Origin of the sequence: Halomonas sp. ISL-56, assembly GCF_018612805.1 — a bacterium.
Lineage (GTDB): Bacteria > Pseudomonadota > Gammaproteobacteria > Pseudomonadales > Halomonadaceae > Vreelandella.
In genome coordinates, this window is the sequence record NZ_JAGGRO010000003.1 from 107,887 (window position 1) to 165,557 (window position 57,671).

Annotated in this window: 50 protein-coding genes (1 of these 50 running past the window's edge); 23 read left to right on the top strand and 27 right to left on the bottom strand. The window is 55.1% G+C overall.

The window, feature by feature from the left end:
• Positions 1-320, bottom strand: the 5' end (the start) of a protein-coding gene (locus tag J7J49_RS01640; protein ID WP_007114295.1) for a 7-cyano-7-deazaguanine/7-aminomethyl-7-deazaguanine transporter. 349 nt of this gene lie to the left of the window's left edge; 320 of the gene's 669 nt are visible here — the first part of the coding sequence; it begins with the start codon at positions 318-320; its stop codon lies off the left edge, out of view.
• Positions 321-476: 156 nt separating this feature from the next.
• Entirely contained in the window at positions 477-2,450 is a 1,974-nt protein-coding gene (locus J7J49_RS01645; RefSeq protein ID WP_353048321.1) for a propionyl-CoA synthetase, read from the bottom strand.
• 264 nt (positions 2,451-2,714) lie between these two features.
• Between J7J49_RS01645 and J7J49_RS01650 the strand changes: the two genes are divergently transcribed.
• Positions 2,715-3,035 (top strand): ArsR/SmtB family transcription factor, encoded by a 321-nt coding sequence (locus J7J49_RS01650; protein ID WP_008956925.1) that lies wholly within the window; start codon positions 2,715-2,717, stop codon positions 3,033-3,035.
• Between the two features lie 16 nt (positions 3,036-3,051).
• Here J7J49_RS01650 and sohB read toward each other — a convergent pair whose 3' ends face one another.
• The gene (sohB, locus tag J7J49_RS01655) at positions 3,052-4,095 is read right to left on the bottom strand and encodes a protease SohB (RefSeq protein WP_215089739.1); all 1,044 of its coding nucleotides are present in this window, start codon (positions 4,093-4,095) and stop codon (positions 3,052-3,054) included.
• 196 nt (positions 4,096-4,291) lie between these two features.
• Between sohB and J7J49_RS01660 the strand changes: the two genes are divergently transcribed.
• Positions 4,292-4,603 (top strand): SCP2 sterol-binding domain-containing protein, encoded by a 312-nt coding sequence (locus tag J7J49_RS01660; RefSeq protein WP_215089741.1) that lies wholly within the window; start codon positions 4,292-4,294, stop codon positions 4,601-4,603.
• Between the two features lie 25 nt (positions 4,604-4,628).
• On the opposite strand, the gene nudC is transcribed toward J7J49_RS01660, so the two are convergent.
• The 4 genes from nudC to J7J49_RS01680 form a co-directional block, all read right to left on the bottom strand.
• Complete coding sequence (gene nudC / locus J7J49_RS01665; RefSeq protein ID WP_040481260.1) at positions 4,629-5,414, bottom strand: NAD(+) diphosphatase; 786 nt, start codon at positions 5,412-5,414, stop codon at positions 4,629-4,631.
• Positions 5,407-6,144 carry a DNA polymerase III subunit epsilon gene (gene dnaQ / locus J7J49_RS01670; protein ID WP_215089841.1) on the bottom strand — a complete coding sequence of 246 codons (738 nt, stop codon included), beginning with the start codon at positions 6,142-6,144 and terminating at the stop codon, positions 5,407-5,409. Before dnaQ ends, nudC begins: the two co-directional genes overlap by 8 nt.
• Positions 6,145-6,168: 24 nt before the next feature.
• On the bottom strand, positions 6,169-6,630 hold the full coding sequence (gene rnhA / locus J7J49_RS01675) for a ribonuclease HI (protein WP_064232691.1): 462 nt from the start codon (positions 6,628-6,630) through the stop codon (positions 6,169-6,171).
• Between the two features lie 93 nt (positions 6,631-6,723).
• Positions 6,724-7,584 carry a class I SAM-dependent methyltransferase gene (locus J7J49_RS01680; RefSeq protein WP_251048090.1) on the bottom strand — a complete coding sequence of 287 codons (861 nt, stop codon included), beginning with the start codon at positions 7,582-7,584 and terminating at the stop codon, positions 6,724-6,726.
• Positions 7,585-7,695: 111 nt separating this feature from the next.
• Here J7J49_RS01680 and gloB point away from each other — a divergent pair, with 111 nt between their 5' ends.
• The 6 genes from gloB to J7J49_RS01710 all read left to right on the top strand — a co-directional run bounded on the left by gloB (position 7,696) and on the right by J7J49_RS01710 (position 15,574).
• Complete coding sequence (gene gloB, locus J7J49_RS01685) at positions 7,696-8,463, top strand: hydroxyacylglutathione hydrolase (protein WP_215089743.1); 768 nt, start codon at positions 7,696-7,698, stop codon at positions 8,461-8,463.
• A gap of 30 nt (positions 8,464-8,493) precedes the next feature.
• The gene (locus J7J49_RS01690; RefSeq protein WP_215089745.1) at positions 8,494-9,717 is read left to right on the top strand and encodes a transglycosylase SLT domain-containing protein; all 1,224 of its coding nucleotides are present in this window, start codon (positions 8,494-8,496) and stop codon (positions 9,715-9,717) included.
• Between the two features lie 42 nt (positions 9,718-9,759).
• Positions 9,760-11,769, top strand: a complete 2,010-nt coding sequence (locus tag J7J49_RS01695) for an extracellular solute-binding protein (RefSeq protein WP_215089747.1) — start codon at positions 9,760-9,762, stop codon at positions 11,767-11,769.
• A 76-nt stretch (positions 11,770-11,845) separates the two neighbouring features.
• Positions 11,846-12,919, top strand: a complete 1,074-nt coding sequence (locus tag J7J49_RS01700) for a microcin C ABC transporter permease YejB (RefSeq protein ID WP_064232679.1) — start codon at positions 11,846-11,848, stop codon at positions 12,917-12,919.
• 2 nt (positions 12,920-12,921) lie between these two features.
• Positions 12,922-13,998, top strand: a complete 1,077-nt coding sequence (locus J7J49_RS01705; RefSeq protein ID WP_215089749.1) for an ABC transporter permease — start codon at positions 12,922-12,924, stop codon at positions 13,996-13,998.
• On the top strand, positions 13,991-15,574 hold the full coding sequence (locus tag J7J49_RS01710) for an ABC transporter ATP-binding protein (RefSeq protein ID WP_215089751.1): 1,584 nt from the start codon (positions 13,991-13,993) through the stop codon (positions 15,572-15,574). Before J7J49_RS01705 ends, J7J49_RS01710 begins: the two co-directional genes overlap by 8 nt.
• Positions 15,575-15,818: 244 nt before the next feature.
• Here J7J49_RS01710 and J7J49_RS01715 read toward each other — a convergent pair whose 3' ends face one another.
• Together J7J49_RS01715 and J7J49_RS01720 are read right to left on the bottom strand one after the other, a co-directional pair.
• The gene (locus J7J49_RS01715; protein WP_064233164.1) at positions 15,819-16,523 is read right to left on the bottom strand and encodes a pseudouridine synthase; all 705 of its coding nucleotides are present in this window, start codon (positions 16,521-16,523) and stop codon (positions 15,819-15,821) included.
• 2 nt (positions 16,524-16,525) lie between these two features.
• Positions 16,526-17,338, bottom strand: coding sequence for an amidohydrolase (locus J7J49_RS01720; RefSeq protein WP_064232672.1), 813 nt, complete (start codon positions 17,336-17,338; stop codon positions 16,526-16,528).
• A 72-nt stretch (positions 17,339-17,410) separates the two neighbouring features.
• Between J7J49_RS01720 and rarD the strand changes: the two genes are divergently transcribed.
• Positions 17,411-18,319: an EamA family transporter RarD gene (rarD, locus tag J7J49_RS01725; protein ID WP_064232670.1), complete on the top strand. Its 909-nt coding sequence runs from the start codon at positions 17,411-17,413 to the stop codon at positions 18,317-18,319.
• Here rarD and J7J49_RS01730 read toward each other — a convergent pair.
• Positions 18,290-19,993 carry a methyl-accepting chemotaxis protein gene (locus J7J49_RS01730; RefSeq protein ID WP_215089753.1) on the bottom strand — a complete coding sequence of 568 codons (1,704 nt, stop codon included), beginning with the start codon at positions 19,991-19,993 and terminating at the stop codon, positions 18,290-18,292. The genes rarD and J7J49_RS01730 overlap by 30 nt on opposite strands.
• 245 nt (positions 19,994-20,238) lie before the next feature.
• On the opposite strand from J7J49_RS01730, the gene J7J49_RS01735 reads away from it, so the two are divergent.
• From J7J49_RS01735 to J7J49_RS01765, 7 genes are all read left to right on the top strand, one after another.
• Positions 20,239-21,939, top strand: a complete 1,701-nt coding sequence (locus tag J7J49_RS01735; RefSeq protein WP_215089755.1) for a SulP family inorganic anion transporter — start codon at positions 20,239-20,241, stop codon at positions 21,937-21,939.
• A 223-nt stretch (positions 21,940-22,162) separates the two neighbouring features.
• Positions 22,163-23,323: a TAXI family TRAP transporter solute-binding subunit gene (locus J7J49_RS01740; protein ID WP_064232664.1), complete on the top strand. Its 1,161-nt coding sequence runs from the start codon at positions 22,163-22,165 to the stop codon at positions 23,321-23,323.
• A 50-nt stretch (positions 23,324-23,373) separates the two neighbouring features.
• Complete coding sequence (locus J7J49_RS01745) at positions 23,374-25,383, top strand: TRAP transporter permease (RefSeq protein WP_215089757.1); 2,010 nt, start codon at positions 23,374-23,376, stop codon at positions 25,381-25,383.
• Positions 25,384-25,446: 63 nt separating this feature from the next.
• Positions 25,447-26,859, top strand: coding sequence for an enoyl-CoA hydratase/isomerase family protein (locus J7J49_RS01750; protein ID WP_215089759.1), 1,413 nt, complete (start codon positions 25,447-25,449; stop codon positions 26,857-26,859).
• Entirely contained in the window at positions 26,856-28,049 is a 1,194-nt protein-coding gene (locus J7J49_RS01755) for an acyl-CoA dehydrogenase family protein (protein ID WP_215089761.1), read from the top strand. The genes J7J49_RS01750 and J7J49_RS01755 overlap by 4 nt, the downstream gene beginning before the upstream one ends.
• Before the next feature lie 7 nt (positions 28,050-28,056).
• The gene (locus tag J7J49_RS01760) at positions 28,057-29,175 is read left to right on the top strand and encodes an acyl-CoA dehydrogenase family protein (protein WP_215089763.1); all 1,119 of its coding nucleotides are present in this window, start codon (positions 28,057-28,059) and stop codon (positions 29,173-29,175) included.
• Positions 29,176-29,198: 23 nt separating this feature from the next.
• Positions 29,199-29,978, top strand: coding sequence for an enoyl-CoA hydratase/isomerase family protein (locus tag J7J49_RS01765; RefSeq protein ID WP_215089765.1), 780 nt, complete (start codon positions 29,199-29,201; stop codon positions 29,976-29,978).
• On the opposite strand, the gene J7J49_RS01770 is transcribed toward J7J49_RS01765, so the two are convergent.
• The 7 genes from J7J49_RS01770 to J7J49_RS01800 all read right to left on the bottom strand — a co-directional run bounded on the left by J7J49_RS01770 (position 29,960) and on the right by J7J49_RS01800 (position 37,466).
• The gene (locus J7J49_RS01770; protein WP_064232649.1) at positions 29,960-30,919 is read right to left on the bottom strand and encodes an NAD(P)H-dependent flavin oxidoreductase; all 960 of its coding nucleotides are present in this window, start codon (positions 30,917-30,919) and stop codon (positions 29,960-29,962) included. The two genes, J7J49_RS01765 and J7J49_RS01770, sit on opposite strands and share 19 nt — an antisense overlap.
• A gap of 54 nt (positions 30,920-30,973) precedes the next feature.
• The gene (locus J7J49_RS01775; protein ID WP_215089767.1) at positions 30,974-31,900 is read right to left on the bottom strand and encodes an electron transfer flavoprotein subunit alpha/FixB family protein; all 927 of its coding nucleotides are present in this window, start codon (positions 31,898-31,900) and stop codon (positions 30,974-30,976) included.
• A gap of 69 nt (positions 31,901-31,969) precedes the next feature.
• Complete coding sequence (locus J7J49_RS01780; RefSeq protein WP_064233708.1) at positions 31,970-32,719, bottom strand: electron transfer flavoprotein subunit beta/FixA family protein; 750 nt, start codon at positions 32,717-32,719, stop codon at positions 31,970-31,972.
• 142 nt (positions 32,720-32,861) lie between these two features.
• On the bottom strand, positions 32,862-34,250 hold the full coding sequence (locus J7J49_RS01785; RefSeq protein WP_215089769.1) for a hypothetical protein: 1,389 nt from the start codon (positions 34,248-34,250) through the stop codon (positions 32,862-32,864).
• The gene (locus tag J7J49_RS01790) at positions 34,247-34,717 is read right to left on the bottom strand and encodes a PaaI family thioesterase (protein ID WP_064233713.1); all 471 of its coding nucleotides are present in this window, start codon (positions 34,715-34,717) and stop codon (positions 34,247-34,249) included. The genes J7J49_RS01785 and J7J49_RS01790 overlap by 4 nt, the downstream gene beginning before the upstream one ends.
• Complete coding sequence (locus J7J49_RS01795; protein WP_215089771.1) at positions 34,714-36,315, bottom strand: class I adenylate-forming enzyme family protein; 1,602 nt, start codon at positions 36,313-36,315, stop codon at positions 34,714-34,716. The genes J7J49_RS01790 and J7J49_RS01795 overlap by 4 nt, the downstream gene beginning before the upstream one ends.
• Complete coding sequence (locus tag J7J49_RS01800; RefSeq protein WP_064233717.1) at positions 36,315-37,466, bottom strand: acyl-CoA dehydrogenase family protein; 1,152 nt, start codon at positions 37,464-37,466, stop codon at positions 36,315-36,317. Before J7J49_RS01800 ends, J7J49_RS01795 begins: the two co-directional genes overlap by 1 nt.
• A 220-nt stretch (positions 37,467-37,686) precedes the next feature.
• Between J7J49_RS01800 and J7J49_RS01805 the strand changes: the two genes are divergently transcribed.
• The 7 genes from J7J49_RS01805 (at position 37,687) to J7J49_RS01835 (ending at position 44,972) form a co-directional block, all read left to right on the top strand.
• Entirely contained in the window at positions 37,687-39,210 is a 1,524-nt protein-coding gene (locus tag J7J49_RS01805) for a 3-hydroxyacyl-CoA dehydrogenase (RefSeq protein WP_215089773.1), read from the top strand.
• A gap of 30 nt (positions 39,211-39,240) precedes the next feature.
• The gene (locus J7J49_RS01810) at positions 39,241-40,449 is read left to right on the top strand and encodes a 3-oxoadipyl-CoA thiolase (RefSeq protein ID WP_215089775.1); all 1,209 of its coding nucleotides are present in this window, start codon (positions 39,241-39,243) and stop codon (positions 40,447-40,449) included.
• 103 nt (positions 40,450-40,552) lie between these two features.
• Positions 40,553-41,374 (top strand): IclR family transcriptional regulator, encoded by an 822-nt coding sequence (locus J7J49_RS01815; RefSeq protein WP_064233724.1) that lies wholly within the window; start codon positions 40,553-40,555, stop codon positions 41,372-41,374.
• Positions 41,375-41,467: 93 nt separating this feature from the next.
• Complete coding sequence (locus J7J49_RS01820) at positions 41,468-42,586, top strand: MlaE family ABC transporter permease (protein ID WP_215089777.1); 1,119 nt, start codon at positions 41,468-41,470, stop codon at positions 42,584-42,586.
• Complete coding sequence (locus J7J49_RS01825) at positions 42,583-43,410, top strand: ABC transporter ATP-binding protein (RefSeq protein WP_064233729.1); 828 nt, start codon at positions 42,583-42,585, stop codon at positions 43,408-43,410. The genes J7J49_RS01820 and J7J49_RS01825 overlap by 4 nt, the downstream gene beginning before the upstream one ends.
• A gap of 6 nt (positions 43,411-43,416) precedes the next feature.
• The gene (locus J7J49_RS01830) at positions 43,417-44,358 is read left to right on the top strand and encodes an MlaD family protein (RefSeq protein WP_215089779.1); all 942 of its coding nucleotides are present in this window, start codon (positions 43,417-43,419) and stop codon (positions 44,356-44,358) included.
• Positions 44,355-44,972, top strand: a complete 618-nt coding sequence (locus J7J49_RS01835; protein ID WP_215089781.1) for an ABC-type transport auxiliary lipoprotein family protein — start codon at positions 44,355-44,357, stop codon at positions 44,970-44,972. Before J7J49_RS01830 ends, J7J49_RS01835 begins: the two co-directional genes overlap by 4 nt.
• 7 nt (positions 44,973-44,979) lie before the next feature.
• Here J7J49_RS01835 and J7J49_RS01840 read toward each other — a convergent pair whose 3' ends face one another.
• The 10 genes from J7J49_RS01840 to J7J49_RS01885 all read right to left on the bottom strand — a co-directional run bounded on the left by J7J49_RS01840 (position 44,980) and on the right by J7J49_RS01885 (position 57,635).
• Positions 44,980-46,827, bottom strand: coding sequence for a protein kinase domain-containing protein (locus J7J49_RS01840; protein WP_215089842.1), 1,848 nt, complete (start codon positions 46,825-46,827; stop codon positions 44,980-44,982).
• Positions 46,828-46,868: 41 nt separating this feature from the next.
• A complete protein-coding gene (locus tag J7J49_RS01845; protein WP_215089783.1) occupies positions 46,869-48,110 on the bottom strand; it encodes a 2-oxo acid dehydrogenase subunit E2 in 1,242 nt (413 codons plus the stop codon).
• Positions 48,111-48,148: 38 nt separating this feature from the next.
• Positions 48,149-49,126, bottom strand: coding sequence for an alpha-ketoacid dehydrogenase subunit beta (locus J7J49_RS01850; RefSeq protein WP_215089785.1), 978 nt, complete (start codon positions 49,124-49,126; stop codon positions 48,149-48,151).
• Between the two features lies 1 nt (position 49,127).
• Positions 49,128-50,330 carry a thiamine pyrophosphate-dependent dehydrogenase E1 component subunit alpha gene (locus J7J49_RS01855; RefSeq protein ID WP_215089843.1) on the bottom strand — a complete coding sequence of 401 codons (1,203 nt, stop codon included), beginning with the start codon at positions 50,328-50,330 and terminating at the stop codon, positions 49,128-49,130.
• Between the two features lie 196 nt (positions 50,331-50,526).
• Positions 50,527-51,312, bottom strand: a complete 786-nt coding sequence (locus J7J49_RS01860; protein ID WP_215089787.1) for an ABC transporter permease — start codon at positions 51,310-51,312, stop codon at positions 50,527-50,529.
• On the bottom strand, positions 51,293-52,255 hold the full coding sequence (locus J7J49_RS01865) for an ABC transporter ATP-binding protein (RefSeq protein ID WP_215089789.1): 963 nt from the start codon (positions 52,253-52,255) through the stop codon (positions 51,293-51,295). Before J7J49_RS01865 ends, J7J49_RS01860 begins: the two co-directional genes overlap by 20 nt.
• Positions 52,252-53,451, bottom strand: coding sequence for an ABC transporter permease (locus J7J49_RS01870; protein WP_215089791.1), 1,200 nt, complete (start codon positions 53,449-53,451; stop codon positions 52,252-52,254). The genes J7J49_RS01865 and J7J49_RS01870 overlap by 4 nt, the downstream gene beginning before the upstream one ends.
• Positions 53,452-53,499: 48 nt before the next feature.
• Positions 53,500-54,426: a glycine betaine ABC transporter substrate-binding protein OsmF gene (osmF, locus tag J7J49_RS01875; RefSeq protein WP_064233746.1), complete on the bottom strand. Its 927-nt coding sequence runs from the start codon at positions 54,424-54,426 to the stop codon at positions 53,500-53,502.
• A 116-nt stretch (positions 54,427-54,542) separates the two neighbouring features.
• The gene (cysS, locus tag J7J49_RS01880; RefSeq protein WP_215089793.1) at positions 54,543-55,943 is read right to left on the bottom strand and encodes a cysteine--tRNA ligase; all 1,401 of its coding nucleotides are present in this window, start codon (positions 55,941-55,943) and stop codon (positions 54,543-54,545) included.
• 12 nt (positions 55,944-55,955) lie between these two features.
• On the bottom strand, positions 55,956-57,635 hold the full coding sequence (locus J7J49_RS01885) for a glutamine--tRNA ligase/YqeY domain fusion protein (RefSeq protein WP_215089795.1): 1,680 nt from the start codon (positions 57,633-57,635) through the stop codon (positions 55,956-55,958).
• Positions 57,636-57,671 lie beyond the last annotated feature (36 nt).

The following is a 57,671-nucleotide window of genomic DNA, read 5'->3' on the forward strand; positions in this document are numbered from 1 at the left end:
AATAGATTCCACTCCGACAGCGCTTCAATCCCGGCGAAGCTGCCACGGGGAAACACTACCGACACTACATAAGAAACCAGCAACGCAGGAAGCATCACACGCAGAATAATCGAACGCGCGGGCCCTTTACCAAACAGACGAACGGTTAGGTCGGTCGCTAGAAAAATAAACGGGAAGCTGAACGCACCCCAGGTGGTATGGAAGCCAAACAGCGTAAACGGCAGCTGAACAAGATAGTTACTGGCGGCAATAATGCCGATATGAAAAGCCACCATGACCATCAGGCAACGGCGGTGCTGAGCTTCACTCAATGCAAACATGCGGGTAGACCTTTTTTTAATAGCGAAGAGGGGTTAGGGAACCCTCGTTAGATGACTGCAGCGAGCCATAATGGGAGCGGCATTATACGGCTTCTGACGGGTAATGAAAGCTGGGGATAGAAAGCCGCCAACAGCATTGGCGGCTAGTTAGAGCATTCAGTCAAGTGGCTTGGCTTTGTCTGCAGCGCCTACCGAGCGATCGCGCATAGCCGTGTGAACGTCCGCCAAACTGGTAGGATCATCAATCGTGGAGGGAATAGCAAACTCCTTACCGTCGGCAATCGTCCGCAGCAACTTGCGCAAAATCTTACCCGAGCGGGTTTTGGGTAGCCGGTCGACCACTAATACCTGCTTAAAGCAGGCAATCGGGCCAATGTGCTCGCGAACGCGCGCTATCAGTTCGGCCTCCAGCGTTGCTTCATCGCCATCAAAACCATCTTTGGGAATCACCAGGCCGATCGGCAGTTGGCCTTTAAGATCGTCATGAATCCCAATTACCGCACATTCGGCCACCGCAGGATGGGCACCGACCACTTCTTCCATTTCACCGGTGGAGAGCCTATGCCCTGCTACGTTAATCACGTCATCGGTGCGGCCCATAATAAACAGATAGCCCTGCTCATCAAAGTAGCCGCCGTCGCCGGTTAAGTAGTAGCCAGGGAACGCTGCCATATAGGCACTATGAAAACGCTTCTCGTCACGCCATACGCCGGTCAAGCAACCTGGCGGCATGGGCTGTTTGATCACCACACTGCCCTGCTCCAGGGGCTTGGCCTGCTCGCCATCGCGATTGAGCACCTGTACGTTGAAGCCTGGAACGGGGAATGTTGCCGAGCCTGCTTTGGTCGGCGTTGACTCAATGCCCGGCAAATTAGCGGCTATCGGCCAGCCGGTTTCGGTTTGCCACCAGTGGTCGATCACCGGAACGTCTAACAGGTCATCCAGCCAATGAAAGGTAGGTGGGTCTAGGCGCTCACCGGCCACGTAGAGGTGCTTTAGGCTGCTGATATCGTAATTCTGCAGCAGTTTGGCATCAGGATCCTCTTTCTTGATCGCGCGAAACGCTGTGGGTGCGGTGAAAAAGCTCTTCACCTGGTACTCCTCGATCAAGCGCCAGAAGCTGCCCGCATCGGGGGTTTTGACCGGTTTGCCTTCGTACACTACGGTGGTGCAACCCACTAACAAAGGCGCGTAAACAATATACGAGTGCCCAACAACCCAACCCACATCCGAGGCGGTAAAGAACACCTCGCCCGGCTCCATGGCGTAGATCGCCTGCATCGAATAGGCCAGCGCCACCGCGTAGCCGCCCGTATCGCGCATAACGCCCTTGGGCTTTCCGGTGGTACCAGAGGTATACAGGATATACAGCGGGTCGGTGCCTTTAACCGGCACACACTCCGCAAATGGCGCTTTTGCTACCAGCGCTTCCCAGTCGTGATCGCCTGCCCCCAGTTCAGCTCGGTGCGCTTCACGCTGGTAAACCACACAGGCATCCGGCTTATGGGCGCTTAATGCAACGGCTTGGTCTACCATCGGCTTATAGGGCAACACTTTGCCCAACTCGATACCGCAGGAAGCGGCAACCACCACTTTTGGCTCGGCATCTTCAATCCGTGCCGCCAGCTCATGGGGAGCAAAGCCACCAAACACCACCGAGTGAATGGCTCCCAGCCGGGCGCAGGCGTACATGGCCACCAGCGCTTCAGGGATCATCGGCATATAAATCACCACACGATCACCCTTCTTGACGCCTAGCTGCTCCAGCGCCCCCGCGAAATGTGCCACCTTATCGCGGATTTCACGGTAGCTAATGGTTTGCTTGGCCTGTGCTGCAGGCGAGTCCCAGAAAATCGCCGCCTGATCACCGCGCCCATTTTCGACGTGATAATCCAGCGCAGCGTAGCTAAGATTCATTTCACCGTCGCTAAACCAGCGAGCATGCCCTTTCCCAGAGCTCTGCTCATCGAAGCTGAGTATGGTGTTAGGCGGCGTGTACCAGGGAATACGTTTGGCCTGCTCGGCCCAAAACGATTCAGGGTGTTCGATGGAGCGTTGGAAGGTGTGTTGGTAGCGGCTCATGGTGTCCCTATCTTTTTTGTAGTAGCGAGGAAGAAAGATTGTTGACACTGTATAAAGAAAACCGACATTTAACCCTCATACTATGGGCTAAATAGCGACCAAAGCGGTAGACACAACCCTATATTGTCGACAAGACAGTGAGAAACTACCATTGATTAATCGTTAAACAACAGCTTGGACAAAACTCGCTAAATTACTGATCATTGAACAACTTGATCCTCGCGACGCGACGATGCCTCGACCACGTACAACAACGCCTCTAAAACAATGCTTATAAAACGCTGATGTAACAGTGTAGGCAAGGAGATCTTTATGTCTGCTTCTACAAGCGCCGCTACACGCCTGCTTGAACACAACTGTCGCGCTATTGAAGCGGGAACCAACCTGCTCAAAGCGTTGGCCAACGAGAAACGGCTGCAAATACTCTGCCTTCTTGCCGAGAAAGAGCTGTCAGTAACGCAAATTAACCAACAGCTTGCGTTAAGCCAGTCGGCGCTTTCTCAACATTTGGCTATTTTGCGGCGTGATGAACTCGTCGATACACGGAGGGAGTCACAAACGATTTACTACTCCTTAAGCAGTGAAAGCGCCAAGGCCGTGATTGCTACCTTGGCGCATCATTACGCTGCATAACGATTTAGATTTAGGATCAGCGCCGCTGCCACCCAGCGGCGTCGATTAACCCAAGCGCTTTCAGCGCGGCTTTTTCGACGCCTTCAGATATGGCTAATCCCAGTTTACGGCTGACGGTTTTAGGGGCTTCTAATTTCACGGTGAAGACTTGCGCTTCGGCCATACGTTCAACTAGGTAGGCTTCGCTGGTGCCTAGGCTGTCGACAAGTTGTTGGGGCAATGCCTCGCTGCCGTACCAAATCTCCCCCGTTGCGAGAGTTTCGATATCCATGCTGGGGCGCCGTTCTGCCACATAGCTTTTAAACAAGCGGTGAGTATTCTCTAAATCTTCTAAAAACTTTGCTTTGCCCTCATCGGTATTCTCACCCAGCACGGTCAAGGTACGCTTATATTTACCGGCAGTAAGTAGTTCGACATCTATATCATGGCGTTTAAGCAACCGATGAACATTGGGAACCTGCGCCACCACACCGATGGAGCCAATCACCGCAAAGGGCGCGGCCTTAATATGCTGTGCGGTACACGCCATCAAATAACCACCGCTGGCCGCCACTTTGTCGATACATACAGTGGTGGTGAGCCCAGCGGTGCGCAGACGGTCTAACTGAGCGGCGGCCAGCCCGTAGGCATGCACCAGACCACCCGCGGACTCAAGGCGCACCACGACCTCGTCCTGTTTATCGGCAACGTCGATAATAGCGGAGACCTCTTGAGCAAAATGCTCGGTTTGCGAGGCTTTCAGGTCGCCGTGGAAGTCTAGCACCCAAACCCGCGATGCTGGGGCAGCACCCTGCTCCGATTTATGTTCCTTCTGGCGTTTTTTATCTTCGCTGCGAAATAGTTTCAGCAGCTTTTTACGCGCCCCCGGTAAGGTAGCCGCCAGACGTAAACGACGCCCACGGCGGCGGCGCTGATCGTTTAACGGCTCGATAGTAAGCTTCAGGTCACTCTCTTTGTCTTGCTTGGTGCGTGCAATCAGCACTAGACCAATGCCGATCAGCGCCATCACTATGGTGGTTTGCACAACGAAGGTGCCTATCTCTGCTACCCATTCACTCATTGACATTCTCCATTAGAGGAATAATTCCTTTATTGCTGGTGCGTTGTATATGCGTTTGCTGATTATGGCTAGCGTGCTTGATTGGAACGCACGTATGAAATAACCTCGCTTGCCTTAACGACTGTTTATTTTGGTTACGGTGACTAGCTCTAACCCGAACTAATTAAGCTCCATCTACTTAACTGAGAGATATGTTATGTCAAACAACACCCTTGAGAAGCTAAAAGCGCGTTTCAATCCTCAAGCAGCAAAGGGCATGAATGAAATTTTCCAGTTTCACTTTACCGATGCCGGCAGCTACTACTTAAATATTCAAGATGGCACGCTGGACGTACAAGAGGGTGAGCACGATGATCCTTCTGTCAGCTTAAGCCTAACCACAGACACGCTAAAAGGCATTATGAGCGGTGATATCAATGGCATGACGGCGTTTATGACCGGCAAGCTAAAGGCCACCGGCAATGTCATGCTAGCCACTAAGCTGACGAGCTTATTCCCTAGCGAGTAATCGTCCTATCGGCACGCGGCGACGCTTACTCTTCGCGCCAGCGTGCCAAATGGGTTTCGATCAGCTCGCGGGATATCGAGTAAGGTGGCGGCAGAGAGGGCAACTGGCGGGGAGAAAACCACGCCGCGTCACTAATTTCTACTCCATCGATGCGAATGCGCCGGGTAGTGGCTTCAGCGAAATAACCAAACATCAGCGAGTGCGGGAATGGCCACGCCTGACTTTGGTGATAACGCAGTTGATCGATATGCACGCCCACTTCCTCAAACACCTCGCGATGCACCGCCTCTTCCGCTGACTCCCCCGGTTCGATAAAACCGGCTAACGTGGAGTACCGTCCTGGTGGAAAGCGCGGGCTACGGGCCAGCAGCATCGCCTCCCCACTGGTCACCAGGGTAATGATGCACGGGGAAATACGTGGATAGTTGCGGTGACCGCAGGCGTGGCAGTGCATCGCAAATTCCGCGCTCAGCTTGGTAGCTGGCGCGCCACAGCGGCCGCAGAAACGGTGATTTTCCAGCCAGGCACCCACCTGCAGCGCCGTAGAGAGCAGGCTAAACCAGGCGGTGGAGAGCTCGCTCATCCACTGCCGACCATCAATCCAACCGCTTCCGGCCTGGGGTTCAACAAGCAGCGCCACCGGCTCATCATCCCAGTAACACAGCGGCTGCATCTGCTCTGTCCAGGGTTGGTAGGGCTGCAGCGGGGTTAACTCTTCGCTGCCGTTTAACGGTGCGGGCGCCAATAAGCTGCGCGACAGGCGAATTACCCGCCCGGCTTGTTCATGATGGGGAATTTCTCGTCTAAGCATCGCTGGTCGCACCCTCAAACCAATGAAGCTTATGCGCCTCGCATTTGGCCTTATGGGCCGCTTGCTCTGCCTCGGTAGGACGCACCACGCGCAGTTGACCAGGCGTTAGGGATAGACGTTGGATCGACAATCCTTCATTGGAGGTATCCGCCTGCTCCTGTTCCGCTGCAGAGGCCGCATCTAAAGTCAGCGCGGTCTGCCCGCCAGTCATCGCCAGATAGACTTCGGCGAGGATTTCAGAGTCTAACAAGGCGCCGTGCAGCACCCGATGGCCGTTGTCGATATCGTAACGTTTGCACAATGCATCAAGACTGTTGCGCTGGCCGGGGTGCATTTTGCGCGCCATGGTCAGCGTATCGAGTACCCTGCAATGCTCGCTGACTGGGCCTAGTACAGGCGCTTTACGCTGCTGATTCAGCATGCCCAGCTCGTGATCAATAAAACCCACATCGAAGGGGGCGTTATGAATAACCAGCTCAGCGCCTTCAATAAACGCCCAAAACTCATCGGCTATTTTCGCGAACACCGGCTCGTTGGCGACTCTTGCATCGTCAATCCCATGGACAGCGACTACCTCAGCATCGATATGCCGTTCGGGGTTGATGTATTGATGGTAAGTGCGACCAGTGAAGCGTCGGTTGACCATTTCAATAGCACCAATTTCGACTAGGCGGTGGCCATCTTTTGGGTCGATACCCGTAGTTTCAGTATCCAGGATTACCTGACGCATCATGCCCTCCTCTTTGGGTACTCATCAATTTTGATGCTCATCAATCGCTTCGTTGGCCAACGAGTCGGCGCGCTCGTTGCCTGGGTGGCCACTGTGCCCTTTTACCCAGTGCCACTCGACCTGGTGACGCTGGGTCTCTTCGTGCAGGGTTTTCCACAGCTCAGCATTTTTGACCGGCTGCTTGGCAGCGGTTTTCCAGCCGCGCTTGATCCAGTTATGAATCCACTGGGTAATACCCTGGCGAACATACTGGGAGTCAGTCCATAGCGCCACTTCACACGGGGTATTAAGGGTGCGCAGTGCCATGATCGCCGCCATTAGCTCCATGCGGTTATTAGTGGTATCCGCTTCATAACCTTTCAGGGTTTTCTCATGCTGACCACTCGCCAGCACGACACCCCAACCGCCGGGGCCTGGATTGCCCCGGCACGCTCCATCGGTATAAACCGTTACCCGGGGTAGATCTCCGGCCGCCTCTCTAGTCAATCTCTTGATCCCATGGTTTGTGTGAGTCAATGTTTAATGGCTCAGTTTAAATGGCCCACGTTTTTAAAACTCAGTTTTTTAAGGCTCGGACTTTTAAGAATCAGGCTTTTGAGGCTCAGCTTTTTGAGACATAGCTTTTTGAGACTCGGCTTTATGCCTTTTAGTCGGTTCCACTTGAGGCAAATACGCTTGATAAGGCTGGCAGTGGGCAGAGGTGCCTGAGCGGGTAACACCCAACGACGCCGGAGATACCGGTGCCTTCAAGCCAAACTTCAGGCGCTCCACCGGCGCTTGGCGTTGCTGGCGTCGTGCCTGAATCATATAACTTTCGCCCAGCGGCAGGTTATGCCGCCGCCCTAACGATTCCCAATACTCACCACACTTGGCATTCATTCGCCCGCGAAAACAGCAATAGTCTACCCGCTCCACCTCGAAGTCGACAAACGCCAACCAATCGCGCAGGCGGCTTGCAGAGCGCCAGGCACCGCTCCAGGGGAAGGCCTGCTGGCGCTTCCGCAACTGCCGGGCAAGACCGCTCACGCCAATCGGGTTAAAGCCAAACAGCACGATAATGCCGTTATCGGCAGTGACCCGAGCGGCCTCTTGAAGCGCAAAGTGGGCATCGGCCAAATGCTCAAGCCAGTGGTGAATGACCATGACGTCCAAACAGCGATCCGGCAGCGCAAGCTGATCCGGTGGACATATTAAAGTGCTATCGGTATCGGCTAATTGACGTGTAGGCGACCAGCGTATGGGGTGCGCAATAGCCGACATGGTCATCAGTGCTGGCCCCATGCTCATTTCCAGGCTATGGCCGCCCACACGCGATTCCACCACGGGCCCTAAGCAGGCACGCTGGGTTTCCCACAGCGAACGCCCCGCCTCTGTTTGCCAATAAGGCTGGCTACTTTGTAAGCGCTTAGCCAGTGTCGTGGCCGTCGTCGAATTTGACATGAACAGCGCTTCCCTCCACAGTAACTGCTTTTTAACGCCTTTTACGCACCGATTTAGCGCTAATAAGCGCAAAGTTTGATGTATTTTTTCGTAACTTAAAGGATCTCGTCGATGATGAGCGTGACACCGATCCCCGCCCTTAGCGACAACTATATTTGGCTATTAAGACAAGATAACAGTCAAAGCGTTTGCGTGGTGGATCCCGGTGAAGCTGCCCCGGTGATCGAGTTTCTTGAGCGTGAGTCGCTAACCCTAAACTGTATTCTGATTACCCACCATCATCATGATCATACCGGTGGTCTAGCGGAATTAATTAAACGCTACGCCCCTCATGTGATTGGCCCCGCCAATCCTAACATTGAAGGCATTGATGAAACCGTGGGTGACGGCGACGAAGTCCGCATTATGGGCCGTTTGTTTGACGTCATGGAAACACCTGGCCACACGCTGGATCATATCAGCTACTTTACCGCCGGTATTCCTGCACTACTGTTCTGCGGTGACACACTTTTCTGCGCCGGTTGCGGTCGTTTATTCGAAGGGTCGCCGGAGCAAATGTATACCGCGCTGAAAAAATTTGCGGAACTCCCTGAAGATACGCTGGTCTTTGCAGCCCATGAGTACACTCAGGCAAACCTAACGTTTGCTCGTGCTGCGGATCCTGAAAACGAAGACGTCAAACACGCCTTGCAGGAGTGTGAAAAGGCGCGGGCATTGGATCGCCCCACCTTACCCAGCACGATAGGACGCGAGCTGAAAATTAACCCCTACCTTCGTGTGGGCACTGATAGCGTGCGCCAGGCGGCAGGTAACCAGGGTGTTAATAATGATGATCTCGCAACGTTCACCACTCTACGCGAGTGGAAGAACCGTTTTTAAGAACGCTATCGAAACCAAACGAATGCAACTATGACCTATCGAACGATTCGCCAGCGCTTGATGCTGAGCGCCGGCAGTACCGTAATTATGGGCCTAATGTTAGCCGCTGCGGCAAGTTCTCAAGCCTCTGCCACAGCCTATGAAAGACCAACTTCATCAGCAGGCACGTCAGTAGACGCTACAAAGCCACACCCAACGCCATTCCATATCCATTTTTGGGAAGCGCTGGAACTGGAACCCCAAGACGCCTGGACAACGCTGCGTAAAAGCTTTCAGTGGCAAGAGAAGTCACTGCCCGCCGAGGCCCAAGCACGGGTAGACGAATGGATTGAGTACTACCGCTCAAGCCCCGAAAATATTGCCACTATCACCGAACGCGCCACCCCTTGGCTTGCCTGGATTACCCAGCAAGTTAGCGAGCGCGGTTTGCCTGGCGAAATCGCGTTGATTCCTTTTGTAGAGAGCTCCTTTGATCCAGGCGCCCGGAGCCACCGCGGCGCCGCTGGACTATGGCAGTTTATGCCCGGTACCGGCGATGCACTGGGCTTGGTGCGAAATGGTAATTATGACGGTCGGTTAGACGTGGTGACCTCTACCGAAGCGGCGCTGGACTACTTGGAAATGCAGGCTGATCAGTGGTACGAAGGTGATTTAATGCTGTCGTTAGCCGCTTATAATGCAGGCGCAGGCACCGTTAACCGCGCTCAGCGTCAGGCTCTGGGGCAAGGTTTAAACGGCGATTACTGGGATCTCTCGCTACCCTATGAAACCATGCAGTATGTGCCCAAGCTGAAAGCGATCGCGACGATCATTAACGACCCTGAGCAATACGGCGTAAGTTTGCCGGAAATACACGTTGACCCGGCTTTTGCCAAAGTACAGCTGTCCCATCCGGTGACTCTCTCAGAAGCCTCGCAGCTACTGAATGTCAGTCAAACTGCGTTAGTAGAGCTAAATCCAGGCCTGCTAAACGGTAGTATCGATCCTCGTAGCGCCCAGACACTGCTGGTACCTGAAGAAATCGATACGCAGGTGCTTGCGCAACTTGCACAGGGCGACAGTCAGACACAAGACAGCAACCAAGTGTTTGCGCAAAGCAGCAATGGCAATACCCACCGCGTTGAAAGGGGCGATAGTCTCTCTGCGATTGCAGCTCGGTATAATGTTGACCAGCAAGACCTTATCCGCTGGAATGCGATTGATCGCCCCAGCGCTTTACAACCTGGCCAGCTGCTGACACTTTCAGGGCGTTAATTTAAATTAACTAGCTGGCTTTGTTCACATGGGATGTTACCAATGCCGCGTGGTTTGTTTTTTGCGAAAACGCTTCTACTCATCAGTGGCCTGCTGCTAAACGTATCGATACTGGCTTCTGATACGCCAGCCTCAGAGACAATTGCTTCAGAGACAGCAGTCTCAGAGACAGTATCTTCAGAGACAGTAGCTTCAGAAACGGCGTCTAACAGTGACTCACCCACCACCGCTTCCAGCACTAATCTGGTGGGTGATTTAAATACCGACGCGAATAACGTGGTGCCGGTTAAAACCGTTCACGCGCTATCGCTTTACGATAGCCCCAAGCTACCCGCAGACTTCCCCTACTTTCCCCATGTAAATCCGCAGGCCCCCAAAGGCGGTACTATTACGCATACCGCCGTGGGAAGCAGCTTTGATTCTACGAACCCGTTTATTATTCGCGGCACGCCTGTTACCGGCATTTCACAAATTTACGACACTCTGATGGCCAGCAACCCGAACGAGCCCTTTAGCCTTTACGGCCTGCTGGCTGAGGGCGTTCGCCTTGACCCTGAGCGGCATTGGATTGAATTCGACTTGCGCCCGGAAGCACGTTTCCAAGACGGTGAACCGGTTACTGCCTACGATGTAGTGTTCTCGCTTAACTTACTTCGTGAAAAGGGTAATCCGTTTTACGCCAGCTACTACGCCGGGGTGGAAGAAGCCATCGCCCTGAATGAGCATCAGGTACGCTTTACCTTTAACGATACCGATTCCCGAGAGCTGCCGTTAATCGTTGCCCAACTGCCCATACTCCCCCGCCACTACTGGGAACCCCGCGAGTTCACCTCACCCACCCTAGTCGCGCACCCAGGCTCCGGGCCCTACCGCATTAGCGAAGTTGACCCTGGTCGACGAATTGTTTATCAGCGCGACGAGAACTATTGGGGTAAAGATTTACCGGTCAACGTTGGCCGTTACAATATTGATCGCATTATTTACGATTACTACCGTGACCGCGATATTGCCTGGGAAGCGTTCAAAGCCGGCCTGACCGACTTTCGTACCGATGCCCGCGCCGCCACCTGGGCGATTGGCTATAATTTTCCTGCCTATGAAGAGGGCTTGGTCAAGCGGCTGACGGTACCGGACGTCAATCCTTCAATGATGCAGGCATTTGTCTTCAACCTGCGTAAAGAGAAGTTTCAAGACCCACGTGTGCGAGAAGCATTGAGCCTTGCCTTCGATTTTCCGTGGCTTAATACCAATATTTTTTACGGCACTTACCAGCGCACCGAGAGCTTTTTCCAAAACTCTGAAATGGAAGCCACCGGGCTACCTTCGGAGGCAGAGCTAGCGCTACTGGAGCCCTTCCGTGACGAGTTGATAGCCTCCCATGGTTCTGACCGCCTGTTTACCGAGCCGCTACCTATTGCGCAGCCCACTGATTTGCGCGAGAGGCTACGCAAAGCACTCGATCTGCTACGCGAGGCAGGTTACTTGGTTGAAGACGGCGTATTAGTCAATCAGGAAACTGGGCGGCCGCTAAGCCTCGAAGTGTTGCTCTACGACTCGGGGCTTGAGCGCGTGGTTCAACCCATGCTGCGCAACATGGCCCGCTTGGGGGTGCAGACCTCACTGCGTATCGTTGATATTAATCAATATTTAAATCGGCAGCGCAATTACGACTATGACATAGTGATCAGTCATTTCCCTCAGTCGAATAATCCGGGCAACGAGCAGCGCGACTTCTGGACCAGTGCCGCCGCCGAGGCGCCGCAAAGCCGCAACCGAATGGCGCTAGCGCACCCAGCGGTCGATGCACTGGTGGAAACGATCATTAGTGCAGATGGCCGTGAAGAGCTAGATACCGCCACCCGCGCGCTAGACCGGGTGCTGCGCTGGGGGTTCTATGTGATTCCCCACTACCACTCAGGGGAAACTCGTATCGCCATTTGGGATAAGTTTGGCTACCCGGAGCCATTCCCAGCGTACGCCATGGATATGGATGCGTGGTGGGTAGACACCCAACGTGAAGCAGCACTGCAGCGTCGTCAACGCGGCCGCTAACGCTGCCGGTATAAAAACGACGGATGGCAACGGCTTATCCTTAACGGCTTCATCGTCATAAACCTCGGAGTGCTCTGTGGCTCGCTATACTATACGCCGACTGCTGCTAATGATTCCGACTCTCTTCGGGATCATGCTTCTCAATTTTATGATTGTTCAGGCGGCGCCGGGCGGGCCAATTGATCAGATGTTGGCGCGTTTTGAAGGCGCCGACGCCATGGCCAGCACTCGCTTGGATATGGGCGGCGCCGACGTCCAGGTCAGCGACGACTCACGGGGCGCCCGAGGCATTGACCCACGCTTTATCGAACAGCTAGAGCAACAGTTTGGTTTTGACAAACCCGCCCACCAACGCTTTATCGGCATGATGGCGGATTACCTCACTCTCGATTTTGGCACCAGTTTTTTCCGTGACCGCCCGGTCACCGAGCTGATGATCGAGCGGCTGCCGGTTTCCATATCGTTAGGGCTCTGGACGACGCTACTGGTCTATTTAATCTCCATCCCGTTAGGCATTAAAAAAGCGCTTCGCCACGGTTCCCGGTTTGACGTTTGGTCATCCGGGTTAGTGATTGTCGGCTATGCCATCCCGGGCTTTCTGTTTGCCATTCTACTCATTGTCCTGTTTGCCGGGGGCACCTACTGGGACATCTTCCCTTTACGCGGTTTAACTTCGCCTGACTTCGACCAGCTTTCTGCCTGGGGCAAGGTCAAAGACTATTTTTGGCATATTACGCTGCCGGTCATCGCCGCATCGATTGGCAGCTTTGCCACGCTGACAATGCTGACCAAAAACAGCTTTCTAGATGAGATTCACAAGCAGTATGTGATTACCGCCCGCGCCAAGGGCGCCGACGAGCGACGCGTGCTTTACGGCCATGTGTTTCGCAACGCCATGCTGATTATTATCGCCGGCCTACCTGCCGCTATGATCGGCATTTTCTTCACCGGTGCGCTGCTTATCGAAGTGATCTTCTCCCTGGATGGGCTGGGCCTGCTTGGCTTTGAGGCGGTCATGCAACGGGATTATCCGGTGATTTTCGGCACCCTATTCCTGTATACCGTGATCGGCTTAATCCTCAAGCTGATTTCTGATTTGACCTACGTGTGGGTAGACCCGCGTATCGACTTTTCAACTCGGGAGTCGTGATAATGGCCTCTTTATCGTCACGTTTATCGCCTATTACTCGACGTCGACTGGCCGCTTTCAAAGCCAATCGTCGTGCCCGGGTGTCACTCTGGTTATTTGCCTCGCTGTTTATCGTTAGCCTGTTTGCCGAACTGATTGCCAACGACAAACCGATCATTATGCAGTACGAAGGTCAGTGGTACTTTCCCATGCAGGTGGACTATCCGGAAACCGAGTTTGGTGGCTTCCTGCCGACCCGAACAGACTATCTGGACCCCTTTGTGCAGCAACAGATCAAAGATCACGGCTGGGCGCTTTGGCCTATCATTCCGTTTTCGTACCAGACCCTGGATATGAATATGACCCGCCCCTCCCCGGCCCCACCGGATAGCCGCCACTGGCTAGGCACCGATGACCAGGGCAGGGATGTATCGGCACGGGTCATTTATGGTTTTCGCCTTTCGGTGGCCTTTGCCCTGGTACTCACCGCAGGGTCGTTAGTCGTCGGTGTCGTGGTCGGCGGTATACAGGGCTATTTTGGTGGCAAGGTTGATTTGATCGGCCAGCGATTCACCGAAATTTGGTCGGGTTTACCCGTGCTGTTCCTGCTGATTATTTTAGCCAGCTTTGTTCAGCCAGGTTTTTGGTGGCTGCTGGGAATTATGCTGCTCTTCTCGTGGTTAGGCCTAGTGGACATCGTACGCGCCGAGTTCCTGCGTGCACGCAATTTGGAGTACGTGCGCGCGGCCAAAGCTATGGGGTTGCCGTCTCGCTTAATCATGTGGCGCCACGTGCTGCCCAACGCCATGGTTGCGACGCTGACATTTATTCCGTTTCTGTTTACTGGCGCGATTGGTACGCTCACCGCACTGGATTTTCTCGGTTTCGGCCTGCCCCCCGGCGCTCCTTCGCTTGGTGAACTGGCAGCCCAGGGTAAAAATAATCTTCACGCGCCTTGGCTGGGTATCACGGCGTTTATGACCCTGGCCATCATGCTCTCGCTGCTGGTCTTTATCGGCGAAGGCTTACGCGATGCCTTTGATCCTCGTCACGTGCAGCAGCGCCAAGCGGGTACTGCCCAGGAGACTCAGCATGCCTAATCCCCTGCTGCGCATTGAAAATCTTGATGTCGCCTTTGATGGCAACCCGGTGGTGCAGTCACTCTCGCTGACCCTCAATACGGGTGAAACGCTGGCAATAGTGGGTGAATCAGGCTCAGGCAAATCCGTATCAGCGTTGGGTATGGTGAACCTGCTGCCCAGTAACGCCACCGTTGACGGCGAACGCTGGTTGGGTGACACCAATCTGGCCCACTTAACGGAAACTGAGTGGAACGCTATACGCGGTAATCGCGTCGGTTTTATCTTCCAAGAGCCGATGACCTCGCTCAATCCACTGCATCGGGTGGGCAAGCAGATTGGTGAAGCATTGCGGCTGCATCAAGGGCTTCGCGGCCAAGCGGCCCGCCAACGCAGCAAACAGCTGCTGGAACAAGTGAAACTGCCGCGCCCGGACGAACTGCTAGATGCCTGGCCCCACCAGCTCTCGGGTGGCCAACGCCAGCGGGTGATGATCGCTATGGCGATTGCTAACAACCCCTCACTGCTAATTGCCGACGAGCCCACCACCGCGCTGGACGTTACCGTTCAGCAGGAAATTCTCGCCCTGCTACGTGAACTGCGCGATCACCATGGCATGGGCATGCTGTTTATCAGCCACGACTTAAACCTGGTACGGCGTTATGCGGATCGCATCTGCGTTATGTATCAGGGCCGCATTGAGGAGATCGGCCCGGTAGAACAGGTATTTCAGCATCCGCAAAGCGATTACACCAAAGCGCTACTTGCGGCTGAGCCGGAAGGTAGGCCGCAAGCCATTGAGCAAACAGCGCCGCTACTAACAGCTCGTCAGTTAAGCGTTAGTTTTAAGCGCCCTAAAACCGGTTTATTTAAGCGCCAACCGCCCGCTTTTGTAGCGCTTCAACCAACCGATTTGCATATTGCACCAGGGGAGACTCTGGGCATTGTGGGTGAGTCCGGCTCAGGTAAAACCACACTGGCATCGGCAGTCATGCGACTGGTTAGCAGCCAAGGCGAGGTTAGCCTTGGTAACGATAAGCTAAGCTCGCTATCCGGCGATGCGTTGCGCCGTCAGCGTCACAGGCTGCAGATGGTGTTTCAAGACCCCTATGGCGCCCTTTCACCACGTATGCCGGTGTTCGATATCGTCAGCGAGGGGCTGCGCTTTCACTACCCTCACCTCACCACTGAAGAAGTCGCCCAGCGGGTTAACCAAACCCTGCACGAAGTAGGTTTGCCGGAAAGCTGTGCCGCTCGCTACCCCCACGAGTTCTCCGGTGGTCAGCGCCAGCGCATAGCCGTGGCCAGAGCGATTATCTTAGAGCCGGAGTTGCTGGTACTTGATGAGCCCACCTCGGCGTTAGATCGCACCGTGCAGAAGCAGCTAGTCGCCCTATTACGCGACCTTCAGGCGCGTCGGCAGCTAAGTTATTTATTCATTAGCCATGATTTAGCCGTTGTCCGCGCCATGGCCCACCGCATTATGGTGCTCAAGGATGGTGAAGTGGTCGAACAAGGCCCCTGCTTAGAGGTGCTTTCAGCGCCCCAGCACGCTTATACCCAAGCACTGATTGCCGCTGCGCACTTGGCCTCTTAAGAGAGCCCTTTCAAAAGAGCCCTAAAAAGAGCCCTTTAAAGAGAACCCAATACAAACCCTTAAGACGAAGCAACGGCTAACGGCAATGCCGGAAGCCAGTTTTCGCAAGCGAGCTTTCTACCTGGATAGCACAGCCCTCAGTAATTATTTAAGATAAACTCGTAAGATAACGGTATAAATATTTAGCTAAAAATAAAGCCGCCACCCATTGGGGAAGCGGCTAAACAAGACTTTAAACAAGCACTCAGAAAAGCGCGATTTCCTCGCTGGTCAATTCCCGCCACTCGCCGGGTGCCAGGTTCTCATCTAGTGCTAAATCCCCGATGGAGCTGCGGTGCAGTGAGTTAACATGATTACCCAAGGCGGCAAACATTCGTTTCACCTGGTGATAGCGCCCTTCGGTAATGGTCAGCTCCGCCTGGGTGGGCGAAAGCAGCCTCAACGTTGCGGGCTGAGTCAGCGTCTCTTCCCCATCCAGCATCAGGCCATCGGCGACTTGGCCAATCGCCCACTCCGCTGATGCACCTTCCATAGGTTCCGCTAACTCGGCGATATACACCTTGGCGCAGCGATGGCGCGGTGATGTGACGCGGTGAGACCACTGACCATCATCGGTTAACAGCAGCAATCCCGTGGTATCTACATCTAACCGCCCTACCGGCTGTAAGCGATCGGCTTTGGGCAAATCTATTAGGTCTATTGCGCGCTGATAGAGTCCACGCCGCGCATTGCATTCAACGTCGACCGGCTTGTGCAGCATAATGTAGCGCAAGCCTACCAACTCCAACCGTTCGCCGTTCAGAACAACCACATCGTTATCGGTATCGATTTGGGTCGCCGACTGTTTGATCGGCTCGCCATTTAGGGTCACTTCGCCATTTTTGAGTGCCCGTTTGGCGAGACTACGGGTTAACGGTGAAGTTTCACTCAAAAAGCGATCAAGGCGCATCATTAACCCACTCCTGGCAGCAGCTTAAAGTGGTCGGCATCTTGCCAGGCAGGAAATTTTTCACGAAAAGCATCAAGGGCAGTTTTATCCAGCGTGCCCGTTTCTATAAACGGGGAATGGGCAGGTTTATCAATTAGCGGTTCGCCTTTGAAGTCGACCAACAGGGAGTCGCCGCTGTAGGCAAGCCCTTTGGCATCTTCTCCAACGCGATTAACGCCAATTACATAGCTTAGGTTCTCCACCGCACGGGCTTGTAGCAGCGTGCGCCAAGGGTGACGACGCGGTGCTGGCCAGTTGGCGATACACAGCAGCGCATCATACTCGAAATGCTCCCCTTCTGCTGGCTGCTGGCGCATCCACACAGGAAAACGTAGGTCATAACAAACGCTGAGCAGCAGTTTAAAGCCATTGAGTTCCACCACTTTACGCTCACTACCCATGCCGTAACGCTCATGCTCACCGGCCATACGGAACAGGTGGCGCTTGTCATAGTGGGTTATCTCGCCCTCCGGGGTCGCCCAGATCAAGCGGTTATAAAAATCGCCGCCTTCTTCAATCGCCACACTGCCGGTCATCACGCAGTTACGTGCCTTCGCCTGGGCCTTAAGCCAGGCAACGCTTTTGCTCTGCGCCATGGGCTGGGCCATTTCCCGGGAGTTCATAGTAAAGCCCGTGGCAAACATCTCTGGCAATACAATAAGATCCGTATCGCGGCTATCAAGCTCACCCAGCAACTGCTCAAGATGATCGTGGTTGGCCTGGGGATCCTCCCAGCGCAGATCACACTGCACTAGCGTGCTTTTAAGTTGACTCACTAAACACCTCCATTTCGTCAGTCTCAAGGCAACGTTTATGCTAGATTAGCATCTTTAAATAATGAGGCTGCTATGCTTCCTACTCCAACACGCGATCCTGAAGCAGTCAAAGGTGTCATGTTTGGGCTCACCGCCTACACCATGTGGGGCTGCTTTCCGCTCTTTTTTGCCCTCTTTGACGGCGTTCCCGCCTTTGAAATTTTGATTCACCGGATCATTTGGGCGTGTCTGTTTTTGGTCGGTTTGATTACTTTGTTACGCCGCTGGCCTCCGGTGGTCACAGCGCTGGGCGAACCCAAACGGCTTGGGCGGGTGTTGGCCTGCGCGCTATTAATAGCGTTTAACTGGGGTATCTATATTTATGCGGTGGAGTCTAAGCAGGTACTACAAGCGAGTTTGGGCTACTTCTTAACGCCGCTGGTGAATGTCGCCTTGGGCATGCTGGTGCTGCGGGAGGTGATGGCCAAGCTGCAGTTGGTAGCCCTGGGGTTAGCGAGCATAGCCATTGCCACCCAGTTTGTGATGCTGGGCGAACTGCCCTGGATTAGTCTGCTGCTGGCGTTAAGTTTCGGCAGTTATGGCCTGTTTCGTAAGCAGGTGCCGTTGGACGGTTTATCGGGCTTGTTTGTGGAGACACTACTGCTATTCCCCCTAGCCCTGATAGCTCTCACCTGGCTAAGCTGGAACGACACCTCACATTTTTTGCAGAACACTTCCACCACTAGTTTACTGATCGCCAGCGGTGCATTGACTGCGCTGCCGCTAATGGCCTTTGCTGGCGCAGCCCGCCGATTACGTTTGGCAACCCTGGGCTTTTTAATGTACATCAACCCAAGCATCCAGTTTCTGATTGCCTTAACCGTGTTCGGCGAGCCCTTGGGTATTATCCAGTTGGCCACTTTTGTGCTGATTTGGATTGGGCTTGCGCTCTACTCCTGGTCAGCGTGGCAATCACGCCCGCGCTACTCGGCGGTCAGCTAACGCAAGCCCTGGTGTTGCGCTGGTATCGGCGCTTGTTTCAAGCGTAGGCGCCGATACAGCGTCCCTTTCAGGCTGGTAGCCAACTCGGAACCCGCCCCAATGTTTACCCTGTACGTACACCGGTACTGAGAGGTCATGCATGATCTCACCGGTGTCCCGCTTGTAGGTTTGCAGCAGCAATGGCTTTTCGTGAGCGCCACAGCGGCTGCCGGTGGGGTCATCGAAAATCCTTTTATTGCGGCAGAATTTTAGATCGTGGGCGTAATCACCGGTTGGCACGAGGCTGACCGCTTTGTTATGGGTTGGCACATAGCCTTTACGGTCACAGGCGATGGCATAACTTAAGCCAAGCTGAGTGAGCAAAGGCTCTTGCAGCTCGGGTAGATACCTATCGGTAAAACTATCAAAGCCGGTTGTGTACTGCGGCGGCTGTGTACCCGGGATCTGCTCATACTGGGGCTGGAAAAGGTGGCTATCTGAAAGTTCTCCGCTGGCTATCGCTTTTTCCAGCAGCTTGCCCAATTTATCGGCCGTTGAGCGAGCCGCCCGGAACACCTGCTGATGACGCCCTTCCAAGTGCTGTTGAGCCAACTCCCCATCGACGCCTTCTGCGGCTTCCATCAGCGCCCGGGCTTGCTCAGCCAAATCGTGCATATTGCGGTTACCGTCATCAACATCCTCTTCCAACTGACGCAGGCTGTCGGCAACGGTTTGGCTATGCTGACGGGTGTTTTCCATCGCATCGGCAACCCGGGTAATTTCACTCTGCACCTGGTCGAACTCTTGCGTCATCGTACCCAGGCTATTGCCTACTCCCTGCAAGCCTTTTGAGCGCTCGCTAATACGCGACATCAGGTCGCCAATGGTGTCGACCACCGTTTGGCCACTCGCATGCATATCTTTGACAAGTTCATCGACACTCTGCGTGGCTGTGGAGGTTTTCAGAGCAAGGTTGCGGACTTCGCCAGCAACCACTGCAAACCCTCTGCCGTGTTCACCGGCGCGCGCCGCCTCTATAGACGCATTGAGCGAAAGAAGATGCGTTTGCTCGGCAATATCTTCAATCATAGAGGTGACGCTGCGTACCCGTACAATTTTATCGTTCAGCGCGGTCAACATCTCCAGCGCTTGACTTGAGCGGTCAGCAACATCGCTCATATCCTGGATAATATCATCCAGTTCTGCGTGATTATGATGACTGGCTTCCCGAGCGCTCTCTGCCAGCGCTGCCACCTGGCTGGCGCTGGCGCTGACCTGCATAATGGCTGCATTAATGGCGGTCATGCTTGATGAAGCCTCACGGGCCATGGCCTCTTGCTTGGAGAGGCGCTGATCCATCAGGTCGGCATAGTGCGACACTTCTGCCGAGGCAATCGCGGTACTACTGGCACGGTTCATTAAACGGTAGGCCATACCACGTAGCGAACGGTAATCACGTAGGGGCTTAAAACCACGCTGGCGTTGTTTAGGGCGATGTTCAAGGCGTTGTTCAAGGCGTTGTTCAAGACGACGTTGGTCGGCCCGATACACGCCTTCAAGCACACTGAGCAGTACAGCGCCGCCACCCAATGCGGCGGACACGAGCGCCAGATAAATCCATACACCGCCTTGCAAGGCAAGGCCTATGGATAACGCCAACAAAACCCCCGGAACTAGCAATCGCAGTAAGCGCATGAGCAGTACTCTTTTATTAACGTTATTGAGTATCGAAAACCCTATTTTGGAGGGCTTAATTCCCCTTTGCGGCTTAGCTTAGCGTGTTACGGTAATGAAAGAAGTAGCACTTTGGGGGCAGACCGAAAGAGTATAAGCACTGAGTCATCATTGGGTTAGCGCAGTGAAAATGAATATAAGCACTGCAATGAAATGGAATATCCCTTACTCTCTTCCTTCTGCCACCCTTACACCACCTGGAACCCATGCTAAAGCGCTATTTGCCGATCCTGACGTGGCTCCCCCACTACCATAAACGCCTGTTTGGGGCCGATCTCTTGGCGGGTTTGATCGTCACGGTGATGGTCATTCCCCAGTCGCTGGCCTATTCGCTGTTAGCCGGGCTGCCTGCGGTGGTGGGACTCTATGCCAGCATTCTGCCGCAATTGGTCTATACCCTGTTTGGCACCAGCAAAACCCTTGCCGTTGGGCCGGTTGCCATCATCGCGTTAATGACCGGCGCCGCGCTCTCCTCCGTGGCGGTCACAGGCACAGAGACCTATCTACAGGCAGCGCTTATCTTGTCACTACTTTCCGGTGGCATGCTGGTGATCATGGGGCTGCTGAAAATGGGCTTTTTCAGCAATTTTCTCAGCCACCCGGTTATTTCCGGCTTCTTAACGGCGTCGGGCATTTTGATCGCCGCTAGCCAGCTGGGCAGTTTGCTGGGGGTTGAGAGTAGTGGCTTTACGCTGGTAGAGCGCCTTGTCACCCTGGTGCCCAATTTAGCCACTTTCAACTTACCTACCTTACTGATTGGCAGTGGAACCCTACTGTTTTTAATCGCAATGCGCCGCTATGGTAAGGCCACCCTGAATAAGATGGGCCTGCCAAACACCCTGGCGGACTTGATCGCCAAAGCGGGGCCAGTTTTTGCCGTCGTGATTACCACCCTAGTAACCTGGCACTGGCAGTTGGGCGGTAACGGCGTTAGCGTTGTGGGAAAAATTCCAGGCGGGTTGCCTGCACTTAGCTTTCCCTGGGGAGACTACTCACTGTGGCGGGCACTGTTGATCCCCGCGCTGCTGATTAGTCTGGTCGGCTTTGTGGAGTCGGTTTCCATGGGCCAGATGTTGGCCGCAAAGCGGCGCCAGCGCATCTCTCCCAATCAAGAGCTAGTCGGCCTTGGCGCCAGCAATTTAGCCGCCGGGCTTACCAGCGGCATGCCGGTTACCGGGGGATTATCCCGCACTGTGATTAACTACGATGCAGGTGCCCAAACGCCTGCTGCAGGCGCCTTTGCGGCGCTAGGTATCGCGCTGGTTACTATGTCGTTCACCGGCTGGCTCTACTACCTGCCCATCGCGACCCTGGCCGCGACGATCACCGTTTCGATTTTGACGCTGGTAGACATACCCATGCTGCGGCAAACCTGGCGCTACTCCCGCAGCGACTTTGCCGCCATGGCAGTGACGATTTTGCTGACGCTGTGCGAAGGGGTTGAAGCGGGCATCATCAGCGGGGTAGCGCTTTCTATTGCGCTATTTTTATACCGCACCAGCCGCCCTCATAGCGCCTTGGTAGGCCGCGTGCCCGGCACCGAACACTTTAGAAACACCACCCGCCACGATGTTGAGACAATCAATACCGTTGCCCTGCTGCGCATTGATGAGAGCCTCTATTTTGCCAATGCCCGTTATTTGGAAGACACCGTTTATAACTTGGTGGCGAGCCATCCCGAGCTTGAGCACGTTGTGTTGATCTGCTCAGCGGTTAACCTAATTGATGCCTCGGCGCTGGAGAGCCTAGATGCCATCAACGCCCGCTTAAAAGACTCCGATGTAAAACTGCATTTATCCGAGGTGAAAGGCCCGGTAATGGATCAACTCAAGAAGAGTGACTTCCTGGATGCACTTACCGGGCGGGTATTTCTAAGCACTTATGCCGCTTGGCGTGAATTCTCCTAACCCGGCAAAATCACCTTACCATTGAAAAACCAGGCAATTGCCTGGTTTTTTTATATCTGCCTATAAGCAATAAGAGCCGCTATTGATAACGGCATTGACAGCCACCCAGCGGCTTCTCTACTATCAGCTGACCACTTAGCAAAACCGAGTACCGCATAGCAAAACACTATGTAGCAAAACGTAACCAAATCCTTAAGCACAACCACAATAAAGGAGCATCACAATGCATCCATTTGCTCACCGCCTACTCATCGCCACCTTACCTTTATCACTACTTGGCGCAGCAGTAAGCCACGCCAGTGACATTGAACTACCCGGCACCATGGCCTGGACGGCCTATGGCACCAACTCAAGCGGCTATGCCCAGGCCGTTGCCATCGGCAATATGCTGCAGAACAAATACGATTCGTCAGTACGCATCCTCCCCGGTGATAACGATGTTTCACGCATGACGCCGCTTAAACAGGGCCGTGTTGACCTTTGCGCTTGCGGGATCGCCAGCTACTACGGCGCGGAGGGTGTAATGATGTTTGCCGACCGTGACTGGGGCCCTCAGCCGCTACGTGTTATTACTACTTCTACCGCCTCTTTTGGCCTTTCCCTTGCAGTTGCGGGCGACTTGGACGTTGAAACGCCCGCTGACCTGGCAGGCAAGCGCATCGCCTATATCCGCGGCGACGATGCGCTTAACAAAGGCACCGAAGCTTACCTTGCCTTTGGTGGCTTGACCTGGGATGACGTAGAGCGTGTTGATTACCCCGGCTACGGGCGCTCGTTTGACGGCATTATCGCTGGTGATGTGGATGCCTCCTTTACCACAACGGTTACCCCACCAGCCCAGCAGTTGGCCAGTAGTCCGCGCGGCATTAGTTGGCCGGTGCTAGACCCCAACGACGAAGCAGGCTGGGAGCGTATGGCGGCGGTCGCACCCTACTTCCGCCCTCACGAAGTCACGTCTGGGGCAGGCGGCATCAGCGCCGACAACCCAGTGCCCAGCGCTAGTTACCCTTACCCCATTGTGGTGGCCAACCAAGACCTGGATGACAACGTCGCTTATGGCCTGATCAAAGCCATGCAGGAAAATTTTGACGACTATAAAGATAACGCCCCTGGGGCGCTTGGCTATGCCTTGGAGCAACAAGATCTACAGTGGGTGGTGCCGTTCCACGATGCGGTCGTGACGTACTACAAAGAGATTGATGTATGGACTGATGAAATGCAGGCCCATCAAGACAAACTCGTTGAACGCCAGAACGTGCTGTTAACCGCCTGGGAAAGCTTTATGCAAGACGCACCCAGTGATGATGAGGAATTTACTGCCGACTGGATGAAAGCCCGTGCCACCGCGCTTAGCGATGCCGGTTTCGAACCGATCTTCGAGTAATACGCCACGGGGCGGCACTTGCCGCCCCCTGCTGATTGACGGATGCCCCCATGACCACAGATACCTCGCCTGCCAATCATCAGCAGGTTAAAGAAAAGATCAGCCAAATTCGTCAGCTTCCCCCTACGCTGCGCTGGATACCCGCCACGGTCACCGTCATTTTGATGGCGATGACGCTGGATTATCTTTTCAACATTGGCTTATTTACTTTCGTTACGGGTCTGGAAACACAGTTTTACTACGCCGTTGTGGCGCTGCTGCTACCGCTGGTTTTTCTGCTTTGGCCCATGCGCAGTCGCCAACAAGAGCAACCCATCCCCTGGTACGATTACTTATTGAGCGCTACGACGCTTATCGTTGGCGGCTACTTTGTTTACAACGCTGTCCCCATTCTAGAGCGCGGCTGGGCGTTTTCTGCGCCCGAGATCGCCATTTATGCGAGCTATGCCTACTGGCTGCTGATTATCGAAGCGGCCCGCCGGGCAGGCGGTTTACCCATTGCGATTATTGCCGGGGTATTTTCGCTCTATCCGCTGGTGGCGGATATTGTCCCAGGCCCCATCCAGGCGTTTCCTTCGACTCTCGAACAGACCGCTATGTACCACACCATGAGTACCGAAAGCATCATGGGGGTTCCACTGCAGGCGTTCGCGGGCCTGGTGATCGGCTTTTTGGTATTTGGTGTCGTACTACAAAAAAGTGGCGGCGGTAAGTTTTTTATTAACCTGGCATTTGCGCTGCTGGGTCATGTGCGCGGCGGCCCCGCAAAGGTATCAATTTTCTCCAGCGGCCTGATGGGCTCAATGAGCGGCAGCGTGATCAGTAACGTACTGACCACTGGCGTTTTGTCGATTCCCGCCATGCGTCGTATCGGTATGAGCCGCTCTTTTGCAGGCGGCGTTGAAGCCTGCGCCTCCACTGGCGGTGTGTTAATGCCCCCGGTAATGGGTGCCACCGCTTTTGTGATGGCAATGTTTTTGGATGTTCCCTACTCCACCATTGCACTGGCAGCAGTGATTCCTTCAATTCTCTACTTTTTGGGACTATTTATACAGATCGATGCTTACGCAGCTCGCCACGACATTAAAGGCTTGCCCGCCGTTGAGCTGCCTTCGCTTTGGCAAACCCTCAAAGAGGGTTGGTACTTTATTTTTGTGTTTGCTTTATTGGTCTGGATGCTACTGATTATGCAGCGCGAAGCCGTGGCTCCTTTCTACGCCACCGCGCTGCTGTTGGTGCTCAACCAGCTTTCCAAACATAACCGTTGGGGCTGGAAGGATGTCGGTGACACGCTCTCCTCCGCCGCTAAGCTGTTTGCCGAGCTTATCGCTATTCTGGCCGGCGTTGGCATGCTGGTCGGCGCGCTGTCGATGACCGGCCTTTCCGGCACTATCGCCAACGACTTTATTAATATTGCCGGCGGCAGCGTGCCGCTACTGCTACTCATGGGCGCCGTGACTAGCTTCGTGCTGGGTATTGGCATGACCGTGACCGCCGCCTACATCTTCCTGGCGGTAGCACTGGCGCCTGCCTTGATCCAAGGCGGCGGGCTGGATCCCATGGCGGTACATATGTTCATCCTGTACTGGGGCATGCTGAGTTTTATTACCCCGCCGGTGGCACTCGGTGCCTTTGCTGCAGCGACCGTCGCTGGTGCTCGCCCCATGGCAACCGGCCTACAGGCAATGCGGTTAGGTAGCGTTATCTACTTTATTCCTTTCCTGTTCGTGCTTAACCCCGCGCTGATTATGCAAGGCGAGCCGCTAATCATCGTGGCGGTGTTTATCCAGGCAGTGGCAGGCATCATTTTGTTTGCCTCTGCAATGCAGGGTTACTTGATAGGTGTCGGTCGACTGGGCTACGGCGCACTGCAAGAACCTATTATTCGTGGCTTGGTATTAGTCGCTGGGCTGCTACTGGCATTACCCGGTGGCGGTATGGTGCCCCTCAGCCAGTGGGAATTGATCGGACTGGCCGCTGCTACACTGCTGCCCGGCGTTATCTTGGCACGTTTAAGTCAGCGGCATCACCAGCGTTCACACAGCACTTCGGTCGCTTAACAGGTGTCACGCCGAGCGTACTCTTTTTAATTCACACTACATGCGAAATACGAGAGCTTAACTATGTCCGTTCATTACCAGCGCCACGGCGATATAGGCGTTATTCAGATCGCCAATCCACCGGTTAACGCGCTAAGCCACGCAGTACGAAGCGGCTTAGTTAACGCACTGGAAAAGGGTATTGCCGATACGCAAGCTAAAGCGCTGGTAGTGTTAGCCGATGGCCGCACTTTTATCGCCGGAGCCGATATCCGTGAGTTTGGAAAGCCGCCTCAAGCGCCTCTGCTGCCCGATGTGATCACCCAACTGGAAGCCTGCCCAAAGCCGCTGATTGCCGCCCTGCACGGCACGGCCCTGGGCGGTGGATTGGAGGTTGCACTGGGCTGCCACTACCGAGTGGCACTGGCGGGCACCCGGGTGGGTCTTCCGGAGGTTAAACTTGGCCTACTGCCCGGCGCTGGTGGCACCCAGCGTTTGCCGCGTTTAGTAGGCGTTGAGCGCGCCTTGGAGATGATCACCAGCGGGCGTTTTGTTGCGACAGAAGAAGCTCTTGAGGCAGGCATTATCGACGCCATTAGCAGTGCTGAAACGCCCCTTGAAGCGGGTTTAGCTGCGGCCCAAGCAGTGCTTGCAGACAACCAAATGGCACGTGTTACGGGCCAACTATCAGCGCCAGCGGCTAATCCCCAGGCAATCTCCGCTATGGTGGAACGGCTGCATCAAGACGCTGCCGAGCTGTTCTCACCGTTTCGCATTGTGGAAGCTGTGGAGGCCTCTGTGACGGCTGAATCACTTCAAGATGGCCTGCGCCGTGAGCGGGAGCTGTTTTTGGCCTGTATGGACTCTCCTCAGCGCGCCGGTCTGATTCATCTCTTTTTCGCTGCACGCAGCCCCCATGTGGTTCCTGAAATTGAGAACGCCGACGCGTTTAAACATGTTGCGCTAATCGGCGAAGATCCACTGTTTGGGCGCCTGCAAAAAGCCGCACAAAAGGCGGGCATTACCCTGACCAGTGCACCAGACAACACTACTGAGCTTTGCCTACTGGCGCCAAATGCAGCCAGGGATTCAGGCACAGCACTCCCTACCATCGCACTAGCCAATATTGGCATCAGTAGCGAAAGCAATAGCACGCTAAGCCTTATCGTTGCTGAAAACGGCAGCATGGTAGAGCTGGTCAACCTAAGCGCAGAGCCACTTATTCAACAGCGAGCGGCACTCACTCTTAAAGCATTGCGGTTAAGCGTCGTGGTCAGCCGACAGCAAAGCGTACTGAATACGCTGCATAATGTTAGCCAACAAGCGTCAGCCAACGAGAGGCTACCTGCCCTTGAGCAGGCGAGCGTCAGCATTGCTAAACAGGGCTTCTGCTACCGCGAGAGCGATATCGATTTATTGGCGGTGGAAACACTGGGATACCCGCGTCACTTAGGTGGGCCTCACCGTCAATCAACCCTTAAGGACACACCACTATGAACCTCACCTTTAGCCCCGAAGAGCAGGCCTTTCGCGCAGAGGTTCGCCATTTTCTAGCCGAGGCACTACCCAGCGATATTAGCGAACGTGTGCGTCTGGGACGCCACCTGCGTGTCGAAGATCACCTGCGCTGGCAGAACATCCTCAGCGAGCAGGGCTGGCTAGCCTCTAACTGGCCTAAAGAGCATGGCGGCCCAGGCTGGGGCCCCGTGCAGCGGCATATATTTGATGAAGAGTGCGCCGCGGCCCACGCGCCGACGGTTGTACCCTTTGGCGTCAATATGGTGGCGCCGGTGATTATGAAATTCGGTAGCGCGGAGCAACAGCAGTATTACCTGCCGCGCATTTTGAGCAACCAGGACTGGTGGTGCCAAGGTTACTCTGAACCTGGCGCGGGTTCCGATTTGGCGGGGCTTAATACCCGCGCGGTTCGCGATGGCGACGACTATATTGTTAATGGCCAGAAGACATGGACCACCCTGGGCCAGCACGCCAATATGCTGTTCTGTCTGGTGCGCACTGACCCAGACGCTAAAAAACAGGCGGGGATCAGTTTTCTGCTGATCGATATGCAAACCCCTGGCATCACCGTGCGGCCCATTATCACCCTGGATGGCGCCCATGAGGTCAATGAAATCTTTTTAGATAACGTTCGCGTTCCCGTAGAAAACCGAGTTGGTGAAGAGGGCCAGGGCTGGACGTGCGCCAAATTTCTGCTCACCCACGAACGCACGGGAATCGCAGGGCTTGGCCACGCCAAGCAGGCGTTGCGCCACTTGAAATCACTGGCCCGCCGTATCGAGGATCACGGCAAACCGCTGCTGGAACAGCCCAGCTTTCGCCACCGCGTCGTCAAGGCCGAACTTGAGCTGATGGCGTTGGAAGTGACCAACCTACGCGTGATTGCTGCGGCTCGAGATGGCGGTGCACCCGGCGCCGAAAGCTCGCTGCTGAAAGTGCGTGGCTCAGAACTTCGCCAGGAGCTAAGCGAGCTCACCCGCCGCGCCCTGGGCCCCGCCGCCCTACCGTTCTTCCCCGACTTTCTGCATGGCGAAGGCAGCCTGGACGACGAGCGCGCCCAAAGCGCGGCCGCCAGCGCCCAGTACTTCAACCGTCGCAAGCTGTCAATTTATGGCGGTGCCAACGAGATACAGAAAAGTATCGTCGCCAAAACCATTTTAAACATGTGAGGTCAGCATGGATTTTGCTTTAACCGACGAGCAGCGCATGCTCGAAGAGACGCTCACCCGCTTGGTGACCGACCAGGTATCCCCCGAACAGCGCCGTGCGATGCTTGCCGCTGCCCCTGAGGGTGCATCCCCCCTGTGGCGCACTTTTGCCGAGCTAGGCTTGCTGCATATGCCATTTAGTGAAGACGTTGGTGGACTGGGTGGCGATGGCACCGACCTGATGATTATTATGCAGGCGCTGGGGCGCGGTTTGGTGCCCGAAGCTTATCTGGCAGGCCTGGTGCTACCCGGCCAGTTGCTGGCGTTGACCGCCAACAGTGGTCAGCAAACAGAGTGGTTAACCCCGCTACTTGAAGGCGAGCACCAGTTAGCGTTTGCATGGCAGGAGCATAACGCCCGTTACGACGCCTTGGCGATCGCCACCCAAGCGACCCAGCAAGATGGGCAATGGCAGTTAACCGGCAAAAAAAATGTCGTCCTGAACCTTGAAGCAGCAGCGGCTAGTCTGGTTACCGCTCGATTGGATAACGCCAAGCTAGGGCTCTTTATCGTCCCTGCGAATGCACCGGGCACATCAACATATCTCTACCGCACTATTGACGATCAGCCCGCCGGTGACCTCACGTTAGACAACGTTACGCTGCCGCCAGCCAACTGCTTGAGTGAAGATGTCAGCGATGCACTAGCGGAGGTACTGGCCCTTGGCCGCGCGGCGCTCTGCGCCCAAGCCATTGGCGCAATGGAAGAGGCCTGCGATCAAACCCTGGCCTACCTAAAAGAGCGTAAGCAGTTTGGCCTGCCGCTTTCCACTTTCCAGGCGCTTCAGCACCGCATGGTGGATATGCATCTGCACCTGGAGCAATCCCGCTCCATGGCGATTTTGGCCGCCACCAGCCTCACCCTGCCTGCCAGTGAACGGGATTATAAAATTGCCGCGGCCAAAGCCTACTGCGGCGAGTCAGCGCGTTTTATTGCCGAACAGGCGATCCAGCTTCATGGGGCTATGGGCATGACTGAAGAGTGCTATGTCGCCAGCTACGCCAAGCACCTGGTGATGTTTGATCACTATTTCGGTGACAGTGACTACCATCTCGAAACAGTCAGCGAACTGTTAACCGCTGCCTGAGAATGTTAGCAAAGGAGTGATACATGGCAGATTACGCCAGCAAATTAGTCACTGTCAGTGCTATTGAAAACGGCATTGTCGAAGTCGCGATTGCCCGCCCAGAAGTACGTAATGCGCTCAATGAAGCTACCGCTCTGGCACTCAATGAAGCGCTGGCGGCGGTGGCGATTAATGAACAAGTTCGCTGCGTGATTCTGCATGGTGAAGGCAGCGCATTTTGTGCGGGTGCTGATCTGGCGGAGTTTGAAAAGGCGACCTCTCAGCCCGCCAGCGAACGGCTGGAAACGCTTTTCCTGCCCGCCATACGCAGTTTAATGACGATGGACAAGCCGGTGATTGCAGCGGTTAGTGGCGCCGCTGCGGGCATTGGTGTTTCCTATGTGCTAGCCAGCGATATGGTGGTGATGGGCCGCTCCGCTTACCTGAAGCTTGCCTTTATCAATATCGGCCTGATCCCCGACGGCGGCGCCTGCTGGCATCTGGTACGCAAGCTTGGCCATGCTCAGGCGTTTGAAATGGCCGCCTTGGCGACCCCCATTGCGGGTGAGCGCTGCGTCGCACTCGGCTTGGCTAACCGCGTCGTCGAAGATAATCAGGTGCTAACAGAGGCGCGTTCGCTGGCCCAAGCGCTGGTCGCGCAGTCGCCTCAAGCATTAAGCGCTACCAAACGCGCCCTGCGTGAAGCCGCACAGCGCTCGCTGAATGACACGATGACGTTGGAGGGCGAACTACAGGATCAGTGCAAAGCCTCTGAGGATTTTCAGAGACGCGTGGCGGCGTTTCGTCAAAGCCGCCGTAAGTGATCCAGCGCTTGCTGGTAGTCCTGGCGCAGCGTGGCTATCTCGTCGGCCACGCTACTAAGGGTGTTAATACTACCCACGCCCTGGCCTGCGCCCCAGATATCCCGCCACGCTTTGGCTTTGCTGCTGCCCCCCGAGCCATAGCGCATAGCGCTTTTATCGCCTTCCGGTAGCGCATCCGGGTCTAATCCTGCCTGTTCAATACTCTGGCGTAGATAGTTACCGTGCACGCCGGTAAACAGATTGGTGTAGACAATGTCTCCCGCTGCCGCATCCAGCACCATTTGCTTGTAGTCGGCTTGAGCGTTTGCCTCTTGGGTGGCAATAAAGCGTGTGCCCATATACACCAAGTCGGCGCCCAGCGCCTGGGCAGCAACGATCTGCTCGCCTTTGGTAATCGCCCCCGCCAGCACCAGCGGCCCGTCGTAGAAGCGGCGCACCTCGGCCACAAAGGCGAACGGGTTTAAGCGCCCGGCATGGCCGCCCGCGCCGTGGCACACCAATATCAAGCCATCGACGCCAGCATCAATTGCCTTCTTGGCATGGCGCAGCGTGGTGACATCATGAAAGACCAGCCCACCATAAGCGTGCACTTGTTCCACCACTTGATTAGGCGCATGCAGGCTGGTAATCACCAGCGGCACCTTAAACTCGGCGCACAGTGCGACATCGTGCGCTAAACGGTCATTGGTAGGATGAACGATTTGATTCACCGCAAAGGGCGCCGAAGGCTGTTCTGGGTGACGCTGATCATAGTCCGCCAGGGTTTGGGTGACCTGCTGTAGCCACTCACGCAGCGTTTCCGCTGGACGAGCATTGAGCGCTGGAAAAGCGCCAATGATGCCTGACTGGCACTGAGCAATCACCAGCTCAGGCCCGGAGACGATAAACATCGGAGAGCCGATCACCGGCAGAGTTAACGAAGCGGTTAGGCGCGTTAGCATAGGGCAACTCACTATTGTTATTGTAAGGTCGTCAAAAAGCCCCTTACGGGGCGTTTACAGCTTGCTCTCAAGCTCCGGCAGAATCTCAAATAGATCGCCGACCAGGCCGTAATCAGCCACCTGGAAGATCGGTGCTTCATCGTCTTTGTTGATCGCAACAATGACCTTGGAGTCTTTCATACCCGCCAGGTGCTGGATGGCACCGGAGATACCCACGGCGATATACAGATCCGGGGCGACGATCTTACCGGTCTGGCCGACCTGCATATCGTTGGGCACAAAGCCTGCGTCCACCGCGGCCCGGGAAGCACCAATGGCGGCCCCCAGCTTGTCGGCAATGCCGTCGAGCAGCTTGAAGTTCTCACCGTTGCCCATCCCGCGACCACCGGAGATGACCACCTTGGCGCCGCCCAGCTCGGGGCGATCCGAGGCCGCCAGCTCTTCTTTAACAAAGCTGGACTGGCTGTTTTCAACCACTGCATCGACGGCTTCAACGGGGGCACTGTTACCCTCGCCCACCGCGTCAAAGCCGGTGGAACGAATGGTAATGACTTTTAACGCGTCGTCGCTTTTCACCGTCGCAATGGCGTTACCCGCGTAAATCGGGCGCTTGAAAGTATCGGCGCTATCCACGGCGATAACATCCGACAGTTGGCTAACGTCTTTCAGTGCCGCTAGCCGCGGCAGCACGTTTTTGCCAGTGGTAGAGGCACTAGCGAGTACGTGGGTGTAATCCCCCGCCAGTTCGACCAGTAGTGCGCCCATGGGCTCGGCGAGCTGGTGGGCGTAAACGGCATTATCGGCGACGCGCACTTTACTCACGCCGTCTAACTTAGCGGCAGCGTCGGCCGCGGCTTGGACGCCTTCACCGGCAACGAGAACATCAATATCGCCGCCGATCTGTTGGGCGGCCGCAATTACGTGGGCCGTCGCACCGGCCAGTTGGCCTTCATGCAGGTCGGCAAGTACCAAAATGCTCATAAAATCAGCTCCTTCAAAAGCGCTTTTCTCAAAGAACTTGTCTCAATGTCCGGGGGTAAACAACCGACTTTAGAGAACTTTGGCTTCGTTTTTCAGTTTGTCGATCAGCTCGTCTACCGAGGCGACTTTAACGCCGCCCTTACGCTCCGCGGGTGACTCGACTTTCAGCAGGCTCACCTTGGAGGCCACCTCGACGCCGTAGTCGGCGGGGGTTTTCACATCCAGGGGCTTTTTCTTGGCTTTCATAATATCGGGGAGCTTGGCGTAGCGCGGCTCATTCAAACGCAGGTCGGTGGTGACAATCGCCGGCAGCGTCAGGGCGATGGTCTGCAGACCGCCATCGATTTCACGGGTGACGTTGACTTTGTCCCCATCGACCGCAACCTCTGAAGCAAAGGTGCCCTGGGGCAGGCCAGTGAGGGCCGCCAGCATCTGGCCGGTCTGGTTGTTGTCGGTGTCGATGGCCTGCTTGCCAAGAACGACCAGGCCAGGCTGCTCTTCTTCCACTACCTTAGCCAATAGCTTGGCCACAGCCAGGGATTCGGCGCGCTCGTCAGTTTCGATATGAATGGCACGATCCGCGCCCAGCGCCAGCGCGGTGCGCAGCTGCTCTTGGGCGGCCTTGGGGCCCACCGTTACCGCCACGACTTCCGTGGCAACGCCTTTCTCTTTCAGGCGCACCGCTTCTTCCACGGCAATTTCGCAAAAAGGGTTCATGGCCATTTTGACGTTGGTAAGGTCGACGTCCGAGTGATCCGCTTTAACGCGGATTTTGACGTTGTAGTCGATGACGCGTTTAACCGCGACGAGAATTTTCATAAGGCGTGCTCCAGGCGATTAATAAATACTTCATGCGATTAACAAACATACAGTTTCGCATAGCAGAATATTATTTTACTTTATAGCAAGAACAATAAAAAAACGCCGAACAAAGGTCAAGCGCTTCTTTATTGCGGCACCCCTAAAAAGGTGACCAGACAAACCACGCCGCTAACAGTGGAATCGAGGTTACCAGAAATCGGCCGTTCCAACGGTAGCCAATGCGCGTGGCGGGCACACCAGTAAACCGCGATAGGATCAGCATCGATGCCGTCATCGGTGATGACATTAGCGCCAGCGCCCAGCCTACCATCAGCGAAGCACCAATGAGCGGTGGCGTAAGTCCTTCAATGCCCAATTGCGGCAACAGCCCCACTAACAACGTCACTGTTACAATCGGGTTAACGCCTACCTGGGCAAGCCCCACCACCATTAGCATAGCCAGCACGGCGTTAAAGACACCCCACTGGTTTAACACGGTTAATAGCGGCGCCAACTGCTGGGTATCCACTAACCCAACGCATAAGTGGCCCAAATAGCCCGCCGCCCCAAGCACCACAATTTCATTGGCGCTGGGGGAAAGTAGCCAGGGTAACTGGCGATGTACCGCGCTAGCAGCGGCTGGCAGCCCGCCATAACCAAGTCTTCGCCGCTGCCAAGCAAGCCAAATCAACGCCGCTGAGGGCGCGCCTAGCAGCGCGGCGATGGGTAAACGCAGTTCTAACAGCCAGGCAAGGCTAAACACCAGTGCCACAATGCCCATCAGTAGCACACTGAACTGACCCAACGGGCGTAACGAAGGAGTAGCTAGCTGAGCTTTACTCGCCGGGGGATGCGGGCCGGTTAAAAAATCCACCACCCAACCAGCTAGAAAAATCAGCGCAGCGGCACCCAAAATATACGGTGCCAGCTCAAGCCAGGTGACTTGAGGAAGACTGGATAACACCACCGCCACCCCAATACCCATGGGCGAAATAAGCGGCGCCAGGGAAAATCCACGCAGCAGCGCCAGCATCATGCGCCGCTGGCGGGCTTCGCGAACCCATGCCCGCCCTTGGGCAGCACTCAGGGTGTTGCTCTTTTCAATCATGGCGGCGAACAGGTTAAGCACGCCGATATTGAGAATAATGCCGAATAGCGCAGAGCCTGAAGACAGAATCGGGTAACGGCGGCTGGGCGGTTGAAGCAGCATGCTCTGCCCACAGCGGCGCACCAAACGGGATCGATAGGCAGGTAAACGTAGCATACTCAGCGCCACTACAAAGGTGGCAAAAAAAGCAAAGCGACCACTGGCCTCAAACAGCAGTTGGGCAGGATTCGGCGAACGCCAAAGCGCGAGCAGCGTCAACAGGCCCGCCGCCAGCAGTAACCCTTTGGCCATACGGGTAAGCTGACCCGCCAGCGTTGCTAAATAGAGCAGCAGTGCGACAATGCCAACCGCCTGCCAAAACAGGTTGCCGACCACCAAATGGAACAGCGTTGCCAGGGTGACTAGCAACAGTAGCGAGACCCGTAGGCGGGCTGGATTCACTCAGAAGAATCCTCGGGGTTGTTCTCCGCAAAGCCCTCAGGCGATTCGCTGCCACTGCGACGTCGAAATGAACCTTCCCCCATCGCCACAAGATTACCCTGCTCATCAACGATTTCGCCGCTGCTCATATACGTCTTTTGACCGCCACCGCGCACGCTGCCCGTTGCCCTTAGCACGCCCTGCCGGGCGGGCCCCACAAAGGTGGTGGTCAGAGACAGCGTCATCCCACGGCGAATATTGCCCGGCACATCACAGTGCAGGCCTGCCAAGCTTAGAGCGCTATCCAACATCGAGGCTAATACGCCGCCGTGCACATTGCCACTGCGGTTAAGGTGCTTGGGCTCGATGGTGAGTTCAACCACGGCACGGTCTTGCTGCCATTCAACCACCTGCATTCCCAGCAATTCGTGATAGCCCATGAGGGCTTGTTGAGACGTATCTGGCGTATGTATTTGCGAAGAGTTCATGAGGCGCTCTCCTGCTGCGCCAAGTCACGCAACCGTCCCTTGAGAATTTTGCCACTGGCAGTGGAAGGCAGCGTATCCATCAGAACAATTTGCGTGGGCCGTTTGTAAGGCGCCAGGCGCTCGGCGATAAACGCTTTGAGCTCCGCCAGATCAACCTCAATGCCTGGCTCGCACTGCACAAAGGCCACGACTTCTTCGTTTCCGGCAATTTGACGTCCTACCACAGCGGTTAGCGTGACTGCCGGGTGCTCGTTGATCACCGCTTCCACGTCAGGTGGGTAGATATTGAAGCCCGAGCGGATTATCAGTTCTTTACTACGCCCAACGATATACAGTTGATCATCGTGATCGAGCTTGGCAATGTCACCGGTATTAAGCCAACCATCTTCGGTCAGGGTGATACGGGTAGCTTCCGGTTGGCGAAAGTAGCCTTTCATAATATTGGGACCGCGCACCCATAGCTCACCTACTTCATCACCGGGCTGGTCGGAAGTACCGCTATCACTCAGCGGCTCCAGACGATACTCCAACAGGGGGAGCACTCGGCCAACGGTACTATTGGCGTGGCGATCATCAATGCGCGTTTGGCTGATGGTGGGACTCGCCTCGGTTAATCCGTAGCCATTGTGTAGCGTCAAGCCAAAGGCCGCTTCCACCCGCACCTTGGTGTCGCTGTCTAACGGCGAACCGCCCGCAGACATGTAAATCAGCTCAGGCGCTTCCAGGGTGCGCTGCTCGCGTTTTAAAAACTCTAACGCCCGGGCATACATCGCAGGCACGCCCTGGAGCACGGTAATACGCTCCTGCTTTAATGTATCCAGCATATGCCCGGCATCAAAACGCGGCACGGTATATAGGCAGGCACCGTTATACAGCGATCCCATACATACAGAAGAGAGGCCAAACACATGAGACATGGGCAGTACGCCATATACTCGCTGACCTTCGCTCAGGTGGCGCATGCCCCCGGAGATCGAGGCGATATAGAGAATGCCACGATGGGTCAGCATGACGCCTTTAGGCGTGCCTGTGGTGCCCGAGGTATAAATCATTGCGGCCACCTGCTCGGCACCGCTGGCGCAAACCGGCTCAGGCTCAGTTTCGAACAGCGGCGAAATCGCCAGCCCGCCCAGTTGGGGGTGCTGATAGCGGTCGGCGGCATGTCGCTCGGCGTGGTGGCACGCTTCCGGTGACGCATCGCAGGTATAGAACACCCGCCGGGGAAGGCAGTTGCCCTGGATCAGATCGACTTCCTGGGCTGAGAGACGTGAATTCACAATCGCTACCCAGACATCCATCTCGCTGGCGGCCAGCAGCAGCACAACCAGTGCCCGACAGTTTTCGCTTACCGTCATAATCCGGTCACCGGGGCGAATATCCAACGCGCTTAACCAGTCACAGGCGGCGTGTATTTCTTCAGCCAGTTCCACATAGTTCCAACGCACACTGCCATCTACAATGGCGGGTTGGTCGCCAAGGCGCTTAGCGTTTTCAATCACGCGGGTGCTAAGCCGCTCGGGGAGCTCAGCCACGAGTTCGCTGGCGAGACGGCCAAAAATATTCTCGTCCGGCGCTTGGTAAGGTACCGACAAAGCCATTAGGACGCCTCCCGCACCATATTCCGGGCAATCACGATTTGCTGAATTTGGGTAGTGCCTTCGTAAATGCGAAATAGCCGTACATCACGGTAGAAGCGCTCCACCGCGTACTCAGACATATAGCCCGCGCCGCCGTGAACCTGCACGGCGCGGTCAGCCACGCGCCCCACCATCTCAGCGCAGAACAGCTTGCAGCAGGAAGCCAGCGTCGAGACATTTTCACCGTCGTCTTTGCGCCTTGCGGCATCCATCACCATGGTTTTGCCTGCATAGGCCTCGGTTTTGCTATCGGCCAGCATGGCTTGAATCAACTGGTGCTCGGCAAGGGCAGCACCAAACTGTTTACGCTCCATGGTGTAGCGCAATGACTCTTCCACTAAGCGCTCGGCCACGCCGACGCAGACAGCGGAGATATGCAGCCGCCCGCGGTCTAATACCTTCATAGCGGTTTTAAAGCCTTGGCCCTCTTTGCCGCCAATGATGTTTTCGGCGGGCACCCGGCAGTTATCGAAAATAATATCGCATGTGTGGGCGCCCTTCTGGCCCATCTTGTTATCCGCAGCACCACGCACTAAACCAGGGGTATCGCCTTCAACAATAAACGCAGAAATGCCGCCTGCGCCTTTATTGTTGGGGTCAGTACGCGCCATCACGGTAAACAGGTCAGCTTCTGGGCCATTGGTGATATAGCGCTTGGTGCCGTTCAAAATATAGTGATCGCCATCGCGCACCGCGGTCGTGCGCAGGCTGGCCGCGTCAGAGCCTGAATCCGGCTCGGTTAAGCAGAACGAGCTAAGAATCTCACCCGTGGCCAGCCGCGGAACATACTTGGCCTTCTGCTCGTCGGTGCCATCAATCAAAATACCCTGGGCACCAATACCGTTGTTGGTACCAAACACCGAGCGAAAGGCGGGCGACGTTTTACCAATTTCCATCGCCACTAACGCCTCTTCTTCCATGGTTAGCCCCAGACCGCCGTACTCTTCAGGAATCGATAACCCAAATAGCCCCATCTCTTTCATTTCCGCGAGAATTTCCGGGGGCACCGCATCTTCCTCTGCCAGACGCGCTTCATTTGGAATTAGGCGCTCGCGGACAAAGCGGGCAATCGTATCGACAAGCTGGTTGATCAGTTCGGGATCGCGGATCATGACGGCTCCTGGTGGCAACGTAGTTTTTATCGTTAGCGTTTTATCATTATGAGGTAGCGCTAGCCTGGACAATGCACACATTTTGCACAGCAAAACTATTGTCCACTATTCTTGTCAGGCACTTTTGCATAGCCTAGGATGGCAGTCAATAATTGAAACACCATTCTGCAATGCAGAATCAAAATCTATAAAGCACTCACTTGCAGAGAGGATTTGGCGTATGGCTAGCGAATCAACACCTTCCCCCTTCACTACGCTTGGCATTGTCGGCACTGGCGCCATGGGTCGTGGCATTGCTCAGTTGGCTGCCCAGGCAGGCCTAAAGGTCATTCTGTTCGATGTAAAGGAGGGTGCTGTAACAGAAGCCAAAACGTTTATTAACGGCCTGTGGCAACGCAGCTCTGAAAAGCAGCGAATTACTGCGGAACAGGCGCAGCAGTATAGTGAGCGGTTGATCGAGGCGAGCGAGCTAGCCGCCCTCGCCCCTTGCGATATCGTAGTCGAAGCGATTATCGAGAAGCTTGAGGCTAAGCAAGGGCTGTTTAGCGATTTAGAAGCGATCGTCAGCCAGCAGACGGTGCTAGCGACCAATACCTCATCGCTTTCGGTGACCGCCATTGCCGCTACTTGCCAACACCCTGAGCGAGTGATTGGTTTCCACTTTTTTAACCCCGTGCCGTTGATGAAGATTGCCGAGGTAATTCCTGGGCTGCTTACTGCCAATGAGGTTACCCAGCGGGTCAGTGCCTTAGGCCAAGCCATGGGCCACTTTACCGCTCAGGCCACCGATACGCCGGGATTCCTGGTCAATCACGCTGGGCGCGCCTTCGGCACCGAAGCGCTGCGAATTTTAGGTGAAAACGTTACCGACCCAGCCACCATTGATCGCATTATGGTTGATCAGGGCGGGTTCAAAATGGGGCCCTTCACCCTGTTGGATCTGACCGGGCTCGATGTCTCCCACGCCGTGATGGAGTCGGTTTATCACCAGTATTATGAAGAGGCGCGTTTTCGCCCATCCCCACTGACCCGGCAACGTTTGGCTGCAGGCTTGCTGGGGCGTAAAACTGGTGAAGGCTTTTACCGTTATGTGGAAGGCAAGCAACAAATGCCGGATGAGCCGACTATCTCTGCGGTGTCTGCTTGCCCGGTGTGGATCAGCCAAGACGACCCTGAATCCGCCGCAGCTCTCGCTGAATTGGTCAGCACGGCGGGCTGGTCATTAGAGAGCTGTACACAGCCCACTGGGCAAGCGCTCTGCCTGCTAACGCCTTTTGGCGAAGACGCTACCAGCTGCGCACTGCGCCAGGGGTTAGACGCCAAACAGTGCGTGGCTGTAGATATGCTCGCTGGGCTAGATAAACGCCGCAGCCTGATGGCCACTCCGATAACTCAGCGCACTTTCATTCAGGCAGCGCAAAGCCTACTCAATCACGATGGCACCCCGGTGAGCGCGCTTCAGGACAGCAACGGCTTTGTGCTTCAGCGCGTTATTGCCTGCATCGTCAATGTCGGTGCTGATATCGCCCAACAAGGTGTTGCCACTCCCGCGACTATCGACCGCGCAGTTGAGCTGGGTTTGGGATACCCCTTCGGCCCGCTGCGCACGGGCGACCACTACGGTGCCGCGCGCATCATGAAGATACTCAATAACCTGCTAGAGGCCACCGGTGACCCGCGCTATCGCCCCAGCCCGTGGCTACGCCGCCGCGCTGCACTGCAAATGTCGCTAACGACTGCTTAACAACAACTTAACAACAACAGGAAAACAATCATGCAAGACGCCTATATTTACGACGGTTTACGCACCCCTTTTGGCCGCCACGGCGGCAGCTTGGCGGCTATCCGCCCTGATGAACTGTTGGGCTTAACGCTTAAAGCGCTGGTAGCCCGCAACCCCTTCGCCCCAGAAAGCTATGAAGAGGTGTTAGCAGGCTGCACCAACCAGGCAGGCGAAGACTCCCGTAACGTGGCCCGCCACGGTGCGCTGTTAGCAGGCCTTCCTATTGAAGTCGCCGGGCAAACCATCAACCGTCTCTGCGGCAGCGGCTTAGCGGCGATGATGGACGCCGCCCGGGCAGCACGGCTAGGCGAAGGCGAGCTATTTCTAGCCGGTGGCGTAGAGTCTATGTCCCGTGCGCCCTATGTACTTGGCAAGGCAGACACCCCATTCGCTCGTAACCAACCAATGTACGATACGGTGATCGGCTCACGCTTCCCCAACCCCTGGATTGCCAAAGATTACGGCAGCCACAGCATGCCGGAAACCGCCGATAACATTGCCCACGACCTCAACATTGGCCGCGATGCCAGCGATGCGTTTGCCGCCCGCTCCCAGGCACGCTATGCGAAATCGCTTGCCACCGGCTTCTACGACGGCGAGATGTTTGGCGTTGAGGTTCCTCAAGGGCGCAAGCAGCCACCGCTATTGGTGGATAAAGACGAGCACCCACGCCCGCAAAGCACCGAAGATAAGCTGGCCAAGTTAGGCGCACTGTTTGAGGGCGGCGTGGTGACCGCAGGCAACGCCTCAGGCCTTAACGATGGTGCCGCTGCCTTGATTGTAGGCACCAAGGCGGCGGGCGAGCGTGTGGGTCTAACGCCGCGTGCACGCATTGTCGCCAGCGCCGTTGCCGGCGTTGCGCCACGGGTGATGGGCTTGGGGCCCGTTCCCGCTTCGCAAAAGGCGCTTGCCCGCGCAGGGCTGGCCCTTGAGCAAATGGACGTGATCGAAATTAACGAGGCGTTTGCCGTGCAGGTGCTTGGCTGCGTGCAGCAGTTGGGGCTTTCTGTCGACGATCCGCGCTTGAATGCCAACGGCGGTGCAATTGCCATCGGCCACCCACTAGGAGCTTCAGGGGCACGCTTAGCGTTGACTGCCCTACGCCAGCTTGAAGCCACCGGTGGACGCTACGCGCTGGTCACCATGTGCATCGGCGTCGGTCAGGGCATTGCCACGATTATTGAGCGTCTGGATGGATGAGATAGTTTTATAATCAACACCTTTTCGTTGATGGGTATGAAAGCTGCGCCTAAGTAGATATGCGATACTAGGCGCTATAAGCCACCTACTGTTGGGATACTAAATGCACCCCACCGACACTGATGCTGACGACCCGCAGTTGCCAGGAAAAGATCGTAACTTTGTGACCGCGCTAGCGCGCGGTTTAGAATTGCTGCGCGCCTTTGGCACGGGTGAAGAGTATTTAGGCAATGCCGAGCTCTCCAATCGTACCAATATCCCCCGCCCGACTGTCTCACGGTTGACCTACACCCTTACCCAGCTTGGCTATTTGCAGCACAACACGCATTTAGAGAAGTATCGCCTAGGCCCCGGCGTTTTGGCGTTGGGGTACCGCTTTCTCGCCAATATGGGCATTCGTGAAATTGCCCGCCCGCACCTGCAGAAATTCGCCGATGCCACCGACTGCAACGTTAGTTTAGGCGGCGCTGACCGCAGCGATATGGTCTATCTTGAAACTTGTCACGGCCATGGCCCACTCATCATTCGCCTGGACACCGGTTCACGACTACCAATCGTCACCTCCGCCATTGGTCGCGCCTGGCTATGCGGCTTGTCCGATGAGCGGCGTCAGCAGGTGCTTCAGGAATTGGCCAGTGAGTACGGTGACGACTGGCCTCAATATGAAGCGGGCATTCAACAGAGCCTTAAAGACTATGCGCAGTATGGTTTTTGCCTTTCAGAACAGGATTGGCAGCGCGATATTAGTGCGGTAGCCATGCCACTAATTTTGGAAGATGGCGCCGAGGTCATGGCCATCAACTGCGGTGGCTCCAGCCTACGTTTGGATCATGACCGCTTGGTCAACAATCTAGGCCCAAGGCTCAAAGACGTTGCTAACCAGATTAAGCAAGAGTTGGCACCCAGGAGCCATTCTGCTCAATAGCTTAGACCTAGGAGGTCTTTAACTAACGCCCGTTTGAATGCATCATAGGCTGCTTAACAAGCGCATCGATACCAAGAGCGCCAAGGAGCTAGGATGCCAAGCGAATGGATAGCGCGTCACGATCAAACAGTAGCGCTGCACGGCGAGTGGACGCTTGCCCATTATCGCGATATTAAATCAGCGCTTGCCCAGAGTGATATTGGCCAAGTAACACATGAAACTGTTTCCTTAGACGCGATCACTCGGCTAGATACAGCGGGTGCCGTACTGATTATTGAACTGATTGGTGTTGAAAAAGCCACATCGGTCGCCGAATGGGCAGCAGAACTGCCGAAAGAGCAGCAAGCGTTACTGATCCGCATTGCTGAGGCCATGAACGCGCCGCTCGACGTAGCTCAACCCTCCCACTCAAGGATTAATCAAGCACTTGCCAGCGTTGGTCTGCAAATGGTGGGGCTTTGGTCTCAACAGCGCCAACTGCTTGCGTTTATTGGCTTGGTCATTGCTACCCTCTTCTATCTGGCATTGCGGCCTCGCCGCTGGCGCTTAACGGCCACTGTCGCCCACATTCAGCAGAGCGGCCTTAATGCGGTACCTATCGTCGCCCTTCTTACCTTTATGGTGGGTGCCGTCGTCGCCTTCCTTGGGGCCACTGTGTTGCAAGACTTTGGCGCGACGATTTATACCATAGATCTTGTAGCGTTCTCATTCTTACGCGAGTTCGGCGTTCTGCTGGCCGCGATTCTATTAGCGGGGCGAACCGCCAGCGCCTTTACCGCTCAAATTGGCGCCATGAAATCCAACGAAGAGATCGATGCCCTCCAGGCTCAAGGGCTAGACCCTATCGAGCTTTTGGTGCTTCCACGGGTAATGGCGATGTTAATTAGCCTGCCCATGCTCGCCTTTGTGGGGATGCTCAGCGGCTTGGCCGGTGGCGCTATGGTCACTTCCCTGTCACTGGATATTTCACTTACCCAGTTTATGATCACGCTGCAAAAAGACGTGTCGGTGACGCATTTTTTGGTAGGACTTAGCAAAGCACCGGTGTTTGCCTTTGTGATCGCCGTTATTGGTTGTCTTGAAGGTTTTAAGGTCAGCGGCAGTGCGCAGTCGGTGGGAGAACACACCACGTCAAGCGTCGTTCAGTCGATTTTTATGGTGATTCTGATCGATGCGGTCGCCGCGCTGTTCTTTATGGAGATGGGCTGGTGAGCGATTCAGATAAACCAATCAAGCAAACCACTCAACCGGTCATTAAGGTGAGGGGACTGATTAACCGTTTCGGCTCCGTTGTCGTTCACGACAATTTGGATCTAACCCTTAACCGCGGGGAAATTCTCGGCGTTGTAGGTGGTTCAGGTACCGGTAAATCAGTGCTTTTGCGCAGTATCGTTGGTTTGAAGCGCCCCAATGGCGGCACGGTCGAGGTACTTGGCCATACGCTTAATGAGCTAAACGACAAACAGCGCAGTCAAATAGAGCGGCGTTTTGGTGTGCTGTTTCAGCGCGGAGCCCTGTTTAGTTCGCTGAACCTGCAAGAAAATATTGCCTTAACGCTGATTGAGCATGCCAAGCTACCCCGCGAAGATGCTGAACATCTGGCCAGAATAAAGCTTTCGCTGGTCGGTTTACCACCTCAGGCTGCGCTGCAGTTTCCTGAATCGCTATCTGGCGGCATGGTTAAACGCGCGGCGCTAGCCCGGGCTTTAGCCCTTGATCCCGACATTCTATTTCTTGATGAACCCACGGCGGGACTTGACCCGATCGGCGCAGCAGCCTTCGATCAGTTGCTGGTCACGCTTCGCGATGCGCTGGGTTTCAGCGTTTTTCTGGTCACCCACGACCTGGATACACTTTACGCCGCCTGCGACCGGGTAGCCGTACTCTCGCAGCAGCATGTGTTGGTGGTGGATACCATCGACAAGGTTGCGGAAACCAATGATGAATGGGTTCAAGATTACTTTCACGGGCCGCGTGGTCGAGCCGCGCAAAGTGCTAATACTGCCTCTTCAACGAATGCTTACAGACAGGAGTGAGGTTAGATGGAAACCCGCGCGCATCACGTGTTAATCGGTTTATTCACGCTGGGCACCGCCGCTGCGGCACTGCTGTTTGCGCTATGGATGAGCTATGCAGCAGGCGAACGTAGCTATCAGCCTTACCGTATTCTATTTGAGCGCAGCGTTAGCGGTTTATCTGTCGGCAGCCGTGTGCAATATAACGGTATTGAGGTGGGGGACGTCACCGAGCTCAACCTCAATCCTGACGATCCTCGGCAAGTGATTGCCAATATTCGCGTCTACGATGACGCGCCAATTAAAACAGACACCCGAGCAAAGCTCGCCTTTGCTAGCATCACCGGGAGCATGTCCGTTCAGCTCCACGGGGGTACCCCTGAAGCCCCACTACTCATTGACCAATCCGATACCGAAGCGCCGTTTATAAACGCAGATCCTTCGCCCATCGCCACGCTGTTTGATGAGGGCGAAGATATGATCGAAAACATCAATTCAATTCTGCAAAACGTTAACGAACTGTTTGATGAAAATAACCGTGAACAGGCAGGCAGTATTTTAACCAATATTGCTCAGATCACTGAAATGATTGCTATCCAGCAGGATGCTCTAGACCAAAATATGGCGCTTTTCGGCGAGGCGACTCGCCAGGCCACGACTACGCTTAGCAGCATCGATGCACTTAGCCAGGAAGCAACGCAGTTGCTGCGTCAGGATGGCCAAATAGTGATGCAGCGCGCTGCCGATGCGAGCAGCGATGTGGCACGTGCGGCACAGCGCATCGAGCAGTTAGTGGAGACTAACGCTGGGGCCATCGAAGGCAGCTTAAAGGGTGCGCAAGATATTGCCCCGGCGCTCGCGTCCCTGCGCTCCACGCTCGCAACACTGGATCGTATCACCCGTCAGCTAGAGGAGAGCCCAACAGACTTTTTCCTCGGCCGTGATCAGGTAGAGGAGTTCCGCCCATGAGTTTTCGCCCCGCCTTCATTATTCTAATCAGTGCTGCACTGCTATTCAGTGCTGGTTGTTCGATACTCCCCGAAAGCGAACCAGCCACGCTTTACCGTTTGCCTGCGAGCGACTTGCCATCTGCGGTTATCACTTCTAATAGCACCAGCCAGCGCTTGGGTATTGCCAACCCAGAAGCAGGGCATCTGCTCCATAGCAACCGGATTGTGGTATACCCCGAGCGTAATGTGGTCAATGTGTACGAGGGTGCCCGCTGGCATGAAGATGCCCCCAATCTCATCAAAGCGCGTTTGATTGCAGGGATACAGCAGAGCCAGCTATTTGCCGGTGTAGGTAGTGACCGCTTGCCGCACGATCTGCTGCTGCTCAGTGAACTGCGCCATTTCCAAAGCGATTATGTGACCAATCCGCCCACGGTTAAGGTACAGCTGGATGTTCAACTGGTCAGCCCTCAAAACCGAATGCCACTTGCGGCCAACAATTTCAGCACTAGCGCGCAAGCGAAAAGCGTCGATATTACCGATGTGGTGGATGCATTTGGCAGCGCTAGTGACGAGCTGACCGAGCAACTAGCAGCCTGGTTAGCGCAGCAGACTGATGTGATAGAGCGCTAAAACCACTCTATTGGTTAGTTAATTTTTTCGCATACTCCCGCGGGTCGCGGGGGTAATAGCGCTCTGGCTGTTTTTCCAGGTGGGTAAAGTAGCGCGTATCTTTATAGGGCATTTTCATAAAGCCGGAGACGCCCAAGCCTTCAATTTGGTTTACCGAGGCCAGAATACTCGCCAACAGCGTGCGAAATGCATGCTCCTTGGCAGGATCAAGTAAACGGTAATAGCTATGAATTTTAAGATGCTGGGGTAACGCTTCAAAAATGATCATACCGGTGTGGTGAATATCATTGAGCTGCTGCAGCACATGCATTATCGATTCAGGCAGCACCAACAGCTCTTCAGGGTCGGGCCCATCTTCAAAATAGCTGTGTTGGCGGGTGCGATCCTCAAGCTCCGGCACCGCGCTTAGCTCATAGCTGATCGCCATATTCGGCTCGCTGACAAAGGCGTCATCCACTGAAGCACGCTCTAAGTGCAGTGTTTGGCGGGCATTAAACAGGCAGCTTTTAAATACCCCTTGGCGATGAATCGCCCGGGCCAGGTGCACCATATTATTAACCGCCTCGATAAAGGCAGGCTTGAGCGCCGGGTCGTGCAAGTTTAACGACGAGTCAATATATACCCCTTCCCGCTCCCAGCGAACCGCCAGGCCGCCCACCACCGGATATTTCCCCAGTCGGCTTACCGACGCCAAAAAGGCTTTTTCGGTTTCCCCCATCCCCTGCATAAACTGCTTGTAGTAGCGGTCTAACTGCACGTCATTGACGTCATTCAGGGTTTCCTGGACATTCGCCTCACGCAGAAAGGCTTTGCGTGAGCTATATACGACTGTATCAATCTCCTGCTCAGCAGGTCGCCCCCAGACCGGCACTAAGGGCACTTGTACCCCAGAAGGCAAATCAATCATCACTACCCTGGCCATACGTGGCATGGCCTTGACGAAGTAGTCACCCGCTCTGCGCCTTATCTGAGGGTCTGGATCAAGCATGCCATCCAAGGTGCGGGCGAACTCCATAGGCAGGCCCAGTGACGTGGCAGGTATGGCGCGATGACCAAAGCGGCAGGACTGCGCCGACGCCAGCGCATATAAGGTACCCGCGGCCCCCTGCTCATCAAATCGCGGCGACGACAGTGCACCGTTTAACTGCTCTTCGCCGATAAAATAAACATCGCCCAGGCGGGCATTGGTCTGCTGCAGATTATCGGACATCAGCTCCATCACATTGGCGCCCACAAACTGCAACTGCGCATCTAGCTGAGCAAATACCGATGAGCCCCAGTCGATTAGCGCAATAGATTCGTGTTCGCTGTCATACACTAAGTTTGAAGGCTTGATATCACCATGCACGACTGGACGAGCCTGGGGCCCCGACTCACGCCTAAGAGCGGCCAGAATATCAGCCAGCTGGGCGGCGATACGCACGATTAGCCGAGGCGATAAGCGCCCCTGCTTAAGCGATACCTGCTCTAAATTCCAGCCGGGAGCACGCTCCATGACTAAAATGGATTGGCCCCGGGAGCGCTGGTAGGCGATCAGGCCAGGTATGCGCGGGTGCGATACCTGATCGAGCATAAACGCCTCCTCTTCGAGGCGCTCCTGTAAATGGGTAGGTAGGGTAATGCGCGAGAACTTAAACACGTAGTGGGCGGTAGCGCCATGGTGGACGGTGCTTCCGGCAAATACAAAGCCGTAAGCGCCCTTGCCAATTAACTCGATGCCTTGATAACCCAACTGGGTGAGCTGCGCCTGACACAGCGCCACCCAGTCTTTCAGCTTGCGGGCATCGTGATGACTCAGCAGGTAGACCGACTGCTCTTCGGGTATATAGAACTGCTGAAGCGGCGCCTGAGAGATCATTTAGTTTCCAAGGGCTTTTTCAAGGGCTTTTTCAAGGGCTATGCCAAATGGAGCAGCATGCTGTCCGGCGCCTCTAGAAAGCCTTTCCAGGTATTGCAAAAGCGTGCGATGGTGCCGCCGTCGATAAAGCGATGATCGCCCGCCCAGGTGATCGTCATGATAGCGCGCCTCTGCACAGCACCTTGTTCATCAAAGCGTGGCAGCCACTGGGTTTTACCAATCGCCACAATGGCCGCTTCCGGGGCATTAATGATCGGCGCAGCGTAGGTACCGCCCAGCGCGCCAATATTAGAAATGCTGATGGTGCCGCCTTTCAGATCCGCCTGATCAACTCGCCCTTCCCGTGCCAACGTGGTTAATCGCCCGACCTCTCGGGCAATCTCTAGCAGCGTTAAGCGCTCAACGTTTTTAACATTGGGCACCATCAAGCCCGCTTTGCTATCCACCGCCATGCCAATATTACACTGTGGGTAGTAGAGCAGTTCATTGCCCGCCGCATTTAGCTGGGCGTTAACGATAGGCTCTTTCGCTACCGCTAATGCCATGGCTTTCATAAAGAACGGCATAAGCGTCAGCCGCTCGCCCTGGGCCTCGGCCAATGGCTTTAGGCGTTCCCGCAGCGCCAGCAGTGCGGTCACGTCGATCTCTTCGCCATAGTGGAAATGGGGAATCGTGCTCGCCGCTTCCACCATGCGTTTGGCCATCACCGCGCGTATGCCGCGCAGTGGTTCTACCCTGGGCGCGCTGTCTTCGGCTTGGCGTTTATTCGCTGCTTGGCTGGATGGAATCGTTGCTTGCGAAGCTTGATCAAGATGCGTTAGCACATCCTCTTTCAGCACCCGACCATCTTTACCACTACCCGCGATCTCCGTGAGCTGCAAAGAGTGTTCACGCACTAGGCGCCTAACGGCGGGGCTGGCGGGAACCTTGTCATATATTAGGCCAGCATCCGCAGTGTCTTTAGCGGTGGGCAGTTCTGCCTCCCTCTCATTCGGCTTTTCACTGGCAGCCGATTCTTCAGCTTCTGACGCGGCCTGGCTCTCCCCCTCTACCCGGTAGGCATAAAGCGGCGCATGCACTTTGGCAATTTGCCCCTGGGCCACATACAGCTTGGTCACAACACCGGTTTCAGGTGCGGTAATCTCGACTAGCGCCTTGTCGGTCATGACTTCAACGATAGGCTGGTCTTCTTCAATGTGATCGCCCTCAGCGACGCGCCACTCGACTACTTCGCACTCGACAATGCCTTCGCCAATATCCGGCAGTAAAAAATCGCTCATTGTTTTTCTCCCCATACGAACTTAGGCATTAATAGCCTCTAAAAGTTGACGCTTTCGCGAATCGCTTCAAAAATCTTCAGGTGATCAGGCAGATACTCTTTTTCCAGCACCAACGGAAAAGGCGTATCCAGCCCCGTCACCCGGGCAATGGGCGATTCCAGGTAGAGAAAACAACGCTCTTGAATAGTGGCCGCAATTTCACCGGCAAAGCCGCCGGTTAAGGGGGCTTCATGGCTCACCACCAGCCGACCGGTTTTCAGCACCGACTCAGCCACCGTATCCGCATCCCAGGGCAGCAGCGAGCGCAGGTCGATCACTTCACAGGCAATGCCCTGCTCTTCGGCTAACTCAACCGCTTTGTCGATCACCTCCATCTGGGCGCCCCATCCCACCACGGTGATATCCGTGCCCTCTTTGGTGATTTCAGCTTCACCAATGGGGAGCTGGTAATCCTCTTCGGGCACCTCGCCTACCGCAGCGCGGTAGAGGCGTTTGGGCTCCAGAAACAGCACCGGATCCGGGTCGCGAATAGCGGCGAGCAGCAGCCCTTTGGCCTGATAGGGGTTGCGTGGCACTACAACTTTCAGGCCCGGCGTATGGGTAAAATAGGCCTCTGGGGATTGGGAGTGATAAAGGCCGCCAGCAATACCGCCACCGTATGGGGTACGAATAGTCAGCCCACCGACATTAAACAGATCCCCGGAGCGATAGCGAAATTTGGCGGTTTCATTAACGATTTGGTCAAAGGCCGGAAAGATATAGTCGGCGAATTGAATCTCAGCCACGGGCACCGAACCTTGCGCCGCCAAGCCATTGGCAAAACCGATAATGCCCTGCTCAACCAGCGGTGTATTAAAACAGCGCGCTTTGCCGTACTTCTCTTGCAAGTGACTGGTGGCCCGAAATACGCCACCAAAAATACCCACGTCTTCCCCGAAGCAGATAACTTTTTCATCCTCTGCCATGGCGATATCCAGCGCGTTATTGATCGCCTGGAGCATATTCATTGTGGCCATGTTACGCCTCTCCCTGGGAATCAGTGTCGGTACCTACATCCAAGTCCAACGACTTTGCACCACGGGGATAAGCCTCGGGGTAGCGACGTATATGACGTTTTAACTGATCGAATTGGCGCTGCAGCGCGGGGGTGATATCGGCATACACATCGCTGATCAGGCTATCAAGCGGCGGTGAAGAACGTTTTTCAGCCCGTTTCATGGTTTCCAGTACTTCACGACGGAGGGTTTCCTGCTGGGACGCCTCCTCCTCTTCGCTCCACCACTGCTTTTTCAACAACCATTTTTGCAGCCGCAGCAGTGGATCTTTCGCGCGCCACACCTCCTCCTCATCTTTCGAACGATAGCCAGAAGGATCGTCGGAAGATGAGTGCGCGGCAAGGCGATAGCTCATGGCCTCAATCAATACCGGCTGATTTTGCTCAACGGCAATTTTGCGTGCCTGGCGGGTCGCTTCATAGACTGCCAGTACGTCGTTACCGTCTACCCGAATCACGTGCATATGGTAGCCAAAGGCGCGCGGGGCGATACCATCCGCTGCAAACTGCTCGGAAGAGGGTGTAGAAATGGCGTAGCCATTGTTACGGCAGAAAAAAATCACCGGCACTTGGTGTACCGAGGCCATATTCAGCGCGGCGTGAAAATCACCCTCGGAGGCCGCGCCTTCACCAAAAAAGGTTAACGTGCAGTGGCCTTGACCTGCGAGCTTTTGCCCATAGGCATACCCGGTCGCCTGGGGAATTTGGGTAGCCAAGGGAGACGAGATGGTCATGTAGTGCAGCTTACGCGACCCATAGTGGATCGGCATTTGGCGGCCTTTGCCGTAGTCGAGCTCGTTGCCAAACAGCTGATTCATAAATTCGTCGATGGAGAAGCCGCGATACATCAAAGCGCCCTGCTCGCGGTACTGCGCCATAATCATATCGGCGTCATTAAGCGCGGCGGTGGCGCCCACCACAGCGGCTTCTTCGCCGGTACACTGCATGTAAAAGCTCAACCGCCCCTGGCGCTGAGCCGCCATCATGCGTTCATCAAGAATACGCGTGGCCAGCATCGCCTGATAGATACGTCTGGCGTGATCACGTTCAAGCTTAGGCTCAACGGCGCCGCTATGCAGTTCACCTTCGGGGTTAAGCAGGCTAAAGGTGGGAATCGAAAATTCATCGCCGGTCATGAAGTCCGGCTGGTGTACGTACTGTGTCATCATTATTGTCCTTGTTTTACCCCTTTTGAGGGCAGTGTTGTTGGTATTGACCGTTTATGCCAGTGGATTTATCTGTCATAAGCCAACGCAACATCTAGCTACCACAACGCATAGGACAATAACGCAACACAAGGACTTTAGGGATGCTACTTAAGACGCAGAGACGTTAAAACACGAAGACGTTAAAACACGAAGATTAGCAATCAGAGATACGCGAATGTAGTTGACGCTGCAGCAGTTCAAACAGGCTATCGATCGTCACAGCCAACAGTGCAATGGACAGCGCCCCCTGAACCACATAGGCCATATTGCCATTGACGATGCCGGAGATAATCGGGTCGCCGAGGTTACTGGCGCCTACGGTCGCGCCGAGCGCTGCGGTAGCAATATTAATCGTCACCGACGTACGGATGCCCGCAAAAATGACCGGTGCTGCCAGCGGCAGTTCGACTTGGCGTAGGATTTGCGCTGGCGTCATGCCCATGGCATGGGCAGCCATTTTAATATCGCCCTCCACTCCCTGCAGACCGGCAAGGGTATTGCGCACGATGGGCAGTAGCCCGTAGAGCATTAAGGCGACAATAATAGGTAAGGTGCCAAAACCCAGCACGGGTACCGCCAGCGCTAAAACAGCCACTGGCGGAAACGTTTGTCCCAGCGATGCCAGTTGGGCCACAAGCGGTAGAAAATCACTGCCCCACCTGCGGGTAACCGCTATGCCAGCGGCTACGCCCACAATAATGGTCACGACCGCGGCGATACCGACCACGAAAAGATGACGGCCTAGCAGAACATAAAACTCGGCGCGGTCGTAAATAACGTGGCGTGCTTCGGGCTCTATCCAGCGAAACAGCGGTTCAGCAGCAGACATGCCCATAATGCTAATCAGTAGCAACGCACCCCACAGCAATGGCCACAGCCATTGCGGGGCTTTTTTGTGGGGCTGGGCAACGCTTAGGGAGTTACTCACGGGGGTTTCCATTATCCAGTTGAGCCTCCTTGATAATTCTACGCAACGACAGCTCGCCGACCGGCACATCGTGCTGGTCGACGACGGTCAGCCGGTCGGTATGGTCGCGCAGCATCATCGAGAGCGCCTGACGCAGTGAGAATACCCCAGAGATGCGCGAATGCGCTGGCAAGGTAGGCCCCATGGAGGTCATGTGATCTTTCACCCGAGTTAACGCCGCTTGTTTAAGCCCCCTTTCCAGACCACCCAACAGGGACTCGACAAACGGGTCGGCGGGGTTTTGTAGGAGCGCCAGCGGGGAACCTTGCTGCACGATTCGACCTTCACGCATCACGACTAAGTGATCCGCCAGCTTAAGCGCTTCATCCATATCGTGGGTCACAAATACCACGGTTTTGTGCAACCGCGCCTGTATCTTGGCCAGCTCATCCTGCAGCTTTTCACGGGTGATAGGATCAAGCGCACCGAAGGGTTCATCCATCAACAGAATATCCGGGTCTGCCGCCAAGGCACGCGCGACCCCCACCCGCTGCGCCTGCCCGCCGGAAAGCTGATGGGGATATTTATGCGCTAACTCATCAACCGGCAAACCCAGTAAATGCATTAACTCCGCCACCCGCGACTGGACATCGGCTGCTGACCACTTCAATAACCGCGGCACCAGGCCAATGTTGCGCGCAACGTTCCAGTGAGGAAAAAGCCCGGTGTGTTGAATCACATAGCCAATGCGACGGCGCAGCTTCACCGGGTCATAGGCGTCAATCGCCTGCCCATCAAGGATGATGTCGCCTTCACTGTGCTCAATTAAGCGATTTATCATGCGTAGCGTGGTCGATTTACCACAGCCCGAGGTACCCACCAAGGCGCAGAATTTACCCTTCGGCACCCTTAGAGAAATATCGTCCACCGCGGTTTCATCTCCAAACCGCTTGGATACATGGGACAGCTCAATCATCTTATTCCTCCGGGGCGCAGCGCTTCTGCCAAGGCACCTAAGCCCGCATCCACCACCAGAGCCAGCATTAAAATCGGCAGTGCGCCAAGTAACACCATATCCATGGCGGCCTGACCTAAGCCTTGAAAAATAAAGGTGCCCAGCCCGCCTGCACCGATCAGGGCGGCAACAGCGGTGAGCCCAATCGCCTGGACAGTGGTAATCCGCACCCCTTCCAACAGCACCGGCAACGCCAGCGGCAAGCGTACCTGCCAAAACCGCTGTCCGGCGCGCATGCCCATTCCTTTGGCGGCTTCGAGGGTATCGGGACTCACTTGTTCAAGCGCAGTATAGGTATTGCGTACAATGGGTAGCAGACTGTAGGCGATCAATGCGATTAAGGCAGGCGTTGTGCCAATACCGCTAACGCCAAGTTGGCCTAACCCAGGCACGTTGGCGGCAAGCCAGGCCAGCGGCGCCAGTAGTAGTCCGAATAGCGCCAGGCTGGGAATCGTCTGGAGAAAATTGAGTAGCGCAAAAGTACCTTTTTGTAGCCGGGCATAGCGGCGCATCAACATGGCGAGCGCCATCCCAAGCACAATACTGACGCTAACGGCGAGGCCTACCAGCTTAATGTGCTGGACGACGGCGTTCAGAAATTGTTGATCACGCGCTCTAAACTCTTGAACGAGCGCGAGTGTCCCAAGTCCAAAAGCCGCGCATAGCCACCACACCAGCGCGACACCACATAGCAACAGCGTGGGCCATATTCGCGCAAGGTTTAAACGCAAACGTAGTTCTACTAAGCACAGCAGCAGTACAAAAAGCACGACCCAATACGCCGCGCCTAAGCCTAGACGCGCCTGAGGCAGCTCAGGATCAATCAATAAGTAGCTGCTCGCCATCAACCCCACCGGCATCAGCGCCAGTATGACCACTACCGCCGCGAGTAGTGCCCGGTAGTGGCGATGGCTCGGTTGCCAAGCGAGAATACCGATGCAAGAAAGTAGCAGGGTCACCAATAGCGCGCCGGGCCAGCCAAAAGCCTCCAGTGCGCCATGCCCCGTGCCCAACACAATCCGATTGGGGGCCATGCTAACCACGTCAAAAGCCCAAAATGCGGCCAGCATGATACAGCTAAAGCTAACGAGCACAATGTTAGGGTGCCGCCCCTCCCAACGAAGACGCGGGGTAGGCAGTGCATCCATTAACGACATTAATTAGTTATCCCGAGCATTAGCGTTAATTTATAAGATTACCAGGCATTAATCATTAAGCGTATCGAGGTAGTCGCTAGCCACTTGGGATGGCGACAGCCCGTTAACAGCGACGTCGGCATTGAGCGTTTGCAGGGTGACTAAATCGAGAGTGGTAAACACCTCATTGAGCAGCGCTTCAATTTCTGGGTACGTTTCCAGTACGCTTTCACGCACTACGGGAGCAGGCTGATACACTGGCTGCACACCCTTAGTGTCTTCCAGTACCACCAACCCCAGCGCATTTAAGCCACCGTCCGTGCCGTAGGTCATGGCGCCATTAACACCACTGGTCTGCTGGGCGGCGGCCTGCATAGTAGCGGCGGTATTGCCACCGGAGAGCACCAACAGTTGATCGTTGCTGAGCTCAAAACCGTAGGCTTCCTGGAACGCGGGCAGTGCTTGGGCAGACTCGACAAATTCAGCACTTGCAGCAAATTTGAATTCACCGCCATCGGCCAAGTAGGCGGCGAGATCGTCTAGGCTCACCAGCTCATTTTCAGTGGCGACATCTTCCCGGATGCTCATTGCCCAGGTGTTATTCGCACTGGCAGGCTGCAGCCATATCAAGCCTTGCTTCGCATCACGATCACGTACGGTTTCATAAGCCTTATCAGCATTATTCCATACCGGGCTATCGGCCATATCGAAAAAGAACGCACCATTACCGGTGTATTCTGGGTAAAGGTCGATCTCACCGGCTTCTAAAGCCGTGCGGACAACGCTAGTGCCGCCCAGCTGTAAACGGTTTTCCGTGGCAATATCGTGGCGTTCTAGGGTTTGAATAATCAGCTCACCCAATACCGAACCTTCCGTGTCGATTTTGGATGACACTACGACAGGCTCATTGGCACTGGCCTGAGAAAAAGCAGCAACGGATAGGGTGCAAGCAGTGAGCAGGGACTTGGCGGTAAAAGCATTCGCTGAAAAGCGCATCTTGGAGTTCCTTTTGAAGTAGGCTTTTTAACACTGAGGCTCTTAACCAGTATAAGAGCCTTCAGCTTTTACACTATAAGAGCCTTCAGCTTTTTCACTACAAAAGCCTTCAACGTTCAGGGAGCCTCAAACACCCAAGACGTACCTTCCCGGGAGTCTTTCAAAATAATTCCCATTGCAGCAAGCTCATCACGGATCGCGTCCGCCTGGGCAAAATCCTTATTGGCTTTAGCCGCTACACGATGAGCAATTTTGGCTTCGATCTCGCTCTCCGTTAGCGGCATCCCCTGCTGCTGGGTGCCTTTTAAGAACGTTTGCGGCGTTTGCTGAAGGAGCCCCAAAATAGCGCCTAGCCGCTTTAACTCGCCCGCGAGCTTAGCCGCTTCATCAGGCTGCTCCTGTTTAGCGCGGTTAACCTCCCGAGCAAGCTCAAACATCACCGCCAGGGCTTCGGGAGTATTGAAGTCATCGTCCATTACCTGGGTAAAGCGCTCACGGTAAGCCGATGCGTCACCGCTCACATCATTTGAAGCGCTTAGTTCAAGACCTTCCAGCGACGTATACAGCCTAGTTAGTGATTTTCTAGCCTCCGTCAGTGAGTCAACCGAGTAGTTAATCGGGCTACGATAATGGCTGGCGACCAGCAGAAAACGCACCACTTCCGGGTCGTGCTCGGCCAGCACGTCCCGAATGGTGAAGAAGTTGCCCAAAGACTTGGACATCTTCTCCTGGTTGACCCGCACGGCGCCTGCGTGCATCCAGGTGTTGACGTAAGTCTTCCCCGTAGCCGCCTCTGATTGAGCGATCTCATTTTCATGGTGTGGAAAGGTTAAATCTGGCCCGCCACCATGAATATCGAAGGTGTCGCCCAAGCAGCAGGTCGACATTGCTGAGCACTCAATGTGCCAGCCTGGACGCCCGTCCCCCCAGGGGGACGACCAGTGCGCCTCCCCTGGTTTAGCCGCTTTCCAGAGCACAAAATCGAGCGGGTCTTCTTTATGCGCATCAACATCGACCCGGCTTCCTGCACGCATATCGTCGAGCTGACGATTATTGAGTTTGCCGTAATCAGCAAATTTACGAACCCGGTAGTAGACGTCGCCGTTATCTGCCGCGTAGGCAAAACCTTTCTCAATCAGCGTTTCAATCATCGCTACAATATCGTCGATATGGCCGGTAGCGCGGGGCTCATGACTGGGCGGCAAAACAAACAGGCGCTGCTCGTCTTCGTGCATGGCATCGATCATGCGCTCAGTCAGCGCAGTGATACTTTCACCATTCTCGTCGGCGCGCTTGAGGATCTTGTCGTCAATATCGGTAATGTTGCGCACGTAGTTCACGTCATAGCCGCGCTCTCGAAAATAACGAGTGATAACGTCAAAGGCGACCATGACCCGGGCGTGCCCCAGGTGGCAGTAGTCATACACCGTCATGCCGCAGACATACATGCTCACTTTTCCCGCCACTAACGGGGTGAAAGGTTCTTTGCGACGCGTCAGCGTATTGTAAATATGCATATGACGTTTTCCTTAACCCTTCTGTTTGATTTTCGCCCAGCTATCTTTTAAGCCTACGGTACGGTTAAACACCAAATGCTCTGGCGTTGTGTCATGGCGATCCGCACAGAAGTAACCGACGCGCTCGAACTGGAAGCGCGACTCCGGCGTTGCCTCGGCAAGACTTGGCTCACCGATGGCCTGGCAGACCACCAAAGACTGCGGATTCAGGTGCTCCAGAAAGTCGACGTCTTTATCGCGATCAGGCTGTTCAACGGTGAACAGGTTGTCGTACAGACGCACCTCCATCGGCACGCCGTGGCTAGCGCTAACCCAGTGAATAACGCCTTTGACCTTACGCCCTTCGGGGTTCTTACCCAAGGTATCGAAATCCACCGAGCAGTGCAGTTCGCTGATTTCGCCGGCAGCGTCTTTGATCACTTCGTCACAGCGAATCACGTAGCTGTTGCGCAGGCGTACTTCTTTACCTGGGGCCAGGCGGAAGAACTTTTTGGGCGCGTCTTCCATAAAGTCGTCTTGATCAATATACAGCTCGCGGCTAAACGGCACTTTACGCATGGTCATATCGTCGCGGGCGGGGTGCCCCGGCACTTCGTACACCTCTTCGTGGTCTTCCGGCACGTTAGTGAGCACTACTTTCAGTGGTTTTAAAACACACATGGCGCGCGGGGCATTGTCTTCAAGATCCGAGCGAATCGCATGAGTCAACATGGCGATATCTACCAGGCCACCGTCGGCGCGAGTAACCCCAATCATCTCGCAGAACTTGCGAATTGACGCTGGCGTGTAGCCACGGCGACGCATGCCGGAGATCGTTGGCATACGCGGATCATCCCAACCATTTACGATTTGCTCGTCAACCAGCAGCTTCAACTTACGCTTGGAAGTCAGGGTGTAATCGAGATTCAGCCGCGCGAACTCAATTTGGCGCGGTTTCGCAGGTACCGGTAAATTATTTAAAAACCACTCATAGAGTGGGCGGTGATCTTCAAACTCCAGAGTGCAGATGGAATGGGTAATCCCCTCAATGGCATCGGACTGACCATGGGTAAAGTCGTAAGAGGGGTAAATTTTCCACTTATCACCGGTTTGGTGATGGCTGGCGTGGCGAATGCGATAGATAATCGGGTCGCGTAAATTGATATTGGGTGAGGCCATATCAATCTTCGCGCGCACCACTTTTTTGCTTTCACCAAACTCACCTTCACGCATGCGCGCCAGCAAATCCAGGTTCTCTTCGACGCTGCGCTCACGGTAGGGGCTGGGCTTACCCGGCGCCGTCAGGGTGCCGCGATACTCACGGATTTCATCCGGTGACAGGTCGTCGACATAAGCTTTGCCTTCACGCATTAAGTGCTGCGCCCAGGCGTAGAGCTGATCGAAGTAGTCGGAGGCAAAGCGCACCGGCCCTGTCCATTCAAAGCCTAGCCAACTGACGTCTTCTTTGATCGCATCAATGTAAGCCTGCTCTTCCTTGGCCGGGTTGGTGTCGTCAAAACGTAGATGACACTCGCCACCCAGTTGCTCCGCCAACCCGAAATTTAGACAGATCGACTTCGCATGGCCGATATGCAGGAAGCCATTGGGCTCCGGGGGGAAGCGCGTCACGATTTTAGTGACCTGGCCGCCCTCGATTTCGTCGCGTACTTGGTTGCGAATGAAGTTCGGCGCTGGGGTGGTCTCGTTGGTCATGATGGTGTTGATAACCTCGTGGTGAATGGCGTACTG

Coding starts and splice junctions, on each gene's coding strand:
- J7J49_RS01705 (WP_215089749.1), top strand. CDS start 12,922: ATGGCCTCTTTATCGTCACGTTTATCGCCTATTACTCGACGTCGACTG.
- J7J49_RS01830 (WP_215089779.1), top strand. CDS start 43,417: ATGGAAACCCGCGCGCATCACGTGTTAATCGGTTTATTCACGCTGGGC.
- gloB (WP_215089743.1), top strand. CDS start 7,696: ATGATGAGCGTGACACCGATCCCCGCCCTTAGCGACAACTATATTTGG.
- J7J49_RS01850 (WP_215089785.1), bottom strand. CDS start 49,126: ATGGCCACAATGAATATGCTCCAGGCGATCAATAACGCGCTGGATATC.
- J7J49_RS01775 (WP_215089767.1), bottom strand. CDS start 31,900: ATGAGCATTTTGGTACTTGCCGACCTGCATGAAGGCCAACTGGCCGGT.
- dnaQ (WP_215089841.1), bottom strand. CDS start 6,144: ATGCGTCAGGTAATCCTGGATACTGAAACTACGGGTATCGACCCAAAA.
- J7J49_RS01870 (WP_215089791.1), bottom strand. CDS start 53,451: ATGTCGTTAATGGATGCACTGCCTACCCCGCGTCTTCGTTGGGAGGGG.
- J7J49_RS01765 (WP_215089765.1), top strand. CDS start 29,199: ATGGCAGATTACGCCAGCAAATTAGTCACTGTCAGTGCTATTGAAAAC.
- J7J49_RS01820 (WP_215089777.1), top strand. CDS start 41,468: ATGCCAAGCGAATGGATAGCGCGTCACGATCAAACAGTAGCGCTGCAC.
- rarD (WP_064232670.1), top strand. CDS start 17,411: ATGCTTCCTACTCCAACACGCGATCCTGAAGCAGTCAAAGGTGTCATG.
- J7J49_RS01865 (WP_215089789.1), bottom strand. CDS start 52,255: ATGATTGAGCTGTCCCATGTATCCAAGCGGTTTGGAGATGAAACCGCG.
- J7J49_RS01755 (WP_215089761.1), top strand. CDS start 26,856: ATGAACCTCACCTTTAGCCCCGAAGAGCAGGCCTTTCGCGCAGAGGTT.
- J7J49_RS01885 (WP_215089795.1), bottom strand. CDS start 57,635: ATGACCAACGAGACCACCCCAGCGCCGAACTTCATTCGCAACCAAGTA.
- J7J49_RS01745 (WP_215089757.1), top strand. CDS start 23,374: ATGACCACAGATACCTCGCCTGCCAATCATCAGCAGGTTAAAGAAAAG.
- J7J49_RS01845 (WP_215089783.1), bottom strand. CDS start 48,110: ATGAGCGATTTTTTACTGCCGGATATTGGCGAAGGCATTGTCGAGTGC.
- J7J49_RS01835 (WP_215089781.1), top strand. CDS start 44,355: ATGAGTTTTCGCCCCGCCTTCATTATTCTAATCAGTGCTGCACTGCTA.
- J7J49_RS01800 (WP_064233717.1), bottom strand. CDS start 37,466: ATGATCCGCGATCCCGAACTGATCAACCAGCTTGTCGATACGATTGCC.
- J7J49_RS01650 (WP_008956925.1), top strand. CDS start 2,715: ATGTCTGCTTCTACAAGCGCCGCTACACGCCTGCTTGAACACAACTGT.
- J7J49_RS01805 (WP_215089773.1), top strand. CDS start 37,687: ATGGCTAGCGAATCAACACCTTCCCCCTTCACTACGCTTGGCATTGTC.
- J7J49_RS01690 (WP_215089745.1), top strand. CDS start 8,494: ATGACCTATCGAACGATTCGCCAGCGCTTGATGCTGAGCGCCGGCAGT.
- J7J49_RS01735 (WP_215089755.1), top strand. CDS start 20,239: ATGCTAAAGCGCTATTTGCCGATCCTGACGTGGCTCCCCCACTACCAT.
- J7J49_RS01815 (WP_064233724.1), top strand. CDS start 40,553: ATGCACCCCACCGACACTGATGCTGACGACCCGCAGTTGCCAGGAAAA.
- sohB (WP_215089739.1), bottom strand. CDS start 4,095: ATGAGTGAATGGGTAGCAGAGATAGGCACCTTCGTTGTGCAAACCACC.
- J7J49_RS01780 (WP_064233708.1), bottom strand. CDS start 32,719: ATGAAAATTCTCGTCGCGGTTAAACGCGTCATCGACTACAACGTCAAA.
- J7J49_RS01695 (WP_215089747.1), top strand. CDS start 9,760: ATGCCGCGTGGTTTGTTTTTTGCGAAAACGCTTCTACTCATCAGTGGC.
- J7J49_RS01855 (WP_215089843.1), bottom strand. CDS start 50,330: ATGACACAGTACGTACACCAGCCGGACTTCATGACCGGCGATGAATTT.
- J7J49_RS01760 (WP_215089763.1), top strand. CDS start 28,057: ATGGATTTTGCTTTAACCGACGAGCAGCGCATGCTCGAAGAGACGCTC.
- J7J49_RS01750 (WP_215089759.1), top strand. CDS start 25,447: ATGTCCGTTCATTACCAGCGCCACGGCGATATAGGCGTTATTCAGATC.
- J7J49_RS01790 (WP_064233713.1), bottom strand. CDS start 34,717: ATGAACTCTTCGCAAATACATACGCCAGATACGTCTCAACAAGCCCTC.
- J7J49_RS01680 (WP_251048090.1), bottom strand. CDS start 7,584: ATGTCAAATTCGACGACGGCCACGACACTGGCTAAGCGCTTACAAAGT.
- J7J49_RS01810 (WP_215089775.1), top strand. CDS start 39,241: ATGCAAGACGCCTATATTTACGACGGTTTACGCACCCCTTTTGGCCGC.
- J7J49_RS01660 (WP_215089741.1), top strand. CDS start 4,292: ATGTCAAACAACACCCTTGAGAAGCTAAAAGCGCGTTTCAATCCTCAA.
- J7J49_RS01710 (WP_215089751.1), top strand. CDS start 13,991: ATGCCTAATCCCCTGCTGCGCATTGAAAATCTTGATGTCGCCTTTGAT.
- J7J49_RS01860 (WP_215089787.1), bottom strand. CDS start 51,312: ATGGAAACCCCCGTGAGTAACTCCCTAAGCGTTGCCCAGCCCCACAAA.
- J7J49_RS01740 (WP_064232664.1), top strand. CDS start 22,163: ATGCATCCATTTGCTCACCGCCTACTCATCGCCACCTTACCTTTATCA.
- cysS (WP_215089793.1), bottom strand. CDS start 55,943: ATGCATATTTACAATACGCTGACGCGTCGCAAAGAACCTTTCACCCCG.
- osmF (WP_064233746.1), bottom strand. CDS start 54,426: ATGCGCTTTTCAGCGAATGCTTTTACCGCCAAGTCCCTGCTCACTGCT.
- J7J49_RS01730 (WP_215089753.1), bottom strand. CDS start 19,993: ATGCGCTTACTGCGATTGCTAGTTCCGGGGGTTTTGTTGGCGTTATCC.
- J7J49_RS01770 (WP_064232649.1), bottom strand. CDS start 30,919: ATGCTAACGCGCCTAACCGCTTCGTTAACTCTGCCGGTGATCGGCTCT.
- J7J49_RS01795 (WP_215089771.1), bottom strand. CDS start 36,315: ATGGCTTTGTCGGTACCTTACCAAGCGCCGGACGAGAATATTTTTGGC.
- nudC (WP_040481260.1), bottom strand. CDS start 5,414: ATGCTTAGACGAGAAATTCCCCATCATGAACAAGCCGGGCGGGTAATT.
- J7J49_RS01715 (WP_064233164.1), bottom strand. CDS start 16,523: ATGCGCCTTGATCGCTTTTTGAGTGAAACTTCACCGTTAACCCGTAGT.